The organism is Agrobacterium sp. LY4 (genome assembly GCF_001526585.1).
In the GTDB taxonomy this organism is placed as follows: domain Bacteria; phylum Pseudomonadota; class Alphaproteobacteria; order Rhizobiales; family Rhizobiaceae; genus Agrobacterium; species Agrobacterium leguminum.
The window spans coordinates 1-43,753 of record NZ_ASYA01000022.1 but is presented as its reverse complement, the minus strand read 5'-3'; the positions used below and the strand labels follow the sequence as shown (position 1 = coordinate 43,753).

The window sequence follows — 43,753 nt, the reverse complement described above, 5'->3', positions numbered from 1 at the left end:
TATCACATCGTCTGCGCCATATATGAGGCAGAGGCTATGCTGGCGGCGGCCAGCTAATATTGGACCGCCGGCGAGCGGCATCGCCGCTCGCCGGTTTTCGGCGTCGATCAGGCCTTGGCCGGGCGCACGACGCGCCAGTCCGGTCTGCCGAGATTGTGCGGCCAGGCATGAACATCCTTGTCGTTGAAATAGACGACCTCTTCCAGCTTCGGAAAATCCGCCTGTTTCAGCGTCACGTCATTCATCCACGGGCGAACATAGGAATCGCCGCCTTCATAACCCAGTTCGGCAACCCAGACCGGCTTGTTGAAGGTTTCGACAAGTCCATAGCCCTTGCGCAGCAGATCGGTGAAGGTCTTCGGTCCGCCATATTCGATCTTGTCGTATTCCTCGAGACCGAAGACCGAGAGGCCGACCAGATCGGCGTAGCTGTCACCTGGGTAGTAGGCCTGCAGACCGTCCAGACCTTTCGGCGACCACATCACCTTGACGCTGGGAACCGCCTTGCGGGTCATGTCCACCATGCGTTTATACGCCGTGATGTAATCACGCGGGTTCCAGCCCGACCAAGAGAAGCGGCCGGACGTGTCTTCCATTTCCTGTCCCCAGCGCAGGATCAACGGACTTTTCATCGCCGACATGCGTGCGGCGATCGCCTGCATGTTCTGGTCATAGTCGCCTCTCATCACCTTGCGGCGCAACTCGTCGGAGGTGAGCCGCCAGTTAACGTCCCAGGACCAGGGCTCGACCGTGATCAGCACGTTGCGCTTGCGCTCCAGAGCGTAGGCATCCGCAAGTGCGAGACTGTCGAGATCCACGTCTTCCCAGGGCAGGAACAGATGTTCCGACGCCACCCCGGTCTGGGCCGTGAAATCGCCGTGCGGATCGTAGGCACCGAAACGGATGCCGTCCGCATGCAATGTCGGTCTTTTGTCGGCAAGTGTCTTCATGCCCGTCGACGTCATGGGGGCGACACCCTGTGCGTCGAGCTTGAGCACCGGATACATGCCGGCGGTAAAGGCTGCGGCGGCACCACCTGCGAACAGAAGTTTTCTTCTTGTTATCTGCATGACACCTTACTCCCTACCTTGTTGCCGTCATCGCCTTGTCGTAAGCGGCGATCTGCGGCGTGACATCGTCCTTGCGGACGAGCTTGAGGAATTCATCGCCAGGGCGTGGCGGGTTGTGCCGGAACACGTACCATGGCCCGCCCTGCTTGCGCTGGTAGAGCACCTTGCCAATGCGGCCATGGTCGAAGCAGGTATCGGCCTTGCCGTTTCCTGCAGCGCTTTTCCAGGTGGCGCGCATGCACAGGGTGCCGTTGGCATCGACGGTCCAGCGGCCTTCACCGATGGACTTCTTGCCCTTTTCTTCCGTTGCGGCGATGAATTTGCGGTCTTGGGCGATGAAGCGTCCACCGCCCGTTTCCCATTTCCAGGTCTTGTCGAAGTACATGTCCACGACTTCGCTGGTTCTGAGCGGTTTCGGCGTCTTCGTGCCGCCTGCAGCGTGGACCGCGCTTGGCACGACCACCGCAAGACAGAGTACGAAAGCGGAGAATCCGCATTTGCTTATTGTTGTTTTCATCACAGCCTCCTCCTTCATTGTCCGACCCTATTGTCGGCCAGCATGATCTCTCCGGTCGCCACCGCCGGCGGCGGCGCCACGATGGGTTCCGCCTGCATTTCCTGCGGTCCGCGCAATCCCGGTACGGTAATGCGCAGTTTCAGACGCACCGATCTCGCACCTTCCACGCCCGCACCGGCGACCGTGAACCGCGTTTCGGTAAAACTGACATAGGGCTGCCCGTGCGACAGGGCCTCCAGCCCGCCGATCGCATGGGAGCTGAGCTGTACGGCACTGCCTGCCACCAGCAGCAACGAACAGGCGGCGGCGGTCGCTCCCCCGCGCAATGCCGGCAGCTTTGGCAAGCCGTTTTCCATCGCATGGCGGATGAGCAGAAACACCGAAAGACCCGCATAGATCGCCACATTGATGGCGGCGAAGACGAAGAAGCCCTCCGCCCCGTTTTCCCGCGGCGCCAGAACCATGGCCACGAGGCTGAGCGCCGCCAGAAGAATGTAAGGCGCGACGACCCTCAGCGGCAGCGGCGGTTTTGCCTGCGTGCCCTTGGGGGTGATGCGGAAATCGACGAAATCGCCACGGATCGTGTCGCGTATCGCCGCCAGCACGCCCATCAGCGACCAGGGCCAGCGCAGGAACAGAAATACCATGGCCTCCCAGCTGAAGAGCTTCGCATCATGCGGACGGAATGCGCCCGTGGCCCGCCAGAAGAAGGCAAATACGATCATGATCAGCGAAACCGGCAGGAAATGCGCCAGAAACGCCGGATAGGATGCGTTGACCAGCACATCGCCGCGCATCAGCGCAACGGCGGGAAGCACGAACATCAGCGCCATGAAGCCTGAAAACAGCGGATACCAGAGCTGCGAAAACAGGAACTGGAACTTCAGCCGCGGCGGCAGCTTCGGCACGTAGTGCCTTGAATATTGCAGCAGAATGGTCATCAGGCTGCGCGACCACTGGAACTCCTGCACGATGAGATCGGCAAAGGTCACCGGCCCGTCGCCATGGGCGATGGCGTTGACGGCGTGAACGCCGCGCCAGCCGCCGGCGTTCATCAGAAGCGTGGTGGAATGATCCTCGGCAAGCTCCGGCCCAAGGCCGCCGACCTCCCGCAGGGCTTTCGTGCGCACGGCATAATGAGAACCGATGCATAGAGGCGCCCAGCCATTATTGTAACCCAGTTGCAGCGCGCCATGCAGGCTCGCCTCGGCATAAAGCCTGCCGCGCGCGGCCCAGCTCTCACCGGCATTGGCGTCGCAGATGCTCGGGGCCGAAACATATCCAACCTTCGGATCGGCAAAGGGACGGACGATCTCGCGCAGATAATCCGGTTCCGGCACATGATCCGCATCGAACTGGGCGACGAAATCATAACGCTCGTAACCGTGGTGATCGTAGAAATAAGCGAGATTGCCTTCCTTGCAGCGTGTGCGCCGCGGCCAGGTCTTGCGATGATACTCCGCAACACCCTGTCGGGTGGAAACGAAAACGCCGTGCGCGCCACACCATTTCAGCGTTTCCGCATCCGGAGCCTCGTCGGCAAGCCAGACGTCGAATTCCAGGCCCTTCTGTTCGAGCATGGCCAGCAGCGTCTTCTGCACCACCGCGAAAGGTTCCGACGGCGCCTTGGTGACGACCATCGCCACCCTGCCCCGTGGCAGAGGGGAGCGCCGGTCGACAACCTTCGCGTTCAGAAAGATGAAGATGAAATAGGATGGCAGAAGCGTGATCCACGCGAGCGTCATCGTAACGACGGTATAATAGGGCCAGTCGATGACACGATCGCGATCGAGCCACCAGATCCAGAAATAAGCGAGCGTCACCAGCCAGCCGCCAATGCCGAGAAGATAGGCCGTGCGGTTCCAGCCGGCAAAGACCGGTAGCATCCGCAAATCGCTGGCGACTGCGACCGCACGGGCCGATGGAACGGAAGGGGTGGAATGGGCTTTCATGACCGCACCTCCAGTCCGAAACCGGGACCTGCCGTCCGGATGATGGTGTCGATATCCGAACGCTTCGGGATAAAACCGAGCGTCTCTTCCGCACGTTTGATATCCGCAAACAGGGCTGGCGGATCGCCGGCGCGCCTTGCGCCGAAATGGACCGGAACTTCCTGCCCCGTTACGCGGTGGATCGCCCGGATGATATCGCCGACCGACGTACCGTGACCGGAACCGAGATTGACGCGCAGCGTCTCTCCGCCCTCGGCAAGATAATTGACGGCAGCCACATGGGCATCGGCCAGATCGCTGACATGGATGTAATCGCGAATGCAAGTGCCGTCGCTGGTGTCGTAATCCGCCCCGAAGACATCCAGTTGCGGCAGCCTTGCGGCAGCCGCCATCAGTGCCCTCGGGATCAGATGGGTTTCAGGCTCATGGCGCTCGTAAAGCTCACCGTCCGGGTCGGCCCCGGCGGCATTGAAATAACGCAGCGCCACGAAACGCAGACCGTAGGCGGCGGCATAATCATCGAGCGCCATTTCGAATATCAGCTTCGTGCGCCCGTAAGGATTGACCGGCATTTGCGCCGTTTCCTCACGGATGGGCAATTGCGGCGGCACGCCATAGGTGGCGCAGCTGGAAGAAAACACCAGCCCGCCGATATTCTGGTCGAGACAGGCATCCAGCAGCGCGAGACTGCCGCCGACATTGTTGCGGTAATATTTGCGCGGATCCTCGACGGACTCACCGACATAGGCGTTGGCGGCGCAGTGGATGACGAAGGCCGGCGAGAACTCCTTCAGCGTGGCTTTCAAAAGGCCACGATCCAAAATGTCGCCCTCGATGAAGGGACCCCAGCGAACCGAATCCGCGTGACCCGTCGAGAGATTGTCGTAAGCGATGGGCTTGAAGCCGGATTGGGCCAGCGCCTTGCAGATGTGGCTGCCTATGAATCCGGCCCCGCCCGTGACGAGGATTGTGCGGGGCATCTCATACGGCCTCCGCCACAGTCTTGCCGGCCAGCAACGCATCGAAATAGACGATGGTTTTTTCCAGGCCGATTTCGAGCGGCACGCGCGGCTGCCATCTCAACAGTTCCTTTGCCCGCGAAATATCGGGGCGGCGCTGCTGCGGATCGTCGATCGCGGCGGGCAGATGCACGATGCGCGAACGGGAACCCGTCATGCGGATCACGATATCGGCGAGCTGCCGCACCGGAATTTCGCTCGGGTTGCCGAGATTGATAGGCCCGGTGCAATCCTTCGGCTTGGCCGAGAAGCGCAGGAAACCGTCGATCAGGTCATCGACATAGCAGAAGGAACGGGTCTGGCTGCCATCGCCGTAAATGGTGATGTCGGCGCCCTTCAGAGCCTGGACGATGAAGTTCGAAACCACACGTCCGTCATCGGGTCGCATGCGCGGCCCATAGGTGTTGAAGATGCGTCCCACCTTGATATCGACACCGAAGCTACGGTGATAATCGAAAAACAGCGTTTCGGCGCTGCGTTTCCCTTCATCGTAACAAGCTCGCGGCCCGATTGTATTTACATTGCCGAAATAGGTTTCCGGCTGCGGATTGACGTGCGGATCGCCATAGACTTCCGATGTCGATGACTGCACGACGGTTGCACCGCATCTGCGTGCCACTTCCAGTACATTGACCGCACCCAGTACATTGGTGAGCAGCGTACCGACCGGGTCGCGCTGATAGTCTGGCGGCGAAGCCGGCGAGGCGAAGTTGAAGATCAGCGAGACATCGATGTCATAGGGTTTGCGCACATCGTGCTCAACCAGCAAAAACCGCTTATTGTCCCGCAAATGCGCCACATTCGCGGTGCGTCCGGTCGAAAGATCGTCGAGACAGATCACCTCGTGACCGCAGCTCAACAGGCGCTCGCAAAGATGGGAACCGAGAAAACCGGCGCCGCCATTAACGAGAACGCGTTGGCCAGGTCTCCATTCGGAGTAGATGGTGACGCCGTTGTCGTGGTCGTTGGGAACGAAATTACGCATTACACAATCCTCCCCATGAGGAATCAGCGCAGCTGATTCACCTAAACTGGATCAAACTCCCGATTGTACGATATCTTGAATATCATCCTCCGGTTTTTACTTCTTCTGGAGGTTTAATATTTCGATCGGATAAATTTCAACTTTCATGATAGGCGCAGCAGAAAACAGGTCAACTTCATTTTATCAAAATATTACAATTGATTACCCAAAATTACTCAAAATAGCCCCTTGATTTAATACTTTTTAACTATGCCTCTATTATGCCTTTCTTATTGAGCATTAGCGCAAGCTTCGCTCAACCAGTCGGGGCTATCCTGGTTTTGTAAGGCTCGGTCCACCGGGAACAAAACCGCCCGGCGAGATGCGACAGACAGTCGATTTCAGGGGACACACATGACGAATGAAATGCCTTATTCCCATAGCGGCAAAGCAGCCCGCCATTGTCGCTTCGCGCTTGTTGCCGCAGCACTTGTAACTTTCACCTTCGCGACGGCTTCATGCTCCGTGGTCGAAGACGCCGTTCTCATCAAGACCGCGTCGGCCAATACCGCCACGACCAAGAGCAGGGTCGTTCCGGCAAAGGCGTCCTACGGTTATCAAAAAACCGGCAACGCGGCCGTTACGCTTGTTGCCGATGCCTCGGGCACACCCGCGGTATCGCGGCAGTCCTACTCGGGCTCCTCTCCCTATATCTGCTCACCGAGCGGATTCGGGCAGAAATCCCGCTGCTTCCTGAGGCCCTGAGCCTCCTGGAGAAATACCGGAGGGAACTGGCGTCCGGACGGCTCTAGCCGCCCTGACGCTCAGTTCTTCCAGCCGCCGGAGAACGTCGTGTCTTCATCTTTGTTGAAGAAGCGCGACGCCGCCTCCGTGCGGTTGCGCACGTTCATTTTCTTATAGATATTGCGAACGTGAACCTTGACGGTGTTCTCGGACAGATGCAGCCGATCAGCGATGATCTTGTTTTGCGTTCCCTTGCAAAGCAGGTCGAGGATTTGCACCTCGCGTGTCGTCAGCGCCGCCACGTCGCTCCTGCTTGCGGCAAGGGCATCGGCGCGGTTGGCGATCACGGCATTGCTTTGAACGCTCTTGCTGTTGACCGAAGGCGAATAGGGCGTGAGCTTGCCGAGAAGAGCAGCAGGAAAATGTTCCCCGCCCTTCATGAGCAGATCCACAGCCGCCATGAAGACATCGAGCCTGAGGTTGAGCGGCAGCACGCCATCGATGACGCGCATTCCCACCAGCCTTTTCAGCGGCTCCTCGAATTTATCGATGGTTTCGACGACGAGCGCGATCGGCGCATCGGGATGTTTTTCCCGAACCTCCGAAAGAACGGCATGAAGACGATCCCCCGACATCCGGTAAGGCAAAACCAGCCGTACATTGTTACCGTAGTCGTCCTCGATGCCCGCCGACGACCTTACGCTCACCACCGCGAATGTGGGGAACTTTTTGCCCAGCGCCTCCATGAGGCACTCGGAAAACAGGTCCGGATCCGCTATGACCAATAAAGTTCCATTTATAGGAGCAACGGCGTTTTTTTGTTTTGCCGCATAATCTGACGTTCCCATGAACATTGACGCCTCCCTCAAGCGCTTACGCATTACTTTCTTTTGGTTGTGCAGTCTGTTGTCCGCCGGCTATCTTTCCCATGAATACTTGGGGGCGATTCTCCGCTTTAGGCCATGTCAACTATCATTAATTACCCGTTAATTAACACACGCTAATACGAAAAGCTGTGTAAATAAATGGCCCAAACGGGTTATTTTTTACAATTGACATACAAAATAGGTTACGCCGAGATAGAATCGTTCATTCTGTAACCGCTGCAAAAACAATCACATCGGAAAAGCTTTCGCTGTGGTTTTGCCTTCCGGGAAAATATAACTTTTAGTTGATATCCCTTTACATAGCTCGCCGGCGAAGCACGCTGGAGCCTGTTCCTTTTCGGGATAAAGGCCCTTTTCCACCGAAATAAACCATGTTTCTCGAAAAAGCCGCCCTGCCCGGACGAAGCGCCGTTTTTTTAAGACCAAACCGGCCAAACGACCCGCCGGACAACCGCCTGAGACATATATATTCGGGTAAAGCGCCGATATGTTTAGCCCGAATTGATATCTAGGAAGCGCGATTTTTCTGCGGCACAGTCTGACCGTCGCTGAACGGCGGCCGATGGAAAGACACCTCCGGCCTTGACGTGTGTTTGAAAAACGCCGGTCCCTTTTCAAGAAAACATGCAAGCGAAAAGACGAAGCCACCGCGCTCCCCTGCTGGAGCGAGGAACGGATTTGTGCGCCGTTTTACCGAGTAGCGCACAAGGGCTGAACGAAAAGAGCCCGCTCACGGGCCACTACCGAACCGCAGATGATGCGTACCGAGTGCATCTGCAAAACATCAATCTTCATGCTACCCGGGGCAAGCGCGAAAAAATCCCGTTTGAGATGAGAGGGATTTCGAAAGCTGCTCCGAGCTTTTTCGGAGGAAATCGAAATGGGTTATGATCACAAGGCATCCGGCAGCGACGACGATATCACCAAGATCGGCGCGCTTTCCGATGGTTTCGCCAACACGTCGACCAATGACGCCAAGGTGGAAGACAGCAATGTCGGCACCGCAAACGGTGAAAACCGCAACAACGATAACAGCGACAACAGCACCAATGTGGATGTTGACGCCAAGATCGATGTTGAAGCCAATAACGGTGACAATCGCGACAACGACTATGACTGGAGCTATGACAGCAAGTCCTATAGCGACAACGACACGACCACCAAGACCAGCACCGAAACCAATACCGACATCAAGGTCGACTACGACTGGAGCTATGAAAGCAAGTCGTACAGCGACAACGACACCAATGTGAAAACGATCACGGATACGGACACAAAGACGTCCAACTATTCCGACAACGACACCTCCACCAAGACCACGACGACCTCCGACAGCTTCAACTCCGCAGACAGTTTCTACAAGTCGGATGACGACTTCGGCAACATCACGGGCGTCAAGGATGTCGGCAATCTCGGCATCGCCGGCGGAGACCTCACCTTCAATCTGGGTGACGACTTCTCCTTCACTCTCGACGTCGACAACATCCTCAACGGCTCGCTCAATGGCGATGGCAACGACACCGGCTTCAGCATGGTGCAGGCCAACCACCTGGCGGATCAGGATGAGGCCTACGACATCAAGATGCAGAATGGCGGTGCGGAAAACCACCTGAGCGCCAATGCCGGTGACGCCTTCGGCGCCGAAGGCATCGACGGCAAGGGATGGGACCTCAAGGCCGGCGACGACGCAGCAGGTACCAGCACTGCGGATGCATCGGCAATCCTTGCAAATTCCGGCTTCCATCTGGAACTGGTGCAGGGCGCCAACATGCTCTCCAACGCAGTTGATGTCACGATCACAGGCGGTAACTCGCATGTGTCTGATGTCGGTGAGGATCACTCCTGATAACCACCTCTTGACGAAAAGAGCTGCACCGGCACCCGCCGGTGCAGTTCGCGGTTGAAGGACCGGGGTTGCGTAAAACGAAGCACCGCCTCCAGGACGTGTGCCCTCCGCAGCCTTAAGGCTCTGCCGCGATGATCAGGGAGGGACCTCCAATGCATATCGACAAGATTTCGGACATGATTGCGCATTTCATCGGCCTGTTCGACACGGTGATCGAGGAAGCGCGTCTGAGAACCAACTACAGCGAAGGCCCGGCGCATTCCGATCCGGACCGTTTGCCGGACGATGAAGCAGCAAAGCTGCTCGACAAGAACTATGACGTTCCGCTCGACGACTACGATCCCGGCGTCAACTACCGCGCCGGCTATTATGATTTCGATTATCTGCAGCCGCATTTCGCGCGCATGGTCGAACACGACATGCAGCGGCTCGCAGATGCCATCCCTGTCGATATTTCCGGCGTCAATTTCCGTTTTCCCGGCCGGCTTTCCTTTGAGGAGGAATATGAGCTGGTGGTTCACACCGGTCCCGGTTCGGTCATCGCGCATGTGGCGCAGGTCAATATTCTTCAGGACGACGACTATCTGAACATGACGGACGGCCCCTATGTGTGGCGCGACACCAGCTTCGTCACAGAGCGCACCGTCGAGTTCTACAATGAAGCGTCCGTCTTCACGCCTTTCGCCGGTTTCCAGCGCACCGACAGCTACGACGCCCTGCAGGCGCTCGCCAAATCCGCGCACGACTATATCGACCATGCCCGCGAAAACGACGTGACGTCGCTCGGCACCGGTGCGGATCAGGATTTCGTTCTGGCCGGCAATGACATCCACGGGCTTTACATCAATGGCTCGATAGCCAGCGAAAAGCCGATGCTCGACGACTACATGCCTGATCGCGGGATCGCCAAGCCGACGGAAGAGCCCGAAAAGAGCGATGTTTCGCTGCATGAGGACAGCCCTGCCGGCAACAGCCTCGACGTCGCCGCAGGCGCCAATGTCGTCGCCAACATCGCTACGCTGGTCAATACCGGCGTCATGACATCGGTAACCGCCGTCATGGGCGACTATCACCAGATCGACGCGATCACCCAGGCCTATATCTATAGCGACCGGGACGAGATCGACTCCGTTTTCACACGGTCGGAAGATCAGGCGGCGACGGCAGCCTTCAATATCGCCAGCTTCGAGCGCAGCGTCTATCCGGGCGCCGAAAGCACGGAGAACAGCAGCCAGGAAAACGGCGAACCGCCGATATTTCCGACCGCCTGGCGCGTCAGTGTGCTGGAAGGCGACGTTTCGTTCGTGCACTGGATCGAGCAATACCAGTTCGTCAGCGACAACGACACGATGACGATAACGACCTCGGGCGCGACCGTCAGCCTGCTGACCGGCGGCAACGCCGCGCTCAACATTGCGAATTTCCTCGGCATCGGCATGCAATACGACCTGATCATCGTCGGCGGCAATGTGCTGGACATGAACATCATCAGCCAGATCGCCGTGCTCTACGACAATGACTGGGCGCGCGCCAATCCCGATGCGCCGGACGGCGCCACCATCCAGTCCGGCAACAACCTGCTGTGGAACGACGCCGCCATTCACAATGTCGGCAGCAACGATCGTTTCGAAACCATGCCGGACTATATGAACCAGACGGTGAACGCCATAAACGAGCGCGATCCCAACATGCCGGATGCGCTTGCCCATGACGTCAATTTCGCCGGCTATGAGGGTCTGAACGTCCTCTATATCACCGGCAATCTCTACGATGTCAGCATCATAAAACAGGTGAGCGTGCTCGGCGATTCCGACGATGTGACGCAGGCCGCCGCCAAGGTTCTCGAAAATAACGAGGACGCCACGGTTCATATCGATACCGGCAGCAACGCCGTGGTCAATCTGGCGCAGATCGTCGACTACGACAGCTTCGGCTCCACCACCTATGTCGCCGGCGGCGTTTATTCCGATGCCATCCTGATACAGGGCGGCATCACGAAAACGACACGTCGCAACCCCAGCAAGGCCAACTGGCGAACGAGGTCATCGCCTTTCTTCACGACGATCCCGCCACCATCGAAAACGAATCCAATGGCGTCATCAATGCCGGTCACGACCTGTCATGGTCGAATGCCCATCCGGCCGACGTCATGCAGACGGTCGTTGCGTAACCTCTGGCAGGCGGGGCTGCAAACGCACCCCGCCGCAGCCGGAACCGCAAACACCGCTAGATCACCGAGGGGACCGATATAAAATGGATCATATTTCTAGAAAAACCATTGCCGACGGACGCTCGCTGGACTTGCCGCTGGATCAGGACGCGGAAGACAGCAAACTGACGGACGCCTGTATTTCAGCAATCAATGAAGCCGTCGAAAACCTGCGCCAATTGTCCGGCGCGGAACAGACGGCAAAAGAAGTTTCCTCCCCTGCACAGACCGCCTCCCCACAAGTTCTCTCCCAACCACATGCAAAAACGGAGCAGGCGGAACAATTGCGGGATGTTCCCGCAGAAAGGCCGGCACCTCAACGGGACCGGCAACCCGCCTCCCCGCCGGAACCGCAGGCCAAGATCGACAATGCCGACCTGCCTTTCGTTAAAACCATCGACAATAATGACGGACCGATCCGTGAAAACGAACGCCGACCGGTGACGGGCGGCGGCGGCAAGGAGCCGACGGACAATGGTGGCGGCGGCGGTGGTGGCGGCGGCGGCGGTGGAAGCCAGAGCGGTTTTCACAAACGCAGCGAGCCGATCAATTTCGCCGCAAGCCTTGCCAAGGGCATCGCCGCCGTGCGGCGCAACATGGTGGTGGTGATGCTGTTCACGGTCGCCATCAACGTCCTGCTGCTCGCCATTCCGCTTTATCTGTTCCAGATATCAGACCGGGTGCTGACCAGCCGCTCGATGGATACGCTGGTGATGCTGACGGTCGCCGTCCTTGGCGCGGTTCTGCTGCAGGCCTTCATGGACGCCATCCGCCGCTTCATCCTGATGCGCACCGCCGTCGAACTCGAGGTGCAGCTTGGCGCGCCGATCCTGTCCGCCGCCGCCCGCGCCTCCCTGCATGGCAGCGGCAAGGACTACCAGACCTTGCAGGATTTGCAGCAATTGCGCTCCTTCCTAACCTCCGGCACGCTCATCGCCTTTCTCGATGCGCCGCTGATGCCGCTCTTCATCGTGGTGGTCTATCTCGTCCATCCCCACCTCGGCATCATCATCATGGTCTGCTGCGTCGTGCTGTTCGGCATCGCCTGGCTGAACCAGCGCTTTACCGCAAGACAGTTCTCCGAGGCTTCCGGTTATTTGAGCCGCGCCAATTTCCACCTCGATTCCATGTCGCGCAATTCGCAGATCATCAATGCGCTCGCCATGATTCCCGAAGCGGTGAAGATGTGGGGCCGCGAAACCGCCGGTTCGTTGAAATCGCATGTGGCCGCGCAGGATCGCAACATCATGTTCTCCGGCGTTTCCAAGGCGGCGCGCATGATTACCCAGGTGGCGCTGCTCGGCTGGGGCGCGCATCTGTCACTATCCGGCGAACTGACCGGCGGCATGGTGATTGCAGCCTCCATCATTTCCGGCCGGGCGCTGGCGCCCATCGAAGGCGCGATAGAAGGCTGGCACCAGTTCAATAAATCTGCCGCCTCCTATGGCCGCATCAAGCAGCTTCTCATCAATTCGCCACTGAATTTCCCCCGCCTGCGCCTGCCCAATCCGGAAGGGCGTCTCGACGTCGAGCGCATCCTCTTCGTGCCGCCGCCGCAGAAGAAAGTGATCCTGAACGGCATTTCCTTTTCGCTGAAAAAGGGGGAGTCGCTCGCCATCATCGGCAATTCCGGCTCCGGCAAGACGACGCTCGGCAAGATGCTGGTGGGCTCCATTCTACCGACGTCAGGCAATGTGCGCCTCGATCTCATGGATCTGCGCAACTGGGACCAGCGGCAATTCGGTGAAAGCATCGGTTATCTGCCGCAGGACGTGCAGCTTTTCCCCGGCACCATCAAGGCCAATATCTGCCGCATGCGCGACGATATCGAGGACCGGCAGATTTACGAGGCGGCGGTGCTGGCCGATGTGCACGAGCTGATCGCCGGTTTCCCGCAGGGTTATGAAACCGTGGTCGCAGCCGATGGCGCACCGCTTTCCGGCGGCCAGAAACAGCGCATCGCGCTTGCCCGCGCCTTTTTCGGCGATCCGAAATTCGTGGTGCTGGATGAGCCCAACTCCAATCTGGATACGCAGGGCGAACAGGCGCTGGCCAAGGCGCTGCTGCACGCCAAAAGACAGGGCATTACCACCGTCACCATCACCCAGCGGCCGGCGCTGCTTCAATGCGTCGACAAGATCATGGTGCTGAAGGACGGATCGGTCGCCATGTTCGGCGAAAGAATGGACGTGCTGAAGGCGCTTTCCGGCAATGGCCGCCAGGCCAACCAGTCCCCGCAGATCGAGGGTTGAGAACCATCATGTTCAAGAAGAAAAACGCCATTGCCGAAGTCAAACCCCAGGGCCAGCTCGAATGGTACAGCGAGGTGCCGCGCTCGATCCGCCTGCACAGCTCGATCGGTCTTGCCGTGCTGCTCGCCTCCTTCGGCGGTTTCGGATTCTGGGCCGGCACCGCGCCGCTCTCCTCCGCCATCATCGCCCAGGGCAGTTTCGTCGCCACCGGCAACAACAAGGTGGTCCAGCATCTGGAAGGCGGCATCATCAAGGAAATGATGGTCAGCGAAGGCGACACGGTCAAGGAAGGCGACGTTCTTCTGACGCTGGACAAAACGACGGCGCTTGCCAACGAGCGCATGTTGCAGCTGCGGCGGCTTCGCCTCGAAACCATCGTGGTGCGCCTGCGCGCCGAGGCCCAGGGCGCAAAAAGCTTCAAGGTGCCGGATATCGTCATGAAGGAAGCCGGCGATCCGGATATCAATTCCATCATCCAGAGCCAGAACATCGTGTTCCACAGCAAGCTCATCAAGCTTGAGGAACAGATGAATTTGATCGACAAGAATATCCGGTCGCTGGAGTTCCGCTATGCGGGCTATGACGGCCAAAAACAGTCCTTCGACCGGCAATTGGCGCTTTTGACACAGGAGCGCGATTCCAAGGAGCGGCTCGCCAAGGACGGCGTCATCCGCAAGACCGACATGCTGGCGCTGGAGCGCGCCATCGCCGACGCCATGGGCGATATCGCCCGGCTGAGCGGCGAAATGAACCAGAGCGAGGCGGAAATCGCCAAGTTCCGGCAGGAAGCGGTCATTGCCGTCAACGCCAACAAGCAGGCGGCACTCGATGCGCTGGAAACCGCCGAATCCGATCTGGACAGCGTGCGTGAACAGGTGCGTGGCGCCGCCGAAGTGCTGGAACGCACCGTCATCCGCTCCCCCGTCAACGGAACCGTGGTGCGCGCCTATTACCACACGCCGGGCGGTGTCATCACCACCGGCAAGCCGATCATGGAAATCCTGCCCGCTCATGTGCCCCTTATTCTGGAGGCGCAGGTGCTCAGGACCTCCATCGACCAGCTGCATGAGGGCCAGACGGCCGCGATCCGCCTGTCGGCGCTCAACCGCCGCACCACACCGGTTCTGAACGGTAAGGTCTTTTACGTTTCAGCCGACAGCATCGAGGAAAATGCGGGCCTTCAGGTCAAGGACGTCTATATTGTGCGGGTGCAGATACCCGACGAGGAAATCGCCAAGGTTCACAATTTCCACCCCGTGCCCGGCATGCCGGCCGACGTGCTGATCCAGACTTCGGAGCGCACTTTCTTCGAATATCTGACCAAGCCGATCTCCGACAGCATGTCCCGTGCTTTCAAGGAAAGATGAAGAAATATCAGTAACCTACACTGTCTTTTCCGCAGCGGTCGGCATATAATATCCAAATATGTTTCGTCGGGGCGGGAGAAGCAGCATGGCGGCGATGTCGGATGTATTGCTGCTGGTCGGCAGGCTGAATTACGTGTGGACCAACACGGAAAGCCTGATGATCTATCTGATCGTCCATCTCCTGAAAGTGGAAAAGGAAGCGGCCATCGTCGTGTTCCTGACGCTCAACACCACGCGGGCGCGCATGGATCTGATCGAGCGCCTGGCGAAGCTTCCTTCCACCGATGCAAAGGACCGCAAGACCATCCTCTCCATCATGGCGCGGCTGAAGAAGGAAGCGAAGACGCGCAACAAATACAATCACTGCATCTATTCCTTCGACGAAAAAGGCGAAATCGCCAGCACGCAGCTCATGCGGCTGGTGGAGGATGACAGCCAGGTGCGCTACGGCAAGGTGGAGCGCATGGACGAGAAGGAAATCGGGCAGCTCGAAAAATCGATCGCCGACATCGTCGAGGTCAGCAAGGACATGTGGAGTTTCATCCATGCCAGTCCGCATGTCTCTGCGGATTATCTTTAGAACCACCTCGCCTACGTCATTCCGGCCTTGAGCCGGAATTCAGCCGACGCGGCTCTCGCGCGGCGAAGACGGGTTCTTTCAGCCCAAGGACTTGGGCTGGCTGGATTCCGGCTCAAGGCCGGAATGACGGAGAGAGAAACCGCCACGAACTCCAGTCAGGTGAACGCTGCCCTCCGCAGCCCTTGCCGGAAGGCACAGTTTACCGGCTGCGAAGTAAAGCAGGAACGAGCCGATCTGGTAGGGGAAGATGATGTCGATCTCCACGAAGGAACGCACCACAAACAGGGCGCAGATCGCAAACAGGATGACGCCCTGCGGATCGCTCTTGCGCATCAGCACCGAGCGCAGATGCCCGAGCAGCGTTCCGTAAAGCACCATGCCAAGCAGCAGCATGCCGACGAAGCCGTTTTCCACCACGGTTTCGATATAGGTATTATGGAAATGGAAGCCGCTGCGGCCGGTAATGAAGAAATCGTTCCACAGCCGTTCGGCATCGGGAAAACCCGCGACCCAGAACCCCTGATAACCGACGCCGAGGATCGGCGTCTGTTTCGCCGCCTCGATGCCCTGCTGCCAGAGGTAAGTTCGGCCGGTCAGCGTCGAATCCTTGCCGAAAATGCCGAGAATTGCGTCCAGCAGGCCGAATTGCAGGGATGCGACAGCCAGCAATGCGCCGAGACCACCGAGCACAAAAAACGTCATCTTTCGGTTCGCCGGCGAAAGCATGCCGATGGGAATGAAACCGATGATGAGCGCGACCACCGCCGCCGTGGTAATAGTGGATGTGGCCGATTGGGACGCAAGGAGGCTATAGGCCGACAGGAGCCCGGTGACGCCGGCAATCGGCAACCAGATGCCCCTTTGCTTGAGCACCAGCACCGATGCGGCGGCAAAAATGACGCCGAGCGAGGCATAAAAACCGAGCTGGTTTTTGGAAGAGAAAGCGCCGACGAAACTATAGGTGCCATCCAGCGCATCGAAGAGATAAATGCCGAATAGCAGCGAATAGAGCAGAACGACGGCGATGCCGATCAGCGCACCGCGCGTCAGCGTCCGAATCGAGATCACCCGCATGGCGATCAGCGCGCAGACGATATGCGTCATATACTGGATGGAGGCGCGCATGGTCACCGACGCCGCTTCCGACCAGAAGCTGGACAGAACCGTCAAGATGCCGAAGGCGAATATCCAGAGATAGCGCGGATAATTGCCGAGCACGCGCCGATAATCGACCACCACCAGCGGCAGCCACGTGCCATAATAGGCCAGAACCGAGATTTGCCCGAAACGCGACGAGTAAGCGAAGACGAAGAATGACAGCGCAACCGCCGCCATTCCGTAAATCTCATTGCGTTCGGGATCGATCAACGCCGATTTGGCGATCCGCATTGAAACCTCACTGCATCAGGATTTCAGACGAGACCTTGATGACGTCGCCGGGCTGGAGCATGGCGTTTTCATCCACCTTCAGCTCCTTCGGCTTGCCGTTTTCCTCGCGCACCACGACATAGCCGATCGTCGCGGACTTGCCCGACGGGTCGAAACGGATCGCTTCGGCCGATTGCGCCAGCGCTTCCGACATCAATTCGCGGCTGGTGGTGAGCTGCAGATTGAGCTTGTCCAGCTCCGCTTCCGTGTCCTGCAATTCCTTGGAGCGCTGCGCCACCCAGTCGTTACGCAGGTTGATCTCGTCCTGGGTCGCCTTGTTGATATCCTGTTTGGCGCGCAGCGACTGCGTATCGATATCGAGCAGGTTGGATTCCACTTCCGCCGCGCGTTCTTCCGCGGAAATACGCCGTTGCGACAGCGCAAGCCCCTGCTCGTTCAGCCGGTTGACGCGGTCGCGGTCCTCGTTGGCAAGCTGGAGCTGACGATTCTGCGTTTCCGATTTCTTCTTCAGGGATTCGACTTCGCTCTGCAGAAGGGCGTGCAGGTCCGTCAGCGCCTTGAGCTGCAGGGTGTAACGTTCGGTGCGCGATTTCATCAGCGCGCTTTCGCTGGCCAGCAGCACATCAATCTCGCCGATCTTTTCCATTTCAGGCGTCTTGGCGATGGTCGCGTCACCCTTGACCTCTGCGACCAGCCGCGCCTGACGGGCAAGCAGTCTTGCACGCTGGTTGTCATAGACGGCGGCGTCACCGCGGGCATTGATGAAGTCGCGGGCAAAACGCTGCCCGGCATCCGAGCGCCGCAGGCCCCCGGCAAGGCTGACCGCCTTCAGCACCGTGAGATTGGCGGCATAGGGATATTCGCCCGGCGTCTGCACGTCGCCACTCAAGAAGATCGGCCGGAACTGCGCGATCTCGACGGAGGCCGAAGGCAGGTTGCGAAGGGCGAACTTGCTCTGAAGCTGGGCTCCAATCTCTTCGCTGACCTCCGATGGGGTCTTGCCCGCAACATCCAGCTGGCCGATGAAAGGCAGGGAAAGCGCCCCCGACGGACCGACGGAATAATCGCCGTTGATCACATCCCAGTTGCGGATACTGCCATCCGCCGGCTGCCACTCGGCAACGCGGATACGCAGCTTGTCAGCGGTACCGAGCTTATATTGAGCGCCATCCGCAGCCATGGCGGAGAGCGGCGCGGAAAGGGCGACGGAAGCGGCAAATACGAAGGCCACAAACGGGCGGCGGGCGGCAGACAAGCCGTTCATCGGGAAACTCCCTGTTAGCGGATCGCCACACGGGCGATCCGGCCGTCGCGCAACTGGGCAAGGCCGGCTGCACAGTGCCGCGAAAAGCGGCCGGTATGATTAGCACCAATGACGCACCCAAAGACCGGACTTGGGATCCCGGTCGGGGTGCGTGTCGAAACGAAGATCGATAAAGCCGAACTCAATATCGGTTTTCAGTAGCTTCCGCGTGAAAGGCACACGGCGGGAATGGTCTTGACGATGATGAAGACATCCTGCCGCATCGACCAGTTCTGCACATAGTGCGTGTCGAAAGCGACGCGGGTCTTGTAGGATACGTCGTTGCGGCCGCTGATCTGCCACAGGCCGGTCAGGCCAGGACGGGTGCTGAGATAATAAGCGGCAGCGCTTTCATAGTAGCTCAGTTCCTCATCGACGACCGGGCGTGGGCCAACCACGCTCATTTCGCCGCGGATGATGTTGAGAAGCTGCGGCAGTTCGTCGAGCGAGAGCTTGCGCAGCACGGCGCCGACAGCCGTAACACGCGGGTCGTTCTTGAGCTTGCGGGTGGCGCGCCATTCTTCGGCGGCTTCCGGATTGGCGGCAAGATATTGCCGCAGAATCTCATCGCCATTCATCGCCATCGTCCTGAATTTCAGGCAATGGAAATAGCGGCCATTATGTCCCACACGCCGGTGGCCATAAAAGATCGGGCCAGGATCGGACAATTTCACCAGCGCGGCGATCAACAGGAATATCGGGCTGAAGATGAGCAGCGCAAGCGCAGCCGATGTCATATCGAAACTGCGTTTTGCGATGCCCCCGATAGGGAAACTGACATCGAAGTCTTCGGAGCTGCTGAGTGTCTGTTCAGCCGATTGGGTCGCGGACTTCATAGAGAGAACTCCATTTATGTTTTGCGATTGGTCGGTGCCCGGAGGCGCGTCTTTCCGTCTAAAAGAGATAACAAGTCTGTGTTCGGAATTTGATGCTAATGGATTTTTTGTAAGGCACATTGGCCATAACCGTCTATGCGATTTCTTGCGCGAGCGGCCGATCAACGTCCGGGCAATATTAACGGTTGCATAAAAAAGCAACAAATGTGCCGACGGCCATGTGTTGAGAGCATGGGTACCACCCCGGCATGTATTGGGTTTTGTGCCAGCGACAGTCTTTTCTTATGTGTTTCTTATGACTTGGCGAGATGAGACAGGAACGTTAAGAACAGCCCCGTCTGTAACAGAATATAAAAATTTTTTGCATCGCAGCAAGATTGTGGCAATGCATATAAAATTTGACATATCCGTAGGGATTTTTTTGCCTGACATTGCCAGGCCGCCAAGAAAAAGCGATGGAAAAATTGCTAAAAGGGCGCAAACACGGCAAAAGAGTGGCAAGAAACTGCATTCTAGTCATGGCAGCCACGCAAAATTGCCGTGGCTCACGGCCATTTTTTACCGAATTGCTCCGACTTGGCCGTTTTACGAGCGTTACGAAGCTCAAAAACCGCTGGAATCAGAAGGTTGGCGGTGTGCAGGCGCTGATGACCTCACAGGGCACGGGACCGACGCAACGGAAACGATGCGGCCTGCGGCTTTCGAAATAATAGGCATCCCCCGGCCCGAGCACCCGCCTCTCTTCATCGACCGTCACTTCCAGCCGTCCGGAAAGGATGATTCCTCCTTCCTCGCCATCGTGAACCAGCGGCACCTTGCCGGTATCGGCGCCCGGCTGGTAACATTCCTTGAGGATTTGCAGGCTTCGGCCGAAGACATTCTCACCCACCTGCCGGAAGGAGATCGGCCCCTTGCCGATTTCAACCAGTTCATCCGCCCGGTAAAAAGCCTTACGGCTCGTCTCCGGCTCGAAAGCGAAAAACTCCGCAAGGCCGATCGGTATGCCGTCGAGAATGCGCTTCAGCGCGCCGACGGAGGGGTTCGAGGTGTTGGATTCGATCAGAGAAATCGTCGAATTGGTGACACCGGCACGCCTTGCCAGTTCCCGCTGGGAAATATTGTGGCGCAGCCGCAAATGGCGCAAACGCCCGCCTATATCCACCGACATGCCTGAGCCCCCGTTGCCCTTGTTCGAAATATCGAAAACCCGAGTTCAGGCCTATAGCATTTTCAATGGCTTGGCCACAGAGAGAAAAGGGCTTGTTCAGTCGCGAAAATAGCATTCAATCACCGGCAACGAACAGGAGATCACCATGGACAACCCGAGCCGATCCAATTCCACCTCGCTTGATAGCTACTGGATGCCGTTTACCGCCAACCGGCAGTTCAAGGCCAATCCCCGCCTGCTGACGAGCGCCGAGGGCATGTATTACACCAGCAATGACGGTCGCCAGGTTCTCGACGGCACGGCTGGCCTTTGGTGCGTCAATGCCGGCCACGGCCGCCAGCAGATCGCATCTGCCGTCAAGCACCAGCTTTCGACGATGGATTACGCGCCCTCCTTCCAGATGGGCCACCCGGTTGCCTTTGAATTCGCCGAGCGGCTGGTGGAAATTGCGCCCGGCCCGGAAGGCGCGAAACTGGACCGTGTCTTCTATACCGGCTCCGGGTCGGAATCGGTCGATACGGCGCTGAAGATCGCCATCGCCTATCAGCGCGCCATCGGCCAGGGCACCCGCAGCCGCTTGATCGGTCGTGAGCGCGGTTATCATGGCGTCGGTTTCGGCGGCATCTCCGTGGGCGGCCTCGTCAACAACCGTCGCGTTTTCCCGCAAATTCCCGCAGACCACCTGCGTCATACCCATGATCCGGCGAAGAACAGCTTCGTGAAGGGCCAGCCCGAGCACGGCGCCGAACTTGCGGACGATCTGGAACGTCTGGTCGCCCTGCATGGCGCGGAAACCATCGCAGCCTGCATCGTCGAACCGGTCGCCGGCTCCACCGGCGTGCTGGTGCCGCCGAAGGGTTATCTGGAGCGCCTGCGCGCCATCTGCGACAAGCACGGCATCCTCTTGATCTTCGATGAGGTCATCACCGGTTTCGGCCGCATGGGCTCCACCTTCGCCACCAATTATTTCGGCGTTACGCCCGATATCGTCACCACCGCCAAGGGACTGACTAACGGCGCGATCCCGATGGGTGCGGTCTTCACCAGCCGCAAGGTGCACGATGCGCTGATGCATGGGCCGGAAAACCAGATCGAGCTGTTCCACGGCTATACCTATTCCGGCCACCCCGTCGCCTGCGCCGCCGGCATCGCGACGCTTGATATCTATCGCGATGAGGGCCTTTTCACCCGCGCGGCCGAATTGCAGGATGTCTGGCACGACGCCATCCATTCCCTGAAGGGCCTGCCGAATGTCATCGACATCCGCACCATCGGCTTCATCGCCGGCATCGAGCTGCAATCGCGCGACGGTGCCGCTGGCGCACGCGCCTATGATGTCTTCGTGGATTGCTTCGAGCGCGGCCTGCTCATTCGCGTCACCGGCGACATCATCGCCCTTTCGCCGCCGCTGATCGCCGAAAAATCCCATTTCGACGATATCGTCTCGATCCTCGGCGATGCGCTGAAGCGCGCGCAGTAAAAACCATGCAAACAAAAAGGCCGCGCCTGAAAGCGCGGCCTTTTTGTGCCTTTTCAGTAAGTCTGCATCGGTTGCGACAGGCCGTCGCCGATCACGCCGTTACCATATTGCGCCACGGGCACACCTTCCTGGCCGATCGGCACGCCCTGCTGTGCGGGGCCGAGCGCCGTCACCACGATCGGCGTGCCATCGGGCACGCGATTATAAAGGTCGATGATATCCTGGTTCAGCAGGCGCACGCAGCCGGAGGATACCGACTTGCCGATGGTCCACCATTCCGGCGAGCCGTGCAGGCGGTAGATCGTGTCCTTGCCATCCTTGAAGATATAGAGCGCGCGTGCGCCGAGCGGGTTCTTGAGGCCCGGCTCCATGCCGCCATTGCGGCTGCTATAGGGTTCCAGTTCCGGCTGGCGCGCAATCATCTCATCGGGCGGCGTCCAGCGCGGCCATTGCCGCTTGTACTGAATGACGCCGCGACCGGCCCATTCAAAGCCCGCGCGGCCGAGGCCGACGCCATAACGCATGGCCTGATTGTTCTCATAGGTGAGATAGAGGAAATGATTGGCGGTATCGACGACGATAACGCCGGGGCGCTCACCCGTCGGGTTCGCCACCATCTGCCGCAGGAACTGACGCGGAATCCGCTTGTAGGGGATTTCCGGCAGCGGGAACTGCTCGTCCGGCTTGGGGCCGTACATCAGGGCATACATCGGATCGTCAGCGGGCGCTGCAGGCCGGGCGGCCTCACGCGCGGTTGTGTTGCAGCCCGCAAGGCCGGCAAGCGCCAGTCCACCTGCTCCAAGCAGGAAACCCCGCCGGGTCGTCGTCGTCTCGTTCAATTGAAAAACCTCATTTACGTCATCTCACGCCGGCAAAGGGATCTGCCAGCGCCGCCTCTGGGCGGCTGATAGGGTACTTCGTGCCGGAAACCTGCGATGCCATGGCCTTGGCGCCGTTCGATTTCAAAATGGCCCGGAAGCTCGGATGCATGCCGCCATCTACATACGCGCTGAGCGGGCTGGAAGTTCCCTCACTCATGGCGGCGGCAAATTTTTGTTGCTCTTCGGCCAGTTTCGAAGCCACCAGCGGATCCTGCTGGTTGATGGCCGGTGGGCAGGCCGCCAGCGGATCGGCAGGTTCGCCTTCGGCAAATTCACTGTTGAAGACATAACGACGGCCGCAGACGGAAACCTTGGGCTGCCGGCGCGTCACCTCGAAATAGTCGTAGCCTTCCTTCAACGTCTTCCAGAACGGCATGTTGGGGTCGTCCCGATGCGCCACCATGTTCCTTGCGCTCATGCGGAAGGGATAGGCCTGTACCTGAAAGCGGTCCTGCCCGCCCTGAAGCGCACGCGCAACGATGGCGTAAATCTCGCCCACCTGGGCATCCGTCATGGCGTAGCAGCCGGAAGAGGAGCACGCGCCATGCACCATCAGCGCCTCACCGGTGTAACCGAGCGCCGATTCCAGCCGGTTGGGATAACCGAGATTGAAGGAGACGTAATATTGTGAGTTCGGGTTCAGCATGCCGGCGGAGACATGATAAAAACCTTCCGGCGCCTGCCGGTCGCCCGTTTTCATCTTGGGGCCGAGCTTTCCGGACCAGCGGCACATGGGATAGGCCTTGAGCAAGGCGTAATTTCCGGTCTTGTCGACCTTCCAGACCTCAAGCTCGCTTTCCTGCTTGAAAATGCGAACGAGGACAGGGCTTTCCGGGCGCATGCTCTTGGCCGACATCTGCGCCATCATCTTGGACGACAGTTTCGGCGGGTCTTTCTTGACGCTATCGAGCCCCATGGAAGTGCACGCGGCAAGGCCGCCACCGATCGCAACGATCGCAGCCATTCTTGCCCCTGCCCTTACCTTTTGCCGCAACCCCGCAACCGCGAAATCCAGCAATGCCTGCATGCCCATGGATTGTTCTGCCCGCCTGATTTGCCCGCCTTTCCGGCAGACGCTTAACTATCGAAGGTGGCCACAACACGGCAACCTCGCCCATGGACAAAGTCTCGTGAACAGACGTTACCCATTCGTTAATCATAAGGACACAAGCCCGTGATGGTGTGGGCAGTGACAGTACCGGCCGCGATTATCGAAGCAGGCCCTGACCGCCATCGATCCATACCGGCGTGCCGGTAATGTGGCGGGACGCATCCGACGCCAGGAAACCGATCAGCGCGGCGACATCCTCGCTCGTTCCGGCCATGCCGCCGGTTACCGGAATATCCCCAGCCGGAAAACGAACTGGAACCTCCGTTTTTTCCCGCCCGCGTATATCGGTATTTTCATCGATTGCCGTTTCGATTTCGCCCGGACACACCGCATTGACGCGAATACGATGACGCCCCAGTTCCAGCGCCAGTTGCTGCGCCATGGCGAATTGGCCGGCCTTCGTCACGGAATAGGCCGTAGCACCGGGCGATGTGAAGGTGCGGGTGCCATTGATCGACGAAATGATGACGATGGACCCGCCGCCGGCCGCTTTCAGATGCGGCACGCTGGCATGGACGGTGAGATAGGTGCCGCGCAGGTTGATGCGGATCGTATCGTCCCATTCGGACGGTTTCAGCTCATCGATGGGCGCCCAGACGCCGTTGACGCCGGCATTGGCCACCACGACATCAAGCCGGCCGAAATCTTCAACCAGCGCTGCGACCGCGTGACGCATGGCCGCTTCATCCGCCACATCGGCCAAAAGCACCTTCGAACAACCGGATGCTGCGCCGATTTCCCGGGCGACATCGTTCAATTCGGATTTGGTGCGGCCCAACAGACCCACCGAGAAACCCTGCGCCGACAGATGAAGGGCGGCGGCGCGCCCAATGCCGGAGCCAGCGCCGGTTACCAGAGCGACTTTGCGAACAACCAATGTCACCGCCCCCCTTTTCGGGAAGCAATGGACGTGACCGTCGCCGAAACGGGATCACTCGCCGGAAAGCTGTCCTCCAGCCCCTCTTCCAACTCCTCCTCCAGAATGTCGCGATCCTTCGATGTGCGGGCGCTCGCCTGTCCGTGCGGAGCTTCATCCTGCGCCGTACCCAGAGCGGAAAATTGCGAAGGCGCATCCGCACCATGACGCGTTCCGAACGCGGTCAGTTGCACCATTACCGCGCTCGCCCGCTTGATGGCCTCGGCATCGTCGATCCCTTCAAGACCGTCGGCGAGGCGAACCGAGACCTGATCGCCGTCGTTGCCGACGAACTCGACGGAGATAACCCCGTTATTGCGTTTTACATAGGTCGTCGAAAGTTGCATGACATGCCCTCCGGCTTGGAAAGCACCGGTACGAATCCGATGCTGGAAAACGGTTAGAACCTGAATTCACAACGACGGCAGAGCGGAAGGGTTCCAGATGGATCAGGCCTTTGGCCCGGAAATGCAGGAGAGTTTCTTCCTGCGCGATGCGCTGGATGTGGCCCGCGCCCTCATCGGCGCGGAGTTCCGCATCGGCAATACCGGCGGCATCATCGTGGAGACCGAAGCCTATCATCCGGACGACCCGGCATCCCACAGTTTTAACGGGCAGACCCCGCGCAACAGGGCAATGTTCGGCCCGGCCGGCCGTCTTTATGTCTACCGGTCCTATGGCATTCACTGGTGCGCCAACTTTGTCTGCGCCCCGGGTTCCGCCGTGCTTCTGCGCGCCATCGAACCCCTGACCGGCATAGACATGATGAAACTGCGACGGGGAACTGACAAGCCGAAACTTCTCTGCTCAGGTCCGGGCAGGCTCTGTCAGGCGCTGGCGATTACGGGGGAGATGGACGGCGCGCCGTTGAACGCAGCGCCGTTTTTTCTGCGGTTGCCGAAAGAAGCCGCCGCCGTCACCAGCGGCAGACGAATCGGCATCAGCCGCGCGACGGAATATCCGTGGCGCTTCGGGCTCAAGGGCTCGGCTTTCGTCAGCAAGAAATTCGAGAACGGAGAGGCGTGAAAGACGAGAGAACCTTTGGCGGCCCGTCATTTTCGTCGGGGTTGGGTGTCGGCGCCTCGTCCGGCAACCGGTCAGGTTCCGGTTCTTCCACCGGCGGAATATCCGGCTGCGGCGGCACGGGCATCGGCGGTTCGGGATAGGGTTCGACGGGAACGGCTGGCATCGCGGCCTCCTGATAAACACGCTTTGCCACAATGGGCACAAGCTGCGTTTTTATCTCGTGGGACAGCGCCTTTGCGCTGTCGCCAATCAGGCGGCGCAACATCCAATTCGCCCATCGGTCAAATGCCGGTCAGGTCCCTTCGGTCCGGTTGCGCCGCCCTGCGGGTCGTACAGGGAAAACGCAGGCACGACCTGTCCGTTCCGTTTTTAAGGAAGGTTTTTGCGATGGCTCAGGCGAAACCGAGCGCGCTGCGGGAAATGTCGCGATTTTCGCAATAGTCGCGGGAATGGGCTTCATGACCATGCTCGCGAGCGGTCGAACGGTTCAATTCCGGGCTCGGAACGTTGAGCAGCGCATCGGCATAGGTGCCGGTCGCCTCGACATCATCGATCACAGTCTGCTGTTGCGGTTTTAAAAATTCAAACATCCGTCCACCTCCTTCGACACGTCCCCTCAACGCGCCGGCCCGGGTCCTGTTCCATAACGCCCGTAACTGTTCCGATTATACATGAGACGGCGCGGACGTATAGATGACGAAAGGCGAACGTTATCAACTGACGTTCACAAAATGGAGTGGAATCAGTGAGCTATGGCAACAAGTTCAGGCAGGGCCGACCGATTCCCGCAAGATCAGTTCGACCGGCCACAATTCCTGAACCTCGCGGACGGGACGGCCGCCGATGATCTGCAAAAGCAGGTCCGTCACCCGCATGCCCGCCATGCGCATGGGCGAGCGGGTGGTGGAAAGCGGCGGCATCATGCTTTCCGGCGTAAGGTAAGGAAACACGTCGTCATGGGCGATGACGGAGACATCCCTGCCAATCGTCAACCCCATCTGCGTCGCGGCGCGATAGACACCCTGCGCCGTCATCATCGCACCCGCCACAAAGGCCGTTGGGCGCGGCGTCTGTTCCAGCAGCGAGCGGGCGAAGCGAAAGGCCGTCTCTTCGCTGAAGTGCTCATTCATCATGAAGCGCGGGTCCGGCGTAATGCCGTGCGTCGCCAGCGCCTCGCGAAAACCCTGCTCGCGGTCCTGCACGAAGGTGCGGCCGACCGGACCATTGATAAGGGCGATGCGCCTGTGTCCGCGCTCCAGAAAATGGATCGTCGGGCGATAGGTGACGTCGTGATTGTCGATATCGAGCCAGGCATGTTCGAAAGGCGTCTTTGAGCGGCCATGCACGATGAAGGGCACACCCAGCCGGTTGAGCAGTGCGATGCGCTCATCTTCCGGGCGGGGTGAATGCACGATGATGCCATCCACCCGGCCGCTCGACGCCAGCCGGCTGAAAATCGCCAGTTCCTCATCGAGATTATTGTCGACAGTAACGCTGACGAGAATATCGGTCTCCTCCCGTTCCAGACGCGTCGCCATGCCGCCCATGAATTCGGAAAAGAAGTGCCCGCCGCCCGAACGGCCCATGACGACACCGATGGCGCCTGCCCTGCCCGTCGCCAGCCTGACAGCATTGGCATTCGGCCGGTAGCCGTATTTCAGCGCAGCCTCCATCACCCGCTGGCGCGTTTCCTCGCGCACCTCGGGGTAGCCGCCCAGCGCCCGGCTGACGGTGGTGGGCGAGAGCCCGACTTTCTCTGCGAATTCCTTGAGCTTCATAATTTTTTGCCAATTTGCCCCTGCATGCGTCGCCGCCGCGGATTTTTCAAGCCGACAAAAATTGAAAACGATTTCAATTTTCCTCCACCTGAAACCTTACAGTTGATCATTCCCAAAGGCAAACGCCGAAAAATTGCAGGCGAAAACAGCCGATTTCCGGGGAATTAGAAAGAGTATTGACAGATTGCTCGGCTTTTGAGAGCCTCGCGTCGGTCAAAAGCGCTTTCAATTTTGAGGACAATCGGAAGCGTCAACGGAGGAGTTTGACAATGAATATTTCCATGAAGACTTTGTTCCTGTGCGGAGCCGCGTTTTCCGCCGCCGTTTCAGCTGAGGCGGCCGAGCTTTCCATCGCCGCCAATTCGACCGGCAAGAACGTCGCGTTCTTCCGCGAACGGATCGCCGCTTTCGAGAAAGAGACCGGTCACAAGGTCAATCTCGTCACCATGCCGTCATCGTCCAGCGAACAGTTCAGCCAGTATCGGCTGTGGCTTGCCGCCGGCAACAAGGATGTCGACGTCTACCAGACGGACGTGATCTGGGCGCCGCAACTGGCCGACCAGTTCGTGGATCTGACCGCAGCGACAAAGGATGTCATCGGCGATCATTTCCCTTCCATCGTCGCCTCGCAGACGGTTGACGGCAAGCTCGTTGCCATGCCGATGTTCACCGACGCGCCGGCGCTTTTCTACCGCAAGGACCTTCTGGAAAAATATGGCAAGCAGCCGCCGAAGACCTGGAAGGAACTGAGCGAGACCGCCAAGGAAATCCAGGACAAGGAGCGCGAAGGCGGACAGAAGGACCTCTGGGGCTTCGTTTTCCAGGGCAGCGCCTATGAGGGCCTGACCTGCAACGCGCTGGAATGGATCGCTTCCGCCGGCGGCGGCCACATTGTCGAGACCAACGGCGATATCTCCGTCAACAATGAGAAGGCCGCAGCCGCCATCGAAACCGCCAAGGGCTGGGTCGGCACCATCGCGCCGCAGGGCGTGCTCGCTTATAAGGAAGAGGAAGCGCGCGGCGTCTGGCAGACCGGCAATTCCGTCTTCATGCGCAACTGGCCCTATGCCTATGCACTGGGCAATGGCGACGACAGCGCCATCAAGGGCAAGTTCGGCGTCACCCCGCTGCCGGCTGGCGCGGAAGGCGAAGCCCCTGCTTCGACACTCGGCGGCTGGAACCTCGCCGTTTCGAAATACTCCGACGATCAGGACGCGGCCATTCAGCTCGTGAAATTCCTGGCATCGAAAGACACCCAGAAAATGCGCGCGATCCAGCTCTCCAACATGCCGACGATCGCATCCCTCTACGACGACAAGGATGTCGCCGCCGCGCAGCCCTTCATGCCGACATGGAAACCGATCTTCCAGACCGCCGTTCCGCGTCCTTCCGCCTCGGCGAAGGTGAAATATAACGAGGTTTCCGCCAAGTTCTGGGGCGCCGTGCACAACACGCTCTCCGGCAACGGCACGGCGGCGGAAAATCTCGAACTTCTCGAGGTTGAACTGACCGATCTCAAAGGCAACGGCTGGTAATCCGGCCCGCGCGGGAGGCGGTCTCGCCTGATCGTCTCCCGCGCCCCAACCGCGAGATATCCCCATGAACAACATTGCCCTTCAAAGACCGGTCGCGGCATCCGGCACCGGCTCCGACCTGCAGTCGGAACGACTGAAATCCGCCTGGCTGTTTCTTGCCCCCACATTTCTGGTGCTGGCGCTGGTGGCGGGCTGGCCGCTGGTGCGCACCGTCTGGTTCAGCCTCACTGACGCCTCACTCACCAATCTCGACGGGGCGCAGTTCGTCGGCCTCAAGAACTACCTCACCTGGATCACGCTCAGCAGCGGCCGCACCATCTATCGCGGCCTGCTTGCCGATCCCGCATGGTGGGGCGCGGTTCTCAACACGCTCAAATTCACCATCCTTTCCGTCAGCTTCGAAACCGTGCTCGGCCTCATCGTCGCGCTGGTGCTGAATGCCGAATTCAAGGGACGTGGCCTCGTGCGTGCCGCAATCCTCGTGCCCTGGGCCATTCCCACCATCGTCTCGGCGCAGATGTGGGCGTGGATGCTGAACGACCAGTTCGGCATATTGAACGACCTGTTCCTCAATCTCGGGCTGATCTCCAGCAAGATCGCCTGGACGGCCAATCCCGAGACCGCGATGATCGCCGTGCTGATCGTCGATATCTGGAAGACCACGCCTTTCATGGCGCTGCTCATTCTCGCCGGCCTGCAAATGGTGCCGAAGGACATGTATGAGGCGGCAAAGGTGGATGGCATTCATCCCGTCAAGGTGTTCTTCCGCGTCACGTTGCCGATGATCCGCCCGGCCCTCATGGTCGCCGTCATCTTTCGCATGCTGGATGCGATGCGCGTCTTCGACCTCATCTATATCCTGACGCCCAACAACGCCCAGACCCGCACCATGTCGGTGCTGGCGCGCGAGAACCTGTTCGATTTCGACAAGTTCTCCTACGGTGCTGCAGCCTCCACCATGCTGTTCCTCATCATCGCCTCGATCACCGTCATCTACATGTGGCTCGGGCGCGTCAACACCGATGGAGCCGCGCGATGACCCTGCCAAGCATCCTGAAAACCACCGCTTTTTATGCGCTGGTCGCCGTCATCATGGTGATTTCGGTATTCCCGTTCTATTATGCGATCCTGACGAGCCTGAAATCCGGCTCGGCGCTGTTCCAGGTCAATTATTGGCCGCGTGACTTCTCGCTGACCAATTACAGCTTCGTCATCGGCAACGGCACTTTCCTGCGCAATCTCGGCAATTCGCTGTTCGTTGCATCTTCCGTCGTCATATTGTCGCTGTTCCTTGCGGTCACGGCGTCCTATGCTCTCGCCCGCGTCCGCTTCCGGGGTCGTGCGCTGCTTCTGCTCACCATCCTGTCGGTTTCGATGTTCCCGCAGATCGCCGTTCTCGCCGGCCTGTTCGAACTGATCCGCTGGGCGGGCATCTTCAACACGCCGCTCGCGCTGATCTTTTCCTACATGATCTTCACCCTGCCCTTCACGGTCTGGGTGCTGACAACCTTCATGCGCGACCTGCCGATAGAGATCGAGGAAGCGGCTATCGTCGATGGTGCAACGCCGTGGGTCATCATCACCCAGGTGTTCATGCCGCTGATGTGGCCGGCGCTCGTCACCACAGGGCTTCTCGCCTTCATCGCGGCCTGGAACGAGTTCCTCTTCGCGCTCACCTTCACCTCATCGAACGAACAGCGCACGGTGCCTGTCGCCATCGCGCTCCTGTCGGGCGGCTCGCAGTTCGAAATCCCCTGGGGAACGATCATGGCCGCGTCCGTCATCGTCACCGCCCCGCTCGTCGTCCTCGTTCTGATCTTCCAGCGACGCATCATCTCCGGCCTCACCGCCGGCGGCGTCAAAGGCTAGGAGAAACCAAATGACCACCATTCAACTGCGCGATCTTCGCAAATCCTTCGGCGCCTTCGATGTCATCAAGGGCATCGACATGGACATCCGCTCCGGCGAATTCATGGTTTTTGTCGGCCCTTCCGGCTGCGGCAAGTCCACGCTTTTGCGCCTCATCTGCGGGCTGGAGGAAATTACCAGTGGCACGCTCTCTTTCGACAGCGAGACGGTGAACCGCCTGCCGCCCGCCAAGCGTGGCGTCGCCATGGTCTTCCAGTCCTATGCGCTTTATCCGCACATGACCGTGTTCGAAAACATGGCCTTCGGCATGAAACTGTCAGGCGCGGACAAGGAACAGCGCAGGAAGCGCGTCGAAGCCGCCGCCGAGATGCTGCAGCTCACGCCCTATCTGGAACGTCTGCCGAAGCAGCTTTCCGGCGGCCAGCGCCAGCGTGTCGCCATCGGCCGCGCCATCGTGCGCGATCCGAAGGTCTTCCTCTTCGACGAACCGCTCTCCAACCTCGATGCCGCGCTGCGCGTCGCCACGCGTCTCGAAATCGCCAAGCTGCATCGCTCGATGCATGACACGACGATGATCTACGTCACCCACGACCAGGTGGAGGCGATGACGCTCGCCGACCGTATCTGTGTGCTGCGTGACGGCCGGGTCGAGCAGATCGGCACGCCGCTGGAGCTTTACGAAAGCCCGGTCAACACCTTCGTCGCCGGCTTCATCGGCTCACCGAAGATGAACTTCCTCACCGGCAAATATGCGGAAGCCGAAGGGGCGAAAACCATCGGCATCCGCCCCGAACACATCGCCATCGCCACCGATGGCAGCGGCTGGAGCGGCGAGATCGTGCATTCGGAAATGCTGGGATCGGACAGCTATATCTATGTCGAGATCGGCGCGGATGAACCCGTCGTCGTTCGTGAAGAGGGCGTGACCGGCCGCACGGCCGGTGAACGCATCGCCATAGCGCCGGATGCGGCGCAGATACATCGTTTCGATGCCGAGGGCCGGGCGCTTGCCCGCAACCCTGCCCGGGGTGCCGCCTGAACATTCAACTTTCGCCGGGCTCACCCAAGGTCCCGGCTTTCACCGAGGAGCATGACAATGACCATCAACACCGTTGTATGGGGCGAAAATATCCACGAACACATCAATGAGACGGTGCGTTCGATCTATCCGAACGGCATGCACAACACCATTGCCGACGCGCTGAACCAGAATCCTGAGATCAACGCCACTACCGCCACGCTGCAGGAGCCGGAACACGGGCTTTCGCAGGAGCGCCTCGACAAGACCGACGTTCTCGTCTGGTGGGGTCACAAGGACCATGGTGCGGTTCAGGATGAAATCGTCGAGCGTGTCGCCAAGCGCGTCTGGGAAGGCATGGGCCTTATCGTCCTGCATTCCGGCCACTTCTCCAAGCCGTTCAAGCGCCTGATGGGCACGCCCTGCGCGCTGAAATGGCGTGAGGCGGGCGAACGCGAGCGCCTGTGGACCATCAATCCGCGCCACCCGATCGCCGCCGGCCTGCCGGAACATTTCGAGCTGGAAAACGAGGAAATGTATGGCGAGCAGTTCTCCGTGCCGGAGCCGCTGGAAACCGTCTTCATCTCCTGGTTCCAGGGCGGCGAGGTCTTCCGGTCCGGTCTTACCTGGCGCCGTGGTGCAGGCAATATCTTCTATTTCCGCCCCGGCCACGAGACCTATCCGACCTATCACGACGCCAATGTGCAGAAGGTCATCAGCAACTCTGTGAAATGGGCCTATAATCCCGTTGGCGCACTGAAAAGCATTCACGACGCCCCCAATGTTCCCGTCGACAAGGCTCTGGAGCCCATCGAAGAACGCGGCCCCAAGCTGCACAAGGCAGGCGAAGTAGGTTACAGGTAAACAGCCATGAGACTTCTCATTCTCGGAACCGGCGGCATGGCCAACAACCATGCCACATATTTCTCTGAAATCCCCGGCGTCGAACTCGTCGCAGCGGTGGATGTGGACGATGTGGTGGTGCGCGGCTTTGCGCTTCGCCACAACATTCCGCTCTCCTTCACCTCGCTGGATGATGCGATTGCCTGGGGTGAATTCGACGCGGCGGCCAATGTCACGCCGGACGCGATCCACCATCCCACCAGCCTGAAGCTTCTGGCGGCCGGCAAACATGTCTTCTGCGAAAAACCGCTGGCGGAAAACTACGCCAAGGCCGCCGAAATGGCCGATGCCGCTGAAAAGGCCGGCCTCGTCGCCATGGTCAACCTCACCTATCGCAACGTCGCACCCTTGCAGGCGGCGCGCGAGATGGTGCTTTCAGGCAAGATCGGCAAGGTGCGGCATCTCGAAGCCTCCTATCTCCAGAGCTGGCTCGTTTCCAAGGCCTGGGGCGACTGGATGACGGAGAGCAAGTGGCTGTGGCGGCTTTCCACCAAGCATGGCTCGAACGGCGTGCTGGGCGATGTCGGCATCCACATTCTCGACTTCGCCTCCTATGGCGCGGGCAGCGATGTGGAGCGCATCTTCACGCGGCTGAAGACCTTCGACAAATATGAAGGCAATAAAATTGGCGTCTACGACCTCGACGCCAATGACAGCTTCACCATGACCGCCGAGCTTGAAAACGGCGCCATGGGCGTCATCCATGCCAGCCGCTGGGCGACGGGGCATCTGAACGAACTTCGCCTGCGCATCCATGGCGACAAGGGCGCATTGGAAGTGATCCACACGCCGGATTATTCCAGCCTGCGCGCCTGCATCGGCGAGGATGTGGAAAAGGCGATCTGGAAGACCATCGATGTCGACCCGGTGCCGACGAATTACGAAAAATTCGCCAGGGCCGTCATGGAAGGCGGCCCCGCCGATCCGGATTTCCGTCATGCGGCCAATCTGCAGAAGGTGCTCGATCTGTCGATCATTGCGGATCGGGAACGGCGCGAACTGGCCGTTTCGGCCTGATGTGAAAGACAATATGCGGCACGACGTTGCCGCGTATTCTTCTCCCCGAGGGGGAGAAGGTGGCCCGAAGGGTCGGATGAGGGGGCAAGCTCTCCGAATATCGCTGACGTTGCCCCCTCATCCCGCTGCCGCGACCTTCTCCCCGGCGGGGAGAAGAAGCAAGTGGCACCCGCTCGCTCAATCCGCTATGCGCTTTCTCAAAGACGTGGACTACGACGTGGAATTTTAATCCTTCCGCACAATCTACACCCCCCGCTTATTCCCCCACAACAGCACATGCAGCTGCGGCAGCACCCGGGCGGAAAACCAGCGATCTTCGCTCACCTTCTCCACCAGCCACAACATCCGGTCCATCACCCCATCGATATCCACACGTGCATCGTCGTCATCGGGCGGCGGCGGGGTATGGTTGCCGGTCTGGAGATAGACCGGCAGATGCGGGAAACGCGCGGATGCCGCCTTGGCATAGGCATAATCCGCATCGTCGAACACCACGATCTTCAGCGCCACCTGCGGTCCGTCGCCGGCGGCGGCAAGACAATCTTCGAAGGCCCGCCAGTCCGTTTCCATGCCGCTCGATGGCGGCTTGGGGCTCAGCACCAGATGGTCGAGAGCAGCAAACCAGTCTTTGGCGATGCTGCCCTGCGTTTCCAGCGCGAAGCGATACCCCTCGCCCTGCCCCTTCGCGATCAAGGCCCCGAGCGGCTGGATGGCCGGGTTGCCGCCTGAAAGCGAGACCGTCAGCGGCACGCCGCCGGAAAGCCGCCGCACCTCCTGCCAGATCGCCTCGACCGGCATCGGCTTCCACGTGTCGCGGTACTCGCTGTCAACGGCATGCAGCGTATCGCACCAGGAGCAGCGGTAATCGCAGCCGCCAGTGCGCACGAAAACGGTCGGCAGACCGATCAGCACGCCTTCGCCCTGAATGGTCGGACCGAAGATTTCGCTGATGCGGATCGTGGTTTCCTTCGCTGCAATCTTGTGTGCAGCCGCCGTCATGGCCGGTATTCCGCCCAGGTCTTGGCGGTTTCGCTGACGCGCACGGCGCTCGTTTCCGGCAGGCGATCCTTGCACCAGTCATAAAAATGCTTCGCCAGGCATTCCGCCGTCACCCGGTCATGGCCGAGAACGTCGTTCAGGTGGCGGTGGTCGAAATGATCGTCGATATAGCGCTTCAGCGGTGCAAGTTCGTGATAGTCGCGCACGAAACCGTGCTCGTTCAGCGCTTCGCCTGCCAGCTCGATCTCAACAATGTAATTATGCCCGTGGAGGCGATTGCACTGATGATCCGACGGCAGGCTTTTCAGCTGGTGCGAGGCGGAGAAGTGAAATTCCTTGGTGATGCGGAACATCAGCTCACCTCCTGCGCCGCATAGGCATGGGTGGCCGCCACCCAGAAATCCGGGTCCTCATAGTCGGTCGGATCGGTGACACCAGCCAGATGAAAGGCCTCACGCCGTTCCACGCAGGTGCCGCAGCGGCCGCAGTGGCGCAAGCCGCCCTTGTAACAGGACCATGTTTCGCCAAACGGCGTGCCGTATTTCACGCCGTCGGTCACGATCGCCGCCTTGGAAACGGTGACATAGGGAGCAAAGAGCTTGACGTTCGCATAACCTTCAAGCGCATGCGCCTGCATCGCGTTGAAGCTGTCGATGAAGCCCGGCCGGCAATCGGGGTAGATGAAGTGATCGCCGCCATGCACGGCAATCGCCACGGCATCCGCCTGCTGCGCGGCGGCCAACCCGAAAGCGATGGTGAGCATGATGGCGTTGCGGTTCGGCACCACGGTGGAGCGCATGGTCTCTTCCGCATAGTGCCCATCCGGCACCTCCACGTCATCGGTCAGCGCCGAACCGGTGAGATGGGCACCGATGGTTCTGATATCGATGACATGATGCGGCACGCCGAGACGCCGCGCGCAATCGGCCGCGTATTCCAGTTCCTTCCTGTGGCGCTGGCCATAATCGAAGGAGACGAGAGCGAGAAGTTCGTGTTCCGCCGCGATTTTATGCGCAAGCGAAACGGAGTCCAGTCCGCCGGAGCAGATGACGATGGTTTTCATAATTTGGGATCCCTTGTTTTGACCGGGTGGGCTGCGACCGGATTACGGGGAGCGGCTTTAAACCAAACCGACGGGCTTGTGAAGGGCCTTGCGGAAATCGCGCAAAGCCGCGCCATCACGAAAATGCCCCGCGGCAGCAACAAGACGAAACAAACGGGACATATGCGGGAAACCGGCACGATCTAGAACGATGCGAAATCTGCTGTTCTTGAAGGGTCTTGCCAATGGTGGCGGCTGATACATTTATGTTTTCGCTGAGCAACCTCAGCTCTCTCGGCACCGGCCTGCTGATGGCGATGGCGGGCATGCTTTATGTCACGCTCACCATTCGCGGGCTGATTGCCGCTCTGCGCCATGGATAGAGCACTCGAGCCGAAACGTCACCGGTTCAGGCGCAATCTCACAACCGGCCTCCTCGTCGCTTCTGCAGCGCTCGTCACCGCCACCGGCATAGCTTCGTTCGTGTTCCTGATCTGGATGGTCAGGACCGTTGCGCGCTGGCTGGGTCTTTTTGTCGGCCTATGAAAATCTGATGAACACGCGACGCTCGCCACTACATGGCTGAGCGGAAAAGGCCCGGCGAACTGGCAGTGCGCCGGGCCTTTTTTAAACTCGACAGGCTCAGCGCAATAGCGCCTGCGCCTCCTCGATCCCGAGTGCAGCCGGCTGGGTGCAGGTCGTCGTCATTTCGATGAAACGGCCCTCTTCCCCGGATTTGAGGATCGAGGTCATCACATCGATACCGTGCAGGGAGCGATCCAGCGAGCAACGGGCATCACGCCCCTCCAGAATCGCAATCGCCATATCGGCAAGGCCCGCCGTGCGGTAATTGGCGCGCGGGCCATTGGGGCTTTCCTGATTGGCAATGCCGAAAGGATGCGCCCAGTCTTCCAGCGGCTGGATATTCTTGTCGCGACCGCTCGCTTCCACCACGCCGCCGAAGAAGTTCGGGTCCGGCACATAGATCGAGCCTTCCGTGCCGTAAAGCTCCATATTGGCGTGGCGATGCGACCAGACATCCCAGCTGGCCGAAAGCGTGATCGTCGCGCCATTCACGAATTCCAGCAGGGCATGGATATTGGTCGGCGTTTCGACCGGGATGATTTCGCCGTTCAGCGGTTGGCTGGTCACCGTACGGGTGGGGTTCGCCATGCTGGTCAACGCACCGACGCGCTTCACCGGACCGATGAGGTTGATGAGGTTGGCAACGTAATAGGGACCGAGATCGAGGATCGGCCCGCCGCCCTTCAGGAAGAAGAAGCCCGGGTTCGGGTGCCACATCTCCATGCCGGGGCTCATTACATGGCAGGTGCCTGATGTGATGCGCCCGACCTTGCCGTCATCGATATATTGCCGGGCAAGCTGATGCGCGCCGCCGAGGAAGGTATCCGGCGCGCAGCCGACGGAGAGGTTCTTCTCGCGGGCGATGCGCCGCAGCTCCTCGCCTTCCTCCAGCGAAAGCACCAGCGGCTTTTCCGAATAGACGTGCTTGCCCGCCTCAAGGGCGGCTTTCGACACCGGAAAATGCGCGGCGGGAATGGTGAGATTCACCACCACATCGATATCCCTGTTGGCGAGCAGGTCCTCGATGGACTGCGCGACAACACCGAATTCTTCCGCCCTCAGCTCCGCCGCATTGCGGTTGAGGTCGGCGCAGGCAAGCACCTTGATGCCCTTGAAGAGCGGTGCCAGCGAGAAATAAGCAGACGAGATATTGCCGCATCCGATGATGCCGACGCCAAGATCCCTGGCCATGATGCAAACTCCGAAATTGAAACTTAGTAGGTTTTGAAAGATACGATCGAGCGGGTGATCAGCCGGTCAATGTCCTTGGGATTGTCGTGCTCGACCACGAAATGTTTCGTGGCGGATTTCGCCTTCAGCGCCGCGACGAGGCCTTTCCAGTCCACTGTACCGTGGCCGACATCGGCCCAGCCATCCTCATCCGCATTCTCGCCTGCTGGTGCGATATCCTTCACATGTACCGCAGTAATGCGTTTGCCATAGCTTTCGATCCAGGCGAGCGGATCGGCATTGCCGCGAATGATCCAGGCGATATCCGCCTCCCATTTCAAATCCGGGCCGCCGGCAAAAATCTGCTCCTGTGGGGTGGAACCGTCACCAAGCGTCTTGAACTCGAAATCGTGGTTATGCCAGCCGAAGGTCAGCCCGGCATCGACGAAAGGCTTGCCAGCCTCCTGCAGGCGCTTGCCGAAAGCGAACCAGCCTGCCGCATCTGTCGGGCGCTGGTCGGGCATCAGGTAGGGGCAATAGATCGCCTCCACACCCAGAACTTTCGCGATGTTCAGCGCCTTTTTCGGATCGCCTTCCAGAAGGTCGAGGCCGAAATGGCCGGTCGGCATGGCAAGGCCATTGGCGTCGAGTTCGGCGCGCAGGCCTTTCAAACCGGCGTCATCCAGCGAAGCGTACATCGCGCCATAACCTTCGACATGTTTATAACCCGCCGCCGAAAGCTTCTTCAGAATATTGGAAAAAGGCTGGAAATTACGGGCGCTGTAAAGCTGGAAACCGAGTTCTGTCATTGTCTCCTCCATAGAGATCTGGGTCTTGGGATTGTGTGGGGGTAAATCGAAGCTGTTCTAGAGCCGGTCCTCGCTTTGCGCGTCGAACAGCGAGGCCATCGTCATGTCGAGGCCGAGGCGCACCTTGGTGCCCGGCGAAAACCGCCTGTGGCCGCCGACACGCACGGACATGGTATGCCCGGCATGTTTCAGCCAGATCAGATTGTCCGCACCCATCGGCTCCTCGATATCGACCACCGCCTCATGCACTTCGCCGCCAACGATATCGGCATCGACGCGCACATGTTCGGGGCGAACGCCCAGAACCACGGCACGGCCGGCTGCGAGCGGCGTTTCCGCATGATAGCCATCCAGCGCGAAAGTCACGCCATTGGTGGTGAAGACCACCTTGCCGTCCTTTTCGATCAATTCGCCGCGCAGGAAATTCATCGACGGTGAGCCGATGAAACCGGCGACGAAGAGGTTTCGCGGCTTGTTGTAGATGGTGACGGGATCGGCGAGCTGCTGGATGACACCGCTTTTCATGATGGCGATGCGGTCCGCCAGCGTCAGCGCCTCGATCTGGTCATGCGTCACATAGATCATGGTATTCTTCAGCGACTGGTGCAGCCGCTTGATTTCGACGCGCAGTTCCGAGCGCAGCTTAGCGTCGAGGTTGGAGAGCGGCTCGTCGAACAGGAACACATCCACATCCCGCACCAGCGCCCGGCCGATGGCCACACGCTGGCGCTGGCCGCCGGAAAGCTCGGCGGGCTTGCGCTTCAGCAGCGGCTCGATCTGTAATATGCCGGCCGCCCTTTTGACGCGGCGGTCAATCTCCTCTTTCGGCACCTTGGCGACCTGGAGGCCGAAGGACAGGTTCTTCTCCACCGTCATCTGCGGATAAAGCGCATAGGACTGGAACACCATGCCAATGCCGCGATCCTTCGGTTCTTCCCAGGTGACGTTGCGGTCCTTGATGAAGATTTGCCCGTCGGTCGGCTCCAGAAGGCCGGCGATGCAATTGAGAAGGGTCGACTTGCCACAGCCGGAAGAGCCGAGCAGCACGAGGAATTCGCCGTCGTAAATATCGAGATTGAGATCTTTCAGCACGGTAACGGCGCCGAAGGACAGGGAAAGATCGCGAATGGAAACGCTTTTGTTCATATAGCTCAACCTTTTACTGCGCCGGCAGCAATGCCGCGGACGAAAAGCCTGCCGGAGACGAAATAGACGATCAGCGGCACGGCCCCGGTCAGAAGCGTGGCGGCCATGTTAACGTTGTATTCCTTCACGCCCTGCACGGAGTTGACGATGTTATTGAGCTGCACCGTCATCGGGTAATATTCCGGCCGCGTGAACACCACGCCGAACAGGAAGTCGTTCCAGATGCCGGTCACCTGCAGGATCATCGCCACGACGAAGATCGGCAGCGACATGGGCAGCATGATGCGGAAATAGATCTGCCAGAAATTGGCGCCATCGATGCGCGCCGCCTTGAAAAGTTCCTCCGGCAGCGAGGCGAAATAATTGCGGAACAGCAGCGTCAGGATCGGCATGCCGAAGATGGTGTGCACGATGACGAGGCCGGTCAGCGTGCCATAAACGCCCATTTCCCGCAGCACGATGACGATCGGATAGATCATCACCTGATAGGGAATGAAGGCGCCGATGATGAGGATCGAGAAGAACAGCTCCGATCCCTTGAACTTCCAGTTGGCCATGGCGTAGCCGCTGACGGAAGCGACGACGATCGAGATCACCACCGAAGGCACGAGGATGCGCACCGAATTCCAGAAGCCGCGTGAAAGCCCATCGCAGTTCAGGCCCGTGCAGGCATTGGCCCAGGCCTTCACCCAGGGTTCGAAAGTGATTTCCACCGGCGGCGCGAAGATGTTGCCGAGACGGATTTCCGGCATGCCCTTCAGCGAGGTGACGACCATCACGTAAAGCGGCAGCAGGTAATAAGCGGCAGCCACGAACAGCGTGCCGTAAAGAATGATGTTGCGGCGGGAAAAGGTTTTCCTCGGTTTCCTGCCGCGCGGGCCGGAAAGGTCCTGGGCAACCACATCGCTGGTGGCGACAACCGTGTTCAATGTGCTGATATTAGCCACGCTTCTTGCCTCCGAATTCGAGGTAGGCCCATGGAATGACGATGATAGCGACAGTCAGAAGCATCATGGTCGAGGCGGCAAAGCCCTGCCCCAGATTCTGCGCCTGAAACATGTAGTCATAGACATATTTCGCCGGCACTTCGGACGCGATGCCGGGCCCGCCGCTGGTCTGCGCCACCACCAGATCGTAGACCTTGACGATGCCGCTGGCGATGATGACGAGGGTGGTGATGAACACCGGCCGCATCATGGGAATGATGATGAGAATATAGGTCTTCCACATCGGAATGCCGTCAACACGCGTCGCTTTCCAGATGTCCTCGTCGATGCCACGAAGACCGGCCAGCATCAGGCACATAACGAGCCCCGTGCCCTGCCAGAGCGCCGCAATCAGAATGCCGTAGATGACGATCTGGGAGTTATAGAGCGGATCGAAGGTGAAGCTTTCCCATCCCATCGAACGCACCACCGACTGGATGCCGAATTCCGGGTTCAGCAGCCATTGCCAGACGAGGCCTGTGACAATGAAGGACAGGGCGAAAGGATAGAGGAAAATGGTGCGGAAGGTGTTTTCGAAACGAATTTTCTGATCCATCAGCGCCGCCAGCACAAAGCCGATGACGAGGCTGAAGATCAGCGACAGCACACCGTAGATCGCCAGATTCTGGATGGACACGATCCAGCGTGGTGCTGCCCACAAACGCTCATATTGATCGAAACCGATGAAGCTCGCGCGCGGCAGAAGCTTTGAATTGGTGAAGGAATAAACCACGGTCCAGATCGTTCCGCCGAGGAAGATCACCATGGCGGTCAGTATCATGGGAATGGAGGCAATCTTGGAATTGAGATTGCGAAAAAGCTGGTTGGGGCGCCCCGAGCGCGCTTGACCTGCCATGTTACCTCCTCCTGTAACGTTACAGTCAACAGTCAGGCAAAGGCCTTACCGCATGAAACCCCTGCCCGTGCTGATGATTGTTGCACAGGCAGGACGCTGGAAAGGAAAGCGGCGAACCGCTTTCCACCCGGAGAGATCACACTCAGTCCGCCGAACCGATAATGTCCGCGAAGCGCTTCTGCCCGTCTTCCGCCGACATCGAGCCCGCGAAGAATTCCGCCATCAGGTCTTCCTTCTGTTTCTGCGTATCGGCGGAAATCAGCTGGTCGGTGCTGGTCAGCGCATTGCCCTTGGCCAGAATTTCGAGACCCTTCTTCATGCAGTCATTGGCGGCGTTGAGATCGACGTCGCCACGGATCGGCAGCGAACCTTTCTTCAGGTTGAAAGCAACCTGGGTTTTCGGATCGACAATGGTTTGCGCCAGCACATCCTGCGCCTTGGATTTCGCCTCATCCTTCAGGAGCGGGAAATAGAAAGCGTCGCCGCCCGTGGTGATATAGTCGTTGAGGCCGAGACCCGGCAGGCAGGTGTAATCCGTGCCGGCCTTCTGGTTGGCAAGCTGGAATTCACCCTGCGCCCAGTCACCCATGATCTGGCCGCCAGCCTTGCCGGTGATGACCATGTTGGTGGCCTGGTTCCAGTCCTGAACATTGGTGCCCTTGGCCATATCGCGCGCCTCGACGGCAGCCGCGAAAATCTTCGCCATCTCAGGCCCGGCTGCCGCCTCGGCATCCTTGTCGCCATAGACTTTCTGGTAGAGATCTTTGCCGCCAATCGAAAGCGTCAGCGTGTCGAACAGGCCGTTGGCCTGCCATGCCTGCCCGCCAAGGGCGAGCGGCTGGATGCCGGCCTTTTTCAGCGCCGGCGCGGCGGCAACGAATTCCGTCCAGTTCTTCGGAACTTCGACGCCCGCCTTCTTGAAGGCTTCATTGGAAAGCCACAGCCATTGCCAGGAATGGATGTTGACCGGCGCGCAGTAAATCTTGCCGTCGATGGTGCAGCTGTCGAGCAGGCTTGCCGGCTTGATGACGTCTTTCCAGTTGCCCTTTGCGGCAACATCGGACAGGTCGCGCATCAGGCCTGCCTGGACAAGCTCTTCCGCCTGCCGGCCGTGGTTGAACTGGGTCGCGCCCATCGGGTCGCCGCCGGTGATACGGCTGATCATGATCGGACGGGCCGTGCCGCCCGAACCGGCAATCGCGCCATCCACCCATTTGTTACCGGTGGCGTCGAAAGCCTTGGCCAGTTCGGCGACCGCGGCGGCTTCGCCGCCCGATGTCCACCAATGGGTCACCTCAAGATCGGTGGCCCCGGCGATACCCGCCGGAATCATGACGCTGGCCAGAAAAGCCGCAGAAATAACACGCATTCTCATGAGTCTCCTCCCTCACTGAAACGTTGCAGTTGGAACGTATGCGAAGATTTTTGATTAGGCAACCGCCTAAAATACGAATCTCACAGCGCCCTCAGGAGGCATTTCGAACGATTGGAAAATGCGCCGGATAAGCTTGCGACACAGGGGATTGCGCTGCGTAATCCACACGCAATGCCAGTCGCTTATAAAACTTCGCAGCGAGGAAAACAGGTGAAGAGACCATGAAGCGCTGGCATATTCTTTTGGTCATCGGACTAGCCGGCGTCGCATCGCTTTTATTGGCGACATTTGAGCAGCTTGTACCGGAAGAGCAACTTTCATTCGGAATGCGCCTGCTGATCCTCATCCAGCCGGCAATGCTGACCGTTGCGGCGGTTGCAACCGGTCAGGCTCTGGCCACAAAACTCGGACTTGGCGCGCCCTTGGTCGATAGCTGGCTGACGGGTGGCAACCCGCGAGCGGTGCTGCGAACACAGGTGCCGCCCGCACTGGCGTTGGGCATTGCCGTCGGCCTGCTGATGATCGCCTATTCATCGGCGATCCTGCCATCGGTCGCGGATGCGACCGAAGTAGCAAAAATGACCGCTTTTAATGTCCCGCTGGCGACCCGGATTCTCTATGGCGGAATCACGGAAGAGCTATTGACCCGATGGGGCTTGATGTCGTTTTTCGCCTGGGTGCTCTGGCGCATGACAGGAAGAGGACAGATTCGACCGGTGATTTTGTGGGCCGCCATCCTTATGGCGGCGGCACTCTTCGCCTCAGGTCATCTGCCGTTTCTGTTTGCGATTGTCGCTCAGCCGCAAGCGGCGCTGATCCTTGCAGTCCTGCTCACCAATTTCATTCCCGGCCTGCTGTTCGGATGGCTGTTCTGGCGTCGTGGGCTGGAGGCGGCGATGCTTTCCCATGCCCTTGCCCATTGCGTGAACGCGCTGATCGCCTGAGCCGAAAAGGCGAGCCGAACAACTATCCGCCTCACCTTCTCCAAACCTTAAGCGCTGGCGGCAATTCTATTGCCTTTTATAATCGTCCTCGATGCGGATGACATCGTCCTCGCCGATATAGGCTCCGGTCTGGATTTCGACCAGTTCGAGCGGAATCTGCCCCTCATTGGCCAGACGGTGCGGCTGGCCGATCGGGATATAGAC

At 59.3% G+C, this 43,753-nt stretch carries 42 protein-coding genes and 1 pseudogene; 16 read left to right on the top strand and 27 right to left on the bottom strand.

Going from position 1 to position 43,753, the window contains the following annotated elements:
• Positions 1-107: 107 nt before the first annotated feature.
• From L904_RS17675 to L904_RS17655, 5 genes are read right to left on the bottom strand one after another with little or no spacing between them, the layout of a single operon-like run.
• Complete coding sequence (locus L904_RS17675) at positions 108-1,070, bottom strand: glycoside hydrolase family 26 protein (protein ID WP_003523822.1); 963 nt, start codon at positions 1,068-1,070, stop codon at positions 108-110.
• 13 nt (positions 1,071-1,083) lie between these two features.
• Positions 1,084-1,587: a DUF995 domain-containing protein gene (locus L904_RS17670; protein WP_003523821.1), complete on the bottom strand. Its 504-nt coding sequence runs from the start codon at positions 1,585-1,587 to the stop codon at positions 1,084-1,086.
• Between the two features lie 14 nt (positions 1,588-1,601).
• Positions 1,602-3,539, bottom strand: coding sequence for a glycosyltransferase family 2 protein (locus L904_RS17665; protein ID WP_020812000.1), 1,938 nt, complete (start codon positions 3,537-3,539; stop codon positions 1,602-1,604).
• Positions 3,536-4,519, bottom strand: coding sequence for a UDP-glucose 4-epimerase GalE (gene galE, locus L904_RS17660; protein WP_020811999.1), 984 nt, complete (start codon positions 4,517-4,519; stop codon positions 3,536-3,538). The genes L904_RS17665 and galE overlap by 4 nt, the downstream gene beginning before the upstream one ends.
• Position 4,520: 1 nt before the next feature.
• Entirely contained in the window at positions 4,521-5,543 is a 1,023-nt protein-coding gene (locus L904_RS17655) for a UDP-glucuronic acid decarboxylase family protein (protein ID WP_035262294.1), read from the bottom strand.
• Between the two features lie 393 nt (positions 5,544-5,936).
• Between L904_RS17655 and L904_RS17650 the strand changes: the two genes are divergently transcribed.
• Positions 5,937-6,287, top strand: coding sequence for a hypothetical protein (locus tag L904_RS17650; protein ID WP_035262291.1), 351 nt, complete (start codon positions 5,937-5,939; stop codon positions 6,285-6,287).
• 59 nt (positions 6,288-6,346) lie between these two features.
• On the opposite strand, the gene L904_RS17645 is transcribed toward L904_RS17650, so the two are convergent.
• Positions 6,347-7,120, bottom strand: a complete 774-nt coding sequence (locus L904_RS17645; RefSeq protein WP_035262289.1) for a helix-turn-helix transcriptional regulator — start codon at positions 7,118-7,120, stop codon at positions 6,347-6,349.
• Positions 7,121-8,033: 913 nt separating this feature from the next.
• Between L904_RS17645 and L904_RS17640 the strand changes: the two genes are divergently transcribed.
• The 5 genes and pseudogenes from L904_RS17640 (at position 8,034) to L904_RS17620 (ending at position 15,407) form a co-directional block, all read left to right on the top strand.
• A complete protein-coding gene (locus tag L904_RS17640; protein WP_035262284.1) occupies positions 8,034-8,999 on the top strand; it encodes a hypothetical protein in 966 nt (321 codons plus the stop codon).
• A 152-nt stretch (positions 9,000-9,151) separates the two neighbouring features.
• Positions 9,152-11,169: pseudogene (locus tag L904_RS17635) on the top strand (hypothetical protein).
• Between the two features lie 83 nt (positions 11,170-11,252).
• Entirely contained in the window at positions 11,253-13,460 is a 2,208-nt protein-coding gene (locus L904_RS17630) for a type I secretion system permease/ATPase (protein WP_035262278.1), read from the top strand.
• An 8-nt stretch (positions 13,461-13,468) separates the two neighbouring features.
• A complete protein-coding gene (locus L904_RS17625; protein ID WP_035262274.1) occupies positions 13,469-14,827 on the top strand; it encodes an HlyD family type I secretion periplasmic adaptor subunit in 1,359 nt (452 codons plus the stop codon).
• Positions 14,828-14,912: 85 nt separating this feature from the next.
• Positions 14,913-15,407, top strand: a complete 495-nt coding sequence (locus L904_RS17620) for a hypothetical protein (RefSeq protein ID WP_035262271.1) — start codon at positions 14,913-14,915, stop codon at positions 15,405-15,407.
• 78 nt (positions 15,408-15,485) lie between these two features.
• On the opposite strand, the gene L904_RS17615 is transcribed toward L904_RS17620, so the two are convergent.
• From L904_RS17615 to L904_RS17600, 4 genes are all read right to left on the bottom strand, one after another.
• A complete protein-coding gene (locus L904_RS17615; protein WP_035262268.1) occupies positions 15,486-16,796 on the bottom strand; it encodes an O-antigen ligase in 1,311 nt (436 codons plus the stop codon).
• 7 nt (positions 16,797-16,803) lie between these two features.
• A complete protein-coding gene (locus L904_RS17610; RefSeq protein WP_059762631.1) occupies positions 16,804-18,060 on the bottom strand; it encodes a polysaccharide biosynthesis/export family protein in 1,257 nt (418 codons plus the stop codon).
• Positions 18,061-18,254: 194 nt separating this feature from the next.
• Positions 18,255-18,935, bottom strand: coding sequence for a sugar transferase (locus tag L904_RS17605; RefSeq protein ID WP_003523803.1), 681 nt, complete (start codon positions 18,933-18,935; stop codon positions 18,255-18,257).
• A gap of 619 nt (positions 18,936-19,554) precedes the next feature.
• Entirely contained in the window at positions 19,555-20,103 is a 549-nt protein-coding gene (locus tag L904_RS17600; protein WP_003523802.1) for a cupin domain-containing protein, read from the bottom strand.
• Positions 20,104-20,248: 145 nt separating this feature from the next.
• Here L904_RS17600 and L904_RS17595 point away from each other — a divergent pair, with 145 nt between their 5' ends.
• Positions 20,249-21,583, top strand: a complete 1,335-nt coding sequence (locus L904_RS17595) for an aspartate aminotransferase family protein (RefSeq protein ID WP_020811493.1) — start codon at positions 20,249-20,251, stop codon at positions 21,581-21,583.
• A 53-nt stretch (positions 21,584-21,636) separates the two neighbouring features.
• On the opposite strand, the gene L904_RS17590 is transcribed toward L904_RS17595, so the two are convergent.
• The 4 genes from L904_RS17590 to L904_RS28190 all read right to left on the bottom strand — a co-directional run bounded on the left by L904_RS17590 (position 21,637) and on the right by L904_RS28190 (position 24,838).
• A complete protein-coding gene (locus L904_RS17590; protein WP_020811492.1) occupies positions 21,637-22,422 on the bottom strand; it encodes a L,D-transpeptidase in 786 nt (261 codons plus the stop codon).
• 19 nt (positions 22,423-22,441) lie between these two features.
• A complete protein-coding gene (locus L904_RS17585; protein WP_020811491.1) occupies positions 22,442-23,497 on the bottom strand; it encodes a murein L,D-transpeptidase family protein in 1,056 nt (351 codons plus the stop codon).
• 175 nt (positions 23,498-23,672) lie between these two features.
• Positions 23,673-24,458, bottom strand: coding sequence for an SDR family NAD(P)-dependent oxidoreductase (locus L904_RS17580; protein ID WP_020811490.1), 786 nt, complete (start codon positions 24,456-24,458; stop codon positions 23,673-23,675).
• Complete coding sequence (locus L904_RS28190) at positions 24,455-24,838, bottom strand: hypothetical protein (protein WP_020811489.1); 384 nt, start codon at positions 24,836-24,838, stop codon at positions 24,455-24,457. The genes L904_RS17580 and L904_RS28190 overlap by 4 nt, the downstream gene beginning before the upstream one ends.
• Before the next feature lie 97 nt (positions 24,839-24,935).
• On the opposite strand from L904_RS28190, the gene L904_RS17570 reads away from it, so the two are divergent.
• The gene (locus L904_RS17570) at positions 24,936-25,517 is read left to right on the top strand and encodes a DNA-3-methyladenine glycosylase (RefSeq protein WP_020811488.1); all 582 of its coding nucleotides are present in this window, start codon (positions 24,936-24,938) and stop codon (positions 25,515-25,517) included.
• Here the strand turns inward: L904_RS17570 and L904_RS17565 are convergent.
• The 3 genes from L904_RS17565 to L904_RS17555 form a co-directional block, all read right to left on the bottom strand.
• Positions 25,486-25,680, bottom strand: a complete 195-nt coding sequence (locus tag L904_RS17565) for a hypothetical protein (protein WP_031234121.1) — start codon at positions 25,678-25,680, stop codon at positions 25,486-25,488. The two genes, L904_RS17570 and L904_RS17565, sit on opposite strands and share 32 nt — an antisense overlap.
• Before the next feature lie 229 nt (positions 25,681-25,909).
• On the bottom strand, positions 25,910-26,107 hold the full coding sequence (locus L904_RS17560) for a hypothetical protein (RefSeq protein WP_003523793.1): 198 nt from the start codon (positions 26,105-26,107) through the stop codon (positions 25,910-25,912).
• 174 nt (positions 26,108-26,281) lie between these two features.
• The gene (locus L904_RS17555; protein ID WP_020811486.1) at positions 26,282-27,295 is read right to left on the bottom strand and encodes a substrate-binding domain-containing protein; all 1,014 of its coding nucleotides are present in this window, start codon (positions 27,293-27,295) and stop codon (positions 26,282-26,284) included.
• Between the two features lie 269 nt (positions 27,296-27,564).
• Between L904_RS17555 and L904_RS17550 the strand changes: the two genes are divergently transcribed.
• The 6 genes from L904_RS17550 (at position 27,565) to L904_RS17525 (ending at position 33,637) form a co-directional block, all read left to right on the top strand.
• On the top strand, positions 27,565-28,830 hold the full coding sequence (locus L904_RS17550; RefSeq protein WP_020811485.1) for an ABC transporter substrate-binding protein: 1,266 nt from the start codon (positions 27,565-27,567) through the stop codon (positions 28,828-28,830).
• A 64-nt stretch (positions 28,831-28,894) separates the two neighbouring features.
• The gene (locus tag L904_RS17545; protein ID WP_020811484.1) at positions 28,895-29,869 is read left to right on the top strand and encodes a carbohydrate ABC transporter permease; all 975 of its coding nucleotides are present in this window, start codon (positions 28,895-28,897) and stop codon (positions 29,867-29,869) included.
• Positions 29,866-30,699 (top strand): carbohydrate ABC transporter permease, encoded by an 834-nt coding sequence (locus L904_RS17540; protein ID WP_020811483.1) that lies wholly within the window; start codon positions 29,866-29,868, stop codon positions 30,697-30,699. Before L904_RS17545 ends, L904_RS17540 begins: the two co-directional genes overlap by 4 nt.
• A 10-nt stretch (positions 30,700-30,709) precedes the next feature.
• Positions 30,710-31,738 carry an ABC transporter ATP-binding protein gene (locus tag L904_RS17535; protein ID WP_020811482.1) on the top strand — a complete coding sequence of 343 codons (1,029 nt, stop codon included), beginning with the start codon at positions 30,710-30,712 and terminating at the stop codon, positions 31,736-31,738.
• A gap of 57 nt (positions 31,739-31,795) precedes the next feature.
• Complete coding sequence (locus tag L904_RS17530) at positions 31,796-32,581, top strand: ThuA domain-containing protein (RefSeq protein ID WP_020811481.1); 786 nt, start codon at positions 31,796-31,798, stop codon at positions 32,579-32,581.
• Positions 32,582-32,587: 6 nt separating this feature from the next.
• Positions 32,588-33,637: a Gfo/Idh/MocA family protein gene (locus tag L904_RS17525; protein ID WP_020811480.1), complete on the top strand. Its 1,050-nt coding sequence runs from the start codon at positions 32,588-32,590 to the stop codon at positions 33,635-33,637.
• A 243-nt stretch (positions 33,638-33,880) separates the two neighbouring features.
• Here L904_RS17525 and queE read toward each other — a convergent pair whose 3' ends face one another.
• From queE to queC, 3 genes are read right to left on the bottom strand one after another with little or no spacing between them, the layout of a single operon-like run.
• Positions 33,881-34,636, bottom strand: coding sequence for a 7-carboxy-7-deazaguanine synthase QueE (queE, locus tag L904_RS17520; RefSeq protein WP_020811478.1), 756 nt, complete (start codon positions 34,634-34,636; stop codon positions 33,881-33,883).
• Positions 34,633-34,989: a 6-carboxytetrahydropterin synthase QueD gene (gene queD / locus L904_RS17515; RefSeq protein WP_020811477.1), complete on the bottom strand. Its 357-nt coding sequence runs from the start codon at positions 34,987-34,989 to the stop codon at positions 34,633-34,635. Before queD ends, queE begins: the two co-directional genes overlap by 4 nt.
• Positions 34,989-35,699, bottom strand: coding sequence for a 7-cyano-7-deazaguanine synthase QueC (queC, locus tag L904_RS17510; RefSeq protein ID WP_020811476.1), 711 nt, complete (start codon positions 35,697-35,699; stop codon positions 34,989-34,991). Before queC ends, queD begins: the two co-directional genes overlap by 1 nt.
• Positions 35,700-36,053: 354 nt before the next feature.
• On the opposite strand from queC, the gene L904_RS28185 reads away from it, so the two are divergent.
• A complete protein-coding gene (locus tag L904_RS28185; protein WP_020811473.1) occupies positions 36,054-36,224 on the top strand; it encodes a hypothetical protein in 171 nt (56 codons plus the stop codon).
• Between the two features lie 96 nt (positions 36,225-36,320).
• Here L904_RS28185 and L904_RS17505 read toward each other — a convergent pair whose 3' ends face one another.
• From L904_RS17505 to L904_RS17480, 6 genes are all read right to left on the bottom strand, one after another.
• Complete coding sequence (locus L904_RS17505) at positions 36,321-37,454, bottom strand: Gfo/Idh/MocA family protein (RefSeq protein WP_020811472.1); 1,134 nt, start codon at positions 37,452-37,454, stop codon at positions 36,321-36,323.
• Positions 37,455-37,477: 23 nt separating this feature from the next.
• Complete coding sequence (locus tag L904_RS17500) at positions 37,478-38,242, bottom strand: sugar phosphate isomerase/epimerase (protein ID WP_020811471.1); 765 nt, start codon at positions 38,240-38,242, stop codon at positions 37,478-37,480.
• A gap of 57 nt (positions 38,243-38,299) precedes the next feature.
• Positions 38,300-39,388, bottom strand: coding sequence for an ABC transporter ATP-binding protein (locus L904_RS17495; RefSeq protein WP_031234120.1), 1,089 nt, complete (start codon positions 39,386-39,388; stop codon positions 38,300-38,302).
• 5 nt (positions 39,389-39,393) lie between these two features.
• Positions 39,394-40,335 (bottom strand): carbohydrate ABC transporter permease, encoded by a 942-nt coding sequence (locus tag L904_RS17490; RefSeq protein WP_020811469.1) that lies wholly within the window; start codon positions 40,333-40,335, stop codon positions 39,394-39,396.
• Positions 40,328-41,230, bottom strand: a complete 903-nt coding sequence (locus tag L904_RS17485) for a carbohydrate ABC transporter permease (RefSeq protein ID WP_020811468.1) — start codon at positions 41,228-41,230, stop codon at positions 40,328-40,330. The genes L904_RS17490 and L904_RS17485 overlap by 8 nt, the downstream gene beginning before the upstream one ends.
• Before the next feature lie 142 nt (positions 41,231-41,372).
• Entirely contained in the window at positions 41,373-42,605 is a 1,233-nt protein-coding gene (locus L904_RS17480) for an ABC transporter substrate-binding protein (RefSeq protein ID WP_020811467.1), read from the bottom strand.
• 221 nt (positions 42,606-42,826) lie between these two features.
• Between L904_RS17480 and L904_RS17475 the strand changes: the two genes are divergently transcribed.
• Positions 42,827-43,549 carry a CPBP family intramembrane glutamic endopeptidase gene (locus tag L904_RS17475; protein WP_020811466.1) on the top strand — a complete coding sequence of 241 codons (723 nt, stop codon included), beginning with the start codon at positions 42,827-42,829 and terminating at the stop codon, positions 43,547-43,549.
• 66 nt (positions 43,550-43,615) lie between these two features.
• Here L904_RS17475 and L904_RS27140 read toward each other — a convergent pair.
• The coding region (locus L904_RS27140; protein ID WP_157078397.1) for a hypothetical protein at positions 43,616-43,753 on the bottom strand (138 nt) is incomplete at its 5' end.

Bases quoted from the DNA above. Each gene is read 5' to 3' on its own strand.
- L904_RS17550 (WP_020811485.1), top strand. From the start codon at position 27,565: ATGAATATTTCCATGAAGACTTTGTTCCTGTGCGGAGCCGCGTTTTCC.
- L904_RS17655 (WP_035262294.1), bottom strand. From the start codon at position 5,543: ATGCGTAATTTCGTTCCCAACGACCACGACAACGGCGTCACCATCTAC.
- L904_RS17505 (WP_020811472.1), bottom strand. From the start codon at position 37,454: ATGGCCAGGGATCTTGGCGTCGGCATCATCGGATGCGGCAATATCTCG.
- L904_RS17540 (WP_020811483.1), top strand. From the start codon at position 29,866: ATGACCCTGCCAAGCATCCTGAAAACCACCGCTTTTTATGCGCTGGTC.
- L904_RS17625 (WP_035262274.1), top strand. From the start codon at position 13,469: ATGTTCAAGAAGAAAAACGCCATTGCCGAAGTCAAACCCCAGGGCCAG.
- L904_RS17475 (WP_020811466.1), top strand. From the start codon at position 42,827: ATGAAGCGCTGGCATATTCTTTTGGTCATCGGACTAGCCGGCGTCGCA.
- L904_RS17485 (WP_020811468.1), bottom strand. From the start codon at position 41,230: ATGGCAGGTCAAGCGCGCTCGGGGCGCCCCAACCAGCTTTTTCGCAAT.
- L904_RS17640 (WP_035262284.1), top strand. From the start codon at position 8,034: ATGGGTTATGATCACAAGGCATCCGGCAGCGACGACGATATCACCAAG.
- galE (WP_020811999.1), bottom strand. From the start codon at position 4,519: ATGCCCCGCACAATCCTCGTCACGGGCGGGGCCGGATTCATAGGCAGC.
- L904_RS17610 (WP_059762631.1), bottom strand. From the start codon at position 18,060: ATGAACGGCTTGTCTGCCGCCCGCCGCCCGTTTGTGGCCTTCGTATTT.
- L904_RS17600 (WP_003523802.1), bottom strand. From the start codon at position 20,103: ATGTCGGTGGATATAGGCGGGCGTTTGCGCCATTTGCGGCTGCGCCAC.
- L904_RS17665 (WP_020812000.1), bottom strand. From the start codon at position 3,539: ATGAAAGCCCATTCCACCCCTTCCGTTCCATCGGCCCGTGCGGTCGCA.
- L904_RS17535 (WP_020811482.1), top strand. From the start codon at position 30,710: ATGACCACCATTCAACTGCGCGATCTTCGCAAATCCTTCGGCGCCTTC.
- L904_RS17605 (WP_003523803.1), bottom strand. From the start codon at position 18,935: ATGAAGTCCGCGACCCAATCGGCTGAACAGACACTCAGCAGCTCCGAA.
- L904_RS17530 (WP_020811481.1), top strand. From the start codon at position 31,796: ATGACCATCAACACCGTTGTATGGGGCGAAAATATCCACGAACACATC.
- queD (WP_020811477.1), bottom strand. From the start codon at position 34,989: ATGTTCCGCATCACCAAGGAATTTCACTTCTCCGCCTCGCACCAGCTG.
- queC (WP_020811476.1), bottom strand. From the start codon at position 35,699: ATGAAAACCATCGTCATCTGCTCCGGCGGACTGGACTCCGTTTCGCTT.
- L904_RS17500 (WP_020811471.1), bottom strand. From the start codon at position 38,242: ATGACAGAACTCGGTTTCCAGCTTTACAGCGCCCGTAATTTCCAGCCT.
- L904_RS17595 (WP_020811493.1), top strand. From the start codon at position 20,249: ATGGACAACCCGAGCCGATCCAATTCCACCTCGCTTGATAGCTACTGG.
- L904_RS17560 (WP_003523793.1), bottom strand. From the start codon at position 26,107: ATGTTTGAATTTTTAAAACCGCAACAGCAGACTGTGATCGATGATGTC.
- L904_RS17620 (WP_035262271.1), top strand. From the start codon at position 14,913: ATGGCGGCGATGTCGGATGTATTGCTGCTGGTCGGCAGGCTGAATTAC.
- L904_RS17545 (WP_020811484.1), top strand. From the start codon at position 28,895: ATGAACAACATTGCCCTTCAAAGACCGGTCGCGGCATCCGGCACCGGC.
- L904_RS17585 (WP_020811491.1), bottom strand. From the start codon at position 23,497: ATGGGCATGCAGGCATTGCTGGATTTCGCGGTTGCGGGGTTGCGGCAA.
- L904_RS28190 (WP_020811489.1), bottom strand. From the start codon at position 24,838: ATGCAACTTTCGACGACCTATGTAAAACGCAATAACGGGGTTATCTCC.
- L904_RS17670 (WP_003523821.1), bottom strand. From the start codon at position 1,587: ATGAAAACAACAATAAGCAAATGCGGATTCTCCGCTTTCGTACTCTGT.
- L904_RS17525 (WP_020811480.1), top strand. From the start codon at position 32,588: ATGAGACTTCTCATTCTCGGAACCGGCGGCATGGCCAACAACCATGCC.
- queE (WP_020811478.1), bottom strand. From the start codon at position 34,636: ATGACGGCGGCTGCACACAAGATTGCAGCGAAGGAAACCACGATCCGC.
- L904_RS17495 (WP_031234120.1), bottom strand. From the start codon at position 39,388: ATGAACAAAAGCGTTTCCATTCGCGATCTTTCCCTGTCCTTCGGCGCC.
- L904_RS17630 (WP_035262278.1), top strand. From the start codon at position 11,253: ATGGATCATATTTCTAGAAAAACCATTGCCGACGGACGCTCGCTGGAC.
- L904_RS28185 (WP_020811473.1), top strand. From the start codon at position 36,054: ATGGATAGAGCACTCGAGCCGAAACGTCACCGGTTCAGGCGCAATCTC.
- L904_RS17645 (WP_035262289.1), bottom strand. From the start codon at position 7,120: ATGTTCATGGGAACGTCAGATTATGCGGCAAAACAAAAAAACGCCGTT.
- L904_RS17565 (WP_031234121.1), bottom strand. From the start codon at position 25,680: ATGCCAGCCGTTCCCGTCGAACCCTATCCCGAACCGCCGATGCCCGTG.
- L904_RS17650 (WP_035262291.1), top strand. From the start codon at position 5,937: ATGACGAATGAAATGCCTTATTCCCATAGCGGCAAAGCAGCCCGCCAT.
- L904_RS17675 (WP_003523822.1), bottom strand. From the start codon at position 1,070: ATGCAGATAACAAGAAGAAAACTTCTGTTCGCAGGTGGTGCCGCCGCA.
- L904_RS17555 (WP_020811486.1), bottom strand. From the start codon at position 27,295: ATGAAGCTCAAGGAATTCGCAGAGAAAGTCGGGCTCTCGCCCACCACC.
- L904_RS17615 (WP_035262268.1), bottom strand. From the start codon at position 16,796: ATGCGGATCGCCAAATCGGCGTTGATCGATCCCGAACGCAATGAGATT.
- L904_RS17480 (WP_020811467.1), bottom strand. From the start codon at position 42,605: ATGAGAATGCGTGTTATTTCTGCGGCTTTTCTGGCCAGCGTCATGATT.
- L904_RS17570 (WP_020811488.1), top strand. From the start codon at position 24,936: ATGGATCAGGCCTTTGGCCCGGAAATGCAGGAGAGTTTCTTCCTGCGC.